Raw genomic sequence first — 57671 nt, 5'->3', positions numbered from 1 at the left:
TATTTCTTCTTAATAATCTAATATCATTTTTTAAAAATGTTCCTAAAGTTCCAAATTGATTTAACCAAGTATAATTTTCAGTTGTGGCAACATCAGTTTTAGACGCCAAACCTTCATCTAAATTTAAATTACTTTTAAAATAATTAAATGCAAAATAATAGGTTGCAATTACCAAAATTATTGGAATTAAAAACACATAAAAAGTAGAATACATTCCTTGAAAAAAGGATTGTGTATAATTTGTAATGTCAAATAAATTAAAATACTGAGCCAATCCTAATGCTAAAACTACAGCCAAAACCGAATAAAAAACATTGTCTTTATTATTGATTATAACATTTATAAAATTATTGAAATAAATTAGTGCAACAATTCCTAAATGCCATAAAATTACATTTAAAACACTGTAACCATTTATTAATAAGACTATTGAAAAAGGAACAAAGAAAAAAGCATGAACCCAATTAAAAAAAGATAAAGCAGTTTTTCCTAATGTAAAATGCACAATTGTATTTCTTTTTATAGGTAAAGTAAGTAAAGGTTTTATGTTTAAAACTGGCATTTTTTGAAGAAAGTACCTTATCAATAAATCTAAAACCAAGTAATAAATCATAAATTTATTAATTACAGAAAGTGGTTCAAGTTGTACTTTTTCCTTAATAATATAAAATGCACCAATTCCTGCTCCAACAAATAGTATCATAAAATAAACTGCAAAAAATCCCATTAAGATTTTCATTGCTAAACTCGTTCCAAAAGATGCTGAACGCAAAAACGATTTCCATTCGAGTTTTATAAAATGTTTAAACATATATTAAGGTATTTTAATTTTAAATAAGATGCTAAAAATAGAAATTTGTTACAAGCTTTCTGATAAAATTAAAAATAAATATATCCTAATTTCATACTTTTGTAAAAAATAGCTCCATGTCATCATTTTATAAATTACAAGTAAAAGAAGTAAAACGTGAAACTGAAAATGCAGTTTCTGTAGTTTTTAATATTCCATCAGAATTAAAATCGGCATATCAATTCATTGCTGGTCAGTACATTAATTTAAAATTAACACTTGACGGAAGTGAAATTCGTCGTGCCTATTCTATTTGTTCGTCGCCAAATAGTGATGAATTGCGAATTGCTATAAAATCGGTAAAAAACGGAACTTTCTCAAAGTTTGCCAATGATAATTTAAAAGTTGGCGATATTATAGAAGTTGGTCAACCAGAAGGAAATTTTACATTTGAACCCAATTCAGATAAGCAAAAAAATTACGCTGCTTTCGCTGCTGGAAGTGGAATTACACCAGTTTTATCAATACTTCAATCGGTTTTAGAAAACGAAGCCAACAGCAGTTTTGTATTGGTTTACGGAAATAAAACACCTGGCGATACTATTTTTCACAATCAATTGCACGAGTTACAACTTAAATATGTTGGACGCTTTTTTGTGCATTATGTTTACAGCCAAGCCAAATTAGACAACGAACTTTTTGGACGAATTGAAAAAGCGACCGTAAATTTTGTTTTAAACAACAAGCACAAAGAAAAAGAATTTGATAAATTTTATTTATGCGGTCCAGAGGAAATGATTAATCTGGTTTCCAATGTTTTAAAAGAACATAATGTAGCCGATAAAAATATAAAATTCGAATTATTCTCTACATCTAAAGTTGAAAATAAGGAAGCAAGTTCGCATGATGGTCATACAAAAATTACGGTTTTAGTTGATGATGATGAAACGACTTTCGAAATGAGCCAAAAGCAAACCATTCTTGAAGCAGCATTAAAACAAGGCATTGACGCACCATATTCTTGTCAAGGCGGAATTTGCAGCAGTTGTTTAGCCAGAATAACATCTGGAACTGCCGAAATGCGAAAAAATTCTATTTTAACAGATAGTGAAATTGCCGAAGGATTAATTTTAACTTGTCAAGCACATCCAACATCTGCAACGGTTTATGTTGATTATGATGATGTTTAATTGGTTTCGGGTTGGAAGTTTCGAGTTACAAGTTTTGTGTTAACTTTTATTTTTTGAAATTGATTTCAGATTTTTTTAAAATTGACATTGATTTTTGACATTGATTTTTGACATTGATTTTTGAAGTACATTTTATTCTGTCTTCCTGAGCGCAGTCGAAGGATTTTTTTTGATTGAAGATTGAAGATTAACGAATTTAGATTTCAGATTTTTGAAGTTGATTTTTGAAGTTGATTTTTGAAGTTGATTTTTGAAATTGATTTTTGAAGTTGATTTTTGAAGTTGATTTTTGAAGTTGATTTTTGAAGTTGATTTTTGACATTGACATTGCTATTGAACTATGAAAAACATCAGACAATTATTTAAAGACAAGCAAGATCTTCTAGATGAACCAGAAGTGGAACAACTTATTGAGTATTGCGAAAAACTGCAAGATGAAATTGTAGATTTTAAGTTTGATAAAAATAAAAACAAAGAATTGATTATGCTAGATATGATTAAAGAAGTCATAAAAGGTTGTAATGCAATTGAAAAAGAACAAAAAGAACACGAACGATTTGGGTATGAAGCACCAAATTATCAGGAAACTATTTCTAATTTAAGACGATATATTCTTGGTCAATGCAAGGATAATCAGATATATTTGTGAGTTTTACGTTTCACACGAATTACACAAATTTCCACAAATAAAAAATTTCACGAACTATTTAATTAGTGAAATAATTCAAAGCAAAGCATTAGTGAAAATTCGTGAAACTCGTGTGAAAATTTAGTTTGCTAATTTATTTCACAAATTTCCACGAATTAAAATTTCACAAACTATTTAATTAGTGAAATAATTCAAAGCAAAGAATTAGTGAAAATTCGTGAAATTCGTGTGGAGATTTAGTTTACATAACAGAAATAACTTTCTCTACTACACTTTCAACTGAAATACTACGCATAACATCTTCATAACCAGCAACTTTTTTATTTCCATAAACAGAAGTTGGTAGTAAAGGATATTTTTCTCTGTTAGAAACCAAGCAATTTTCTAACGGCTGATTAAAAGGAGAAAAACCAGCAAAAGGATGTGTTGAACCCCAAATTGTAATAGTTTTTATTCCCAACATTGCAGCAATATGCGCGTTTCCAGAATCCATTGTAAGCATTACATCTAAGTTTGAAATAAGCTGTAACTCTTGTTCTAAATTTAGTTTTCCGGCAACAACAATTACGTTGTTTTTATTATTAGAAAACGAATTTAAGATTTCAATTTCATTAGTTCCACCACCAAAAAGAAAAATTTTATTACTGTTATTCAAAGCCAATTCATCAATCACTTTTTGCATTAAATCTTGTGGATACACTTTGCTTTCATATTGAGCAAAAGGTGCAATTCCTATCCAACTTTGATTTTCTTTTTTACCAGAAATAATTAAAATTTCTTCTGATAAAATAGCTTTTTTAGGAAATTTCGGGTTGTTTAAATCAATAGAAAATCCAAGTTTATTAAACGTTTCAATATGTCTATCAACCATTGATTTTAGTGGTTTAAAAACTTTATTTTTGGCTCGAGTTAACGCTTTTTTTTCAGCTCTTCCTTTATCAGTATGCGCCACTTTTTTTCCGCTCAAGGCAAATAATGATCTGATTACTTTAGAACGTAAAACATTATGTAAATCGGCAATAGCATCAATATTTAATTGCTTTAAATCTGAATATAGTCTTAGTAATCCTAAAAAACCTTTATGACGATTTTCTAAATCAACACCAAAAAAAGTCACATTATCAATTCCATCAAAGAAGGATTTAAAAAATGGTCTTGAAACCATTGTAATTTTCACTTTAGGATTTTGACTTACAAATGCTCTTATAACTGGAACTGTCATAGCAACATCGCCCATTGCAGAAAGTCTAATTATGGCGATATGTTTGGGTTTTTTTGACAAATATTTTATTTTTTAAAACCATTAAGGTATTAAGAAAAATTAAGAATAATCTTAATGAAACTTAATACCTTAATGGTAAAACATATTTTTTATGATTACTTCTTATTCTGATACAAAACAGGATTCAACTCATCATCATTATACATCTTCATTTGCTTGTACACTTTCATGAATTTATCACCATTTTCAATATCAGTCAATAAATCGTCAATTGCAGTAGATAAATCTGTTCTTTGTTCTAAAAGTACATTTAATTTTTCTTGACATTTATCTCTATGTTCTTGCGAAGCTTCTGTTCTAGTTGCTTCTTCGTTCATATGATAAATTTTTAAAGCCAAAATAGATAATCTATCTAAGGTCCAAGCTGGAGATTCTGAATTAATTTTAGCACTCGACTTAACTTCAACAGCCGAATATTTTTGCAAGAAATAACTATCAATATATTCTACCATATCAGTACGTTCTTGATTAGAAGCATCAATTTTTCTTTTCAAGGTCAATGCCGCTACAGGATCAATATTTGGATCACGAATAATATCTTCATAATGCCATTGAACTGTGTCAATCCAATTTTTAAAATACAATAAATGTTCTATTTTTTCTTTCGGATACGGATTGTTAATTGACTGGTTTACATTGTCGTAAAGGTGATAATCCTTAATACTTTGTTCAAATATAGAATAGGCAAATTTTGAAAACATAATTATAAATTTTATTTGCAAAGATAGTTTTTATACTTTTGAAAATTGTTTAAAGGTTTAAAAAAGTTTAACTGTTTAAACCAAAAATCCTAAATCTGAAAATCCTAAATCCTAGTTCTTAAATGCAAATTCATTACATATCAGAAAATAACAGTATTCTAAACCATTTTTTGGCACAAATTCGCGATGTTTCCATACAAAAAGACAGTATGCGTTTTCGCAAAAACATTGAAAGAATTGGCGAAATTATGGCATATGAATTAAGTAAAACTTTAGAATACAAAGCTATTGAAGTGCAAACACCACTTGCATTAAAAAAAACCACAACCATTGCAGATAATGTAGTTCTTTGTTCTATTCTTCGAGCAGGATTGGCATTGCATACAGGTTTTTTAAATATTTTTGACAATGCCGAAAACGGATTTGTTTCTGCTTACAGACATCATAAAAATAACGATGACGAATTTGAAATACTTGTAGAATATCAAGCTGCGCCATCATTTGAAAATAAAAATTTAATTCTTATTGATCCAATGTTGGCAACAGGTCAATCAATTGTGGCTGTTTTTAATAAACTTATGACCGAAGAAACACCTAAAGAAATTCATATTGCAGTAGTTATTGCTGCGCCAGAAGGAATTGCGTTTCTGGAAAAAAATCTTCCTAGCAATTGTCATCTTTGGGTTGCTGCGCTTGATGAAAAATTAAACGAGAAAAATTACATTGTTCCTGGTCTTGGCGATGCTGGCGATTTAGCTTACGGTAATAAATTATAGTTGTAAAAACAAAGCTATAAATCCTAGTAAAATTGAAAATGTAAGTATAATTTCTTGTTGCATTTTGTTTTGAGAAAATTCTACAGTATTAGTTGCAAAAACTGCCATAGGAAAGAAAGTAAACAGCAACAAATCATTACTTTTATTATCAGAAATAAAGAAAATTACTAATCCTATAAAAAAAGTAAACAGTAATTTTTTATACGAAGCTTGTAAGTTTAGTGGTCTATTTGTTAATGAGATTAGCATTGGAACAACAAAAAATACTGCAAAAACCGCAAACATAGACAAAGCTAAATTTTGATACGTATTGGTAAAATAATCCAACTGAAAATTCGTAGTGATGTTGTTTAAATAAAATGCAATTGCCGATTTATCAATCAATAATCCATAAAAAACAAATATAACTGCAGTTGTAAAAAATGAAACAAAAGGAATTAACCAATTTCTATAATCGCGTGAAACGTGAAAAATTATAGATGCATAAACTACAATTAGGAACAAAATACACCAAAATTGAAATAAACTGGCAACAAAAATCCATAAAGAAGCATCAAATATTTTTTCTTTTGGAGCTTTTAATGTTTGTAAAGAAACCAATCTTCTCAAGGCCAAAAGCACAAAAAAATTAGCGGCAATTAAAGTAAAATTATTCCAAATAGTTGGAGAAAAAAGCAGAAACAAAAAGAAAAAAAGCATTGGATAACCGCTGTCTTTAGTCAATCCGTTTTTTTTACAAATAAAATTTACTAAAAAAAAAGATCCTAATATTAAACCAAAAACTACAGCTTTTTTAGCAATTTCTATTACCGAATTGAACCAATTTGTATCTTGAAATTGAACTATAGAAAAACATACTAATATCAAAATTAGTAGTAAAAAATAATTAATTGGTGTAGATTTTTTAAAAACACTTGTTATCATAAAGATATTTTATACTTTTGTGGTGTAAATATAACACTTGTTTAAAAATGAAAGCATTTTTCGAAGGAATACAATCACTATTTGTAGATTTTTTATTTTTACCTCACGATGCATTGAGAAAATTAGAACTATCAACTTGGTTTGGTGCTAATATTATCAACTGGATTTTAATGGGAATATGTGCCTATTATATGGTATATTGGGTAAAACAATTGCAATTACACAAAAACAATAACGAAGAAACTCAAGATACAACGGCACATTCTTTCTTAAAATAAGTCGAAACCGATATCTTTTCTAAAATACATCTTATCAAAGTGTAGCTTGTCTATATTTTGATAAGATTTTTTTATGGCTTCTTGAAAGCTTTCGCCAAATGATGTAACGGCAATAACACGACCACCATTTGTGTGCACTTTTCCGTTTTCTAATTTTGTACCTGCGTGAAAAGCAATTGAATCTTCGATATTTTCTAATCCTGAAATTTCAAAACCTTTTTCATACTCTTCAGGATAACCGCCAGAAACTACCATAATTGTTGTAGCACTTCTTTCGTCTATTTCTAGCGAAATTTTGTCTAATGTTTGATTTCCAACGGCTTGAAAAAGTGCTACCAAATCACTTTTTAATCTCGGAATTACAACTTCTGTTTCCGGATCGCCCATTCTTACATTGTATTCAATAACAATTGGTTCGCCTTTTACAACTATTAATCCGATGAAAACAAATCCTTTATATTCAATTCCGTCACTTTGCAAACCAGCAATTGTTGGTTTTACAATTCTGGTTTCAATTTTTTCCAATAAAATAGCATCAGCAAATGGAACTGGAGAAACTGCGCCCATTCCACCAGTATTTAAACCAGAATCGCCTTCGCCAATTCGCTTATAATCTTTTGCTGTTGGCAAAATTTTATAATTTATTCCATCCGTTAATACAAAACAACTTAATTCAATTCCGTCAAGAAATTCTTCAATAACCACTTTTGCACTTGCGGTTCCAAATTTTTCGTGAACCAACATGTTTCTTAATTCAGCTTTTGCTTCGGCCAAATCTTGAATAATTAAAACGCCTTTTCCAGCAGCCAAACCATCGGCTTTTAAAACATATGGCGGTTGTAAAGTTTCTAAAAATCGACATCCTTTTTCTACTGTATCTTTTGTGAAACTATCATAAGCTGCAGTTGGAATTTTATGTTTTATCAAAAATTCTTTGGCAAATTCTTTACTTCCTTCCAATTGCGCACCTGCTTTTGATGGACCAATTACTGGAATATGATTTAAATCAGAATCACTTACAAAAAAATCATAAATTCCTGCAACCAATGGATCTTCTGGACCAACAACAATCATTTCTACTCTTTCTGCTAAAGCAAAAGTTTTTAAAGCATCAAAATCTAAAATGTTTAGGTTAACATTCGTAGCGATTTGAGAAGTTCCAGCATTTCCTGGAGCAACAAAAAGTTTAGAACATTTATTAGATTGTAGCATTTTCCATGCTAAAGTGTGTTCTCTTCCACCAGAACCAAGTAGTAAAATTGTCATTGTGTTGTTTATTCTGAACTTGTTTCAGATTCTCTTCTTAATTTAAACCGATTGTTTTAATTAAAAGAAATCTTTTCTAAAATTTGTTCTGTTTAGTTGTGGTACAAAAATAGTTAGTTTTGAACTCAAAAAATAATGTTTTAAAAAAGTTATTGATAATTCATTATATTTAATAGGTCTTTTATAAATTTGATGAAAATAAATTTAAATGGTTGCGAAACTAAAAAACATACATCCAGGAGAAATTCTATTAGAAGAATTTTTAATTCCTTTAGAAATTAGTGCTTATCGTTTGTCTAAAGATTTAAAAATTCCGCAAACCAGAATTTCTGAAATCACAAAAGGAAACAGAAGAATTACTGCTGATACCGCTTTACGATTAAGTCAATATTTTGGAAATTCTGCAAAGTTTTGGCTTGGGCTTCAAGACGATTATGATATTGAAGAGGAAAATGAAAATAAAGCAACTGAATTAAAGTCGATAAAAAGATTTTTAGATAAAAATGTGACATAAAAATTAAATTATTTATATTTACTATATATTTCAATACTACAGAAATGCAAACTATTATAAAACAACCTTTTACAAATGTTCAATTAGAGCTTTTAAAAACATTTTCGCATAATTTACCCGAAAATGATTTATTAGATTTAAAAAAAACACTTGCAACTTTTTTTGCAGATAAGCTTATTAATCATGCAGATAAGATTTGGAATGACGAAAAATGGAATGATGAAAAAGTAGATTCACTACTTCAAACCAAAATAAAAAAATCTAAATAGAAATCTTGAAAAAAATAGTTTTAGACACCAATGTACTTTTAGTATCTATTTCAAGTAAATCTAAATTACATTGGATTTTTAAAAACTTACTCGAAGGCAAATTTACTCTTTGTGTAACTACTGATATCTTGGCAGAATATGCCGAAATTATAGAACTTCACATGGGAATTTTAGCTGGTGAAAACGCTCTCGGTGTTTTAGAAAACTTGCCAAATGTTGAATTCATTACCAATTATTATAAATTTAATTTATTGAAAGATGAAGACGATAATAAATTTGTAGATTGTTGCATATCGGCAAATGCAGATTTTATAGTAACTCACGATTCTGATTTTAATTTGTTGAAAAATATTGATTTTCCAAAAGTTGTAGTTATTGACACAATGACATTTAAAAAAATCAAAATATTGCAATATTAAAATGTTCAACCTTTTCAATTTATCGCTTCAAGCAAATGGTTTTCCAATGAAGAAAGCAATTCCTGAATTTGAAAGAATTCAATCCATTTCTGATGCTGAATTTGAAAATTACGTAATAGAAAAAAAGAAAGAAATTGTTGAATATCATTTAAATAACAATAAATCATATAAAGAATTTGTTGGAAAATCGACTTTTCATGACTGGAATGAACTTCCGATAATGACTAAAAAAGAATTTCAGAAACCTTTATCTGAAAGACTTTCAAATGGATTTACCTTAAAAAATGTTTACGTAAATAAAACTTCGGGTTCTAGCGGCGATCCATTTATTTTTGCTAAAGATAAGTTTTGTCACGCCTTAACTTGGTCAAATATTATCAACAGATTTGGGTGGTTTGGAATTAATTTTAATTCGTCATTACAAGCACGTTTTTATGGAATTCCACTGGATTTTATTGGAAATAAAAAAGAACGAATTAAAGATTTATTGAGCAATCGTTATCGATTTACAATCTTTGATTTATCAGATGTTGTCTTAGAAAAGACACTGAAAAAATTTCAGTGTAAAAAGTTTGATTACATCAATGGTTATACATCTTCCATAGTTTTATTTGCCAAATTTCTTCAAAAGAAAAACATTGTTTTAACATCTATTTGTCCAACGTTGAAATGTTGTGTTGTTACTTCCGAAATGTTATTTGAAGAAGATAAAATTTTAATGAGCAACCAATTTGGAGTTCCAATTATCAATGAATATGGTGCTTCCGAACTGGATTTAATAGCTTTTCAAAATCCGAAAGATGAATGGCAGGTAAATTCGGAATCATTATTGGTAGAGATTTTAGATGAAAACAATAACGTTTTACCTAACGGAAAAGAAGGTCGAATTGTGATTACATCGTTATACAACAAAGCACATCCATTTATTAGATATGACATTGGCGATGTTGGAATTCTTGACGAAAAAAGCACCTTCAAAAAACCAATTCTAAAAAAATTAATTGGACGAACTAACGATATTGCTATTCTTCCAAGCGGAAAAATAGCACCAGGATTAACCTTTTATTACGTAACTAAAAGCATTATTGAAGACGATGGAAATGTAAAAGAATTTGTGATAAAACAAACAAAAATCGATACTTTTGAAGTCGAATATGTAAGTGAAAATGCGTTAACCAAAAGTCAAATTCTAACTATTGAAAAAGCAATTACCACTTATTTAGAAAATGGTTTGACGTTTACATTCACTAGAAAAGAAAAATTACAACGAAGTAAAAGCGGAAAATTGAAGCAGTTTGTTTCGATGATACAATAAATTGGAGGTCACAAATTGCGTCCTCCAATTTCAAACTTAATATCACAAATTGTGACTTCAAGACGTTCAAGGTCGCAAATTGCGACCTTGAAGAAAAATATAGAATAATTTATGAGTAATGAAATTCAACTTTCAGAAGAATTAATTTCTAATAAAATTTACTTTATTAGAAATCAAAAAGTGATGTTTGACAGAGACTTAGCTTCGCTTTATGATATTGAAACAAAAGTTTTAAAACAAGCGGTTAAAAGAAATATTTCAAGATTTCCTGACGATTTTATGTTTGAATTAACTGAAATTGAACTTAATTCTTTAAGGTCACAAATTGTGACCTTAAAGAAAGGAAGAGGACAGCATCAAAAATATTTACCATCCGTTTTTACAGAACACGGCGTTTTAATGTTATCAAGTGTTTTAAATAGTGACAAAGCTATTCAAACTAACATTCAAATTATGCGAATATTCTCGAAAGTACGTCAGATGCTTATGGATACAACCGATTTGAAAATTGATATATTACAAATTCAGAAAAAACTTGAAAATCATGATAAAAATATTGAGTTGGTTTTTAGTTATTTAGACGAGTTAACAGAGAAAAAAGAAGACACAAAACCAAGAGTAAAAATTGGTTATAAAAAATAATTAACATAACAATGGTATCTTTAAATTCAAAAGATACTGAAACGAGTTCAGAATAAATGAAAATAACAATAATTGCAGGCGCAAGACCTAATTTCATAAAAATCGCACCAATTATAAAAGCGATTGAAAAACGACAATCAAAAGGTAAAACTATTTCTTTTAGATTAGTTCATACAGGTCAACATTATGATAAAAACCTGAGTGATACTTTTTTTGAAGAGTTGAATATTCCGCAACCCAATGCTAATTTGGAAGTTAAAAGTGGTTCGCAAGCAGAGCAAACTGGAGCAATTATGATTGCTTTTGAAAAAGAATTAACTCAAAATCCTTGTGATTTGGTTTTAGTTGTTGGCGATGTAAATTCGACTATGGCTTGTGCAATTGTAGCCAAGAAAATGAATATAAAAGTAGTACATGTTGAAGCCGGAATTCGTTCTGGAGACATGACAATGCCAGAAGAAATTAATAGAATTGTTACTGATAGTATTACCGATTATTTTTTTACTACTTCAACCTCAGCATCAGAAAATTTATTTAAAAATGGTGTTGATTCAAGTAATGTTCATTTTGTTGGCAATGTAATGATTGATACTTTATATCAGAATTTAGATAGAATTTCTGCCCCAAATTTTTGGAATGAGTTTGGTTTAGAAACTGGAAATTACATCATTTTGACTTTGCATCGACCATCGAATGTTGATGAAGAGCAATCATTGATAGATTTATTGGAAGGAATTGATAAAATGGTTGGTGATAAAAAAATCATTTTTCCAATTCATCCAAGAACGAATGCAATTTTAGGAGAAACGGATTTGAAATTGAAAAATATTTTGTTCGTAGAACCGCAAAGTTACTTGAATTTTATGTATTTGATAAAAAATAGTTTCGCTGTAATTACAGATTCTGGTGGAATTTCTGAGGAAACAACAGTTTTAGGAATTCCTTGTTTTACGATGCGGACTACAACCGAAAGACCAGAAACTATTGAAATTGGAACCAATACTTTGGTTGGAATTTCTGTTGAAAATCTAACTTTAGAATTTACAAAATTTCTAGAAAATGGTTTGTCAAAAAGAGGCATTCCTGAACTTTGGGACGGAAAAGCATCGGAACGAATTATTGATATGTTGCTTAAAAAATTAAACCATTAAGGTATTAAGAAAAGTTAAGATACGTCTTAATGAAACTTAATAGCTTAATGGTTTAAAAAGAATAAAGAATTGTTGAAATCTATGCAAGAAATATTAATCATATCTAATTATTATCCGCCAGAAAAAGGTGCTGCTGCCAATAGAATTGAGCAGTTGGCATTGAAATTGAATCAAAATAATTATAAGGTTTCGGTAATTTGTCCGTTAGGAAATTATCCAAAAGGTAAACTGTTTCCTGAGTATAAAGGCAAATTTTCGGTTACTGAAAATCGTGATAATATAACTGTAAAACGGCTTTGGATTTACCCAAGTGTTAGCAAAAATATTTTTATTAGAATTGTTTCAGTTTTGTCTTTTTCGTTAAGCTTGTTTTTTTACTTATTATTTAAAAAAACGCCTCAAAAAGTAGTAGTGCAGTCGCCACCATTATTACTTTCATTTATATCGATTTTTGTGCTTTCATTGAAAAATAAAAAGATTATACTTAATGTTTCAGATCTTTGGCCATTGGCAGCTATTGAATTAAATGCTTTGAAGAAAGATAGTTTCTCGCATAAATTTTCACTGTTTATGGAACGATTTGTCTACAAAAAAGCGACTTTAATTCTTGGTCAGTCAAAGGAAATTATAAATCATATAAAATCATTATTTCCTGATAAAAAATGTTACTTATATCGCAATTTTCCAGATCACAAAGTTGAAAATTTAGACTTAATTACAGAAGAAAATGTTCCAATAAAAATATTCTACGCTGGACTTTTAGGAATTGCTCAAGGTGTTTTAGAATTATGCCAAAAAATTGATTTTAGATCCTTACAGGATGACAAAATAGAATTACACATCTTTGGCGATGGTGCAGAAAAAACTCAAATAGAAGCATTAATTTCATCTCAAAAAAATAAAAAAATCTTCTTCTACGGAATGATGGAACGCAATGCGTTACACGAAAAATTAAAATCGTTTGATATTGCAATTGTGCCATTAAAAGTTAGAATTTATGGTTCTGTTCCTTCAAAGATATTCGAATATGGTTCACTTGGGTTTCCATTATTGTATTTTGGTGGTGGTGAAGGTGAAGAAATTGTAAAAGAAAATAAATTGGGTTGGGTTGCTAAAGTTGAAGATTATAATGACTTAAATGAAAAAGTACATTTAATTTCAAAACTGAGTAAATCGGAATTAGATTTAATAAAAAAAGCTGTATTTGATCAATCTCAAAAAGTTTTTAATTTAGACAATCAAATGAATGAATTAATTGAAAAAGAGGTGTTTTAATATGCTTTGTCTTCGCCTTTAAACGCATTAAAAACTGTAAAAAATATAATTTTTAAATCTAATAAAATGGACCAGTTTTCTATGTAAAAAATGTCAAATTTTACTCTGTTTACAATATCTCTTTCGTTTTCAACTTCTCCTCGGTAACCATTGGTTTGCGCCAAACCTGTAATTCCAGGTTTTATAAAATGTCTTACCATAAACTTGTCTACTTTTGCGGCAAAACGTTCAGTTTCACTAATCATGTGTGGTCTTGGTCCAACAACCGACATATCGCCAAGTAAAACATTAAAAAATTGAGGCAATTCATCAATACTTGTTTTTCTTATAAAAGCGCCAGTTTTTGTAATTCTTGGATCGTTTTTAGATACCTGTTTTAAATCGGCAACAGCATTAACATTCATTGATCTAAACTTGTAACAAAAAAATTCATTATAATTTAATCCGTTGCGTTTTTGTTTAAAAAAAACTGATCCTTTAGACTCTAATTTTATAAAAAATGCCATAATTGGAATTAACCAAGAAAGCACTCCAACTATAACAATTAAAGAAAAAATAATATCAAATGTTCTTTTTAAAAATTGATTTAAAACATCATCTAGCGGAATTTCTCTTAAAGACACAATAGGAATATATCCATAATAATCTAATTTCATGTTCTTTAAAAGAAAGTCTTTATCGTCTGGAATGAACTTTAAACTTTTTAAATTGTTGTCTGCAAAATCTATAAATTCATTTAGTTGCTTCTCTGTTAAATCTGAAATTGCACAATAAATTTCGTCTACATGATTCTCTTTAACAGCATTTTTTATAAATTGAAGCGCTGTTGCAATTTTTTCTTTTTTGTCTTCATCCAATTTAAAATCGGCAATTAAACGATAGCCATAATCTGGATTGTCTTCAAAGAAATTTATTAATTGAGCTGTTTTTTTATCGCTTCCAATAACAACCACTTTTCTAAAATTACCTCCAAAAACTAATCGGTATTTTTTTAATAAATAGAAAACAGAAATCTTAAACGCTGAAATTATTAAAAAGCAAAAAAGCACATAATTAGCAATTCTAAAAGAATCTACATTTTTAAAATAAAACCCTGAAAATGAATAACATAAAATTCCAAAAAGCGCAAATTGTTTGATGGTTTTTTCAATAACAGAAAGTCCTTTAGTAAAACGATATACTTCATAAAAACCAATATTTAATGCGCCAATTATCCATATTGCAACTATAAATAAATGAAAGTATATAAAATGGTAATCTATTGGTAAAATAATTCGTATGAGGATATTTATTACCAATAAGTCAAATAGGTAAGTAAATGGCCTTAAGTAACTTGAATATCTTCCAGTACTGTTTTTCATCTAAAAAATATATTTAGAAAAATCTTTGTGCTCTTCTTTTAATAATTCTTCTGATGATAATGATTTAAAATAATCATAAGTAATTTTCATTCCTTCTTCACGATTCACTTTAGCTTCCCAACCAAGAATTTCTCTTGCTTTCGTTGTGTCTGGCTGACGTTGTAATGGATCATTTATTGGAAGTGGATGATAAACCACTTTTTGATTTGTACCTGTAAGTTTTATAATTTCATCTGCAAAATCTTTAATGGTAATTTCATCAGGATTTCCAATATTCACTGGCAAATGATAATCGGAATGTAACAATCTAAATATTCCTTCCACTTGATCGGTTACAAAACAAAAAGAACGAGTTTGCATTCCGTCTCCAAAAATTGTTAAATCTTCGCCACGTAATGCTTGGCCAATAAATGCTGGAATTACACGACCATCATTAAGTCGCATTCTTGGACCATACGTATTAAAAATTCTAACAATTCTGGTTTCAACACCATGAAAAGTATGGTATGCCATGGTTATTGATTCTTGAAAACGTTTGGCTTCATCATAAACTCCTCTTGGTCCAATAGTGTTTACGTTTCCATAATATTCTTCTGTTTGAGGATGAACTAATGGATCACCATAAATTTCTGAAGTTGAAGCAATTAAAATTCTGGCATTTTTAACACGCGCCAAACCCAGTAAATTATGAGTTCCAAGAGAACCAACTTTTAAGGTTTGAATAGGAATTTTTAAATAGTCTATTGGACTTGCTGGTGATGCAAAGTGTAAAATATAATCTAATTTTCCTGGAACGTGAACAAATTTTGTAATATCGTGATGGTAAAATTCAAAATTTTCTAATTTAAAAAGATGTTCAATATTTTTTAAATCACCAGTTATTAAATTATCCATTCCAATTACATAATAACCTTCTGCAATAAATCTATCGCACAGATGCGAACCTAAAAAACCTGCTGCGCCTGTTATAAGAATTCTTTTCATTTATTTTTGTTGAGTTAAATTTAATTTATAATTTGTAGAGTTAAACAAACAATATAAAATTATAAAAAATACAATTCCTCTTTGTCTACATAACAAAGATTCTGTCAAAAATAGTATTATCATTGTTACTGCAAAAGCAATATGAAGGAAATCTTTCTTTTTAATTGCATTATTAAGATTTAAAAATAACATTGTTAAAAAAATTAACAGTCCAAAAATACCTAATTCTGCAAAAAACTGAATATATTGATTATGAAAATTATGATAATTATATTCTTTAAAAAGGTTATATTGCTTATGCTTTTCTTTAATTGCTTCGTCAGAGGCATTAATTCCATATCCAATTAGCCAAATATTTTTTTGTTCTACTAGTAATTCTTTAAAGATTCTAGCTTGAAAAACTCTGTAGGCAGTTCCTGGAAAAAAACTATTTTTTTGAAACTCTTTATTTGTCCATGCTTGATGCAAACTAACATTATAAGCTTTATTATTTGAATCACTGTATTTATAAATTGTATTGTCTACAAATGATGTTTCATATTCTTCTTTTATCCTTTCTTGCAATTGATTACTAAAAAAAATAGATAATAGTAAAAATGTTGTAACGAAAATTATAGTTATTGACTTTACTCCAAGATTAGTTTTAGAAAAGAAAATGTAATACCAAATTAGCAAAAGAAAATCTATAAAGAAAACTGTTTTAGAATTTAAAAGAATAATAAAAATTGCTAGAATATAAATACCAAAATAATCTATAAGTTTTTTATTTTTTAAAATAATAAAATAAAATAAACTTAAGGAACTAAAAGCTGCAATATATATAGCATTTAAATCTAATGTAACTAAATTATGAAATAAAAAAACATCTTTTGTTTTAAGAATACTAAAATTAATTATTGCTCTAACAAAACAATAAATAGCAAATATTATTACACTAAAACTATAAAGTCTAATTATTTTGTAAACTTTAATAGATTCTAGTCTTGGTAAAAACATAAAGGTTAAAGGAAGTAAAATGAATACTGATTCTTTTTTTAGGGCTACAACTGATAATTGAAAATTAGTTGTCCAAAAAAGAGACAATGCCATAACTAAATACAAAACAATAGGTAATATCAAAGTTTTATTGAAACAGAACTTTAACTTAAAGCAAAAACTAATAATTAGAAAAACTAAAATTGTTAAACTATTGTAAAAAGATTTTAAGGGTATTGTAATTAAAATTGTAGAAATAATAAATAAAATGATAAAATCTAATTTTTTAATATCTTTCAATTTAGATTTAAATTTACTATACTCTTTCAAAGTTATTTTTATTTAGCTTTATCAATATAAATGGTGTCGCAAGTTATAAAAAATCTTTATTATTAAATTTTAAAATCATTAACTAATAATAAAATTAACTTTTAAGAAGTATTTGTTATAATAATTTTATATTTGCATCTCAAAAAATAATAATTGAAAACAGCTTTTGTTTCTGGAATAACGGGTCAAGATTGTACATGTTTAGCATAACTTTAATTAAGTAAAAAGTATAAAGTTTTATAAGGCCTTAAAATATAAATTTATCGTACCTACAAAAATCCATTTTAAATAAATAATAAATGAAAATAGCATTAATTACTGGTATTAATGGTCAAGACGGGTCATATTTAGCCGAGTTATTATTAGAAAAAGAATATGAAGTACATGGTATAATTAGAAGAAGTTCTTCTTTTAACACTCATCGGATTGAGCATTTATATATCGATTCACTAATAAAAGATTTGCATCTAAAACGCAAAATTCAATTACATTATGGCGATATGACTGATTCTACAAATTTAATTAGAATAGTTCAACAAATTAAACCAGATGAAATTTATAATTTAGCTGCTCAGTCTCATGTTAAAGTATCTTTTGAAATGCCAGAATATACCGCTGAAACTGATGGAATTGGCACTTTACGATTATTGGAGGCAGTTAGAATTTGTGGATTATCAGAAAAAACTAAAATTTATCAAGCTTCAACTTCTGAATTGTATGGAAAAGTTCAAGAGATTCCCCAAACAGAAACAACACCTTTTTATCCAAGATCTCCTTATGGTGTTGCAAAAATTTATGCCTTTTGGATAACAAAAAATTATAGAGAAGCTTATGGAATGTTTGCTGTAAATGGAATATTATTCAACCACGAATCTGAAAGAAGAGGAGAAACATTTGTTACAAGAAAAATCACGTTAGGTGCATCTAGAATTGCTGCCGGACTTCAAGAAAAATTATACTTAGGGAATTTAAATTCGTTAAGAGATTGGGGTTATGCTAAAGATTATGTAGAATGTATGTGGTTAATGTTGCAGCAAGAAGATCCAGAAGATTTTGTTATTGCTTCTGGAGAACAATATTCTGTTAGAACTTTTTGTGAACTTGCATTTAAAGAAGCTCAAATTAATATTGAATGGCAAGGTGAAAATGAAAATGAAAAAGGTATATGTAAAGAAACTGGAAAAGTTATTATTGAAATAGACCCAACATATTATAGACTATCAGAAGTTGAAACATTACTTGGTGATCCAACTAAAGCAAAAACAAAATTAGGTTGGAACCCTAGAAAAACTTCATTTGAAGATTTAGTAAAAATTATGATGCATCACGATATTGAATATGTTAAAAGAATTCATCATGTTAAATAATTCTAAAATTTTTGTTGCTGGTTCAAATGGAATGGTTGGTTCTGCAATTATTAGAGAGTTAGAAAAAAATGGATATTATAATATAGTAGTAAGATCATCTAAAGATCTTGACTTAAGAAATCAACAAGCAGTTATTTCTTTTTTTGAGAAAGAAAAACCAGAATATGTATTCTTAGGAGCAGCTAAAGTTGGTGGAATTCATGCTAATAACGAATATCCTGCTGAATTCTTGTATGAAAATATGATGATTCAAAATAATGTAATCCATACTTCACACCTTTATAAAGTTAAAAAACTTTTATTTTTGGGCAGTTCTTGTATTTATCCTAAATTTTCTTCACAACCAATAAAAGAAGAATACTTATTAACTGGCGAATTAGAACCTACAAATGAAGCTTATGCTATTGCTAAAATTGCTGGAGTAAAGATGTGTAAATTCTATAATAAACAATATGGTAGTAATTTCATATCCGCAATGCCTACAAATCTTTACGGCATAAATGATAATTTTGATTTATCAAATTCTCATGTTTTACCTGCTCTTTTAAGAAAATTTATCGAAGCAAAAAATAACAACCATACCTCTGTTACAATTTGGGGAACAGGAAGTCCAAAAAGAGAATTTTTATTTGTCAATGATTTGGCAGAAGCTTGTTTGTTTTTAATGTTAAACTACAATAGTAACGAAACAATAAATGTGGGAACAGGAGTTGATATTTCAATAAAACAACTTGCAGAAACGATAAAAGAAATAACAAACTATAATGGCGAATTAATTTTTGATGATTCAAAACCTAATGGAACTCCGAGAAAATTGTTAGATGTTAGTAAAATTAACAATTTAGGGTGGAAACACTCAACAAAAATTAATGATGGTATTAAAGAAACTTTAAGTTGGATAAAAGAAAATAATTATAAAGTCTTTAAATAATGTTTTTTCAAAAACTGAAACATAATCATATATTAATGAGTGGATTTTATAAAGGTATTTCTGGACTATCTTTATTTATTTCAATACCATTTTTAATTAAATACTTAGGCCAAGAAGATTATGGAATTTGGATTTTAGTGTTTACACTTTTTCAATGGATTTTAGTTATGGACTTTGGCATACAAAGTTCGCTAAAAACAAAAATACCTGTACTTTTTCATCAAAATAAGTTTGATTTAATAAAAAGTTACATCAAGATAACTTATAAATACGCCATTTATTTAGCTCTATTTATTTTTGCTCTTTTTGTAACTTTCATTTGTATTTATGATATAAAAACTGTTTTAAATATTACTACACATTCTAAAAATTTTATTTATTTACTTTTTTTATTGAATGTTTTTTTCTTTTGTATCAACTCAATTGCAGGAATTCACAAATCATTATTTGTAGCTTATTTAAAAGGTAAATACGCCGAAGAGTCATTAGCTGTAAACCAAATTGGATCACTAATTTTAATAATTAGTGCAGTATATTTTTTGCCCAATATAAATTCTGAAAAAAAATTGTTGTTAATAACCATTATAAATGGTGGTTTTTGTCTATTAGTTAATACTTTTTATTCTATTCGCTTTTTTAAATTAGAAAAAATTAACCTAAAAACTAAGATAAAACCACCCAAAGAATTTGTTCAAGAAATAATTAACATTGGAATTAGATTTATGGCAATTCAACTAGGAATGATGCTTTTCTTTACTATTGATAATTATATTATTTCTAATAATTTTAGCCCAAAGGATGTAGTTCCATATGATACTGTCACTAAGATATTTCAACTTCCTTTAATGATTCTTTATGCTGCGCTATCACCTTTATGGTCTATGTTCGCAAAAGATTATATTGAAAAAAATAAAAAGAATTTATACAATAATTTTAAAAAATTTAATACTTACTTTATAGTAATACTTTGTTTAATTTTTATACTTTATTTAATTTGCCCATTCATAGTATCTATTTGGATAAAAGATGAACTTGAAATCCCAAAAAATCTAGTTCTTTATATTGCAATAGTTACATCATTTAGAATATTTACAACTTTTTACAGTTATTTTTTAAATGGTATTGGTAAATTAAATCTATTTATAATAATAATTTTATTTAGTCTTATTTTAAAAATACCCCTAACAAACTTTTTAATACATTTAGATTTTGGTATTAATAGTGTAATTATTTCCACGCTTATATTAATGGTTATATGGGTTATTGTTATACCTTTAGAATGTTATAAAATTGTAAAAAAACTAAAATTAGAAAATTAAACCAAATAACTTTTTTACAAAATCTACTTAAACTTATTATAGATTTTTAAGATTATACTTTTTAATTTTTTAATCACACTTTTAGAGTTTTTATAAAAATTGTTTTTGTAATCTAACATCAATTAAATATTTATCAATACTTTTGACGACATTCTTTAAAAAAAGAACTAATTTATATTGAAAATAAGGAAAATGAATAGTTTTATATTAAAAAACAAAAGTACTTTATTAAAACTAAAAAGAGGTTTTAATTCAATTTTCGGAATTGAAATTGTTAAATACCCTACTCATGAATTAGATAGAAGGATAAAACTTATAAAATCTTATAACATAGATGTTATTCTTGATATTGGTGCTAACATTGGTCAATATGGTAGTGAAATGCGAAACTTGGGATTTAAAGGTGAAATTCTTTCGTTTGAGCCAATGAAAAATGCCTTTAAAAAATTACAAAAAAATGCATCTTCAGATTCTAAATGGAGGGTTTTTAACTTTTCGTTAGGAGAACGTAATGGCGAAACAACAATAAATATCGCTAAAAACTCCGTTAGTAGTTCGTTACTAGATAATTTACCACAATTAATAGAAAGTGCACCAGATGCAGAATTTGTTGAAAAAGAAACAATCGAAATAAAAAAACTTGATAGTATTTTTGATTCTTTAAATTTATCAGGTAAAAATATTTATCTTAAAATTGACACTCAAGGTTATGAAGAAATGGTTTTACTTGGTGCTGAAAAAACATTAGATAAAGTAACTGGATTACAAATTGAAATGTCATTTATAGCGTCATATAAAGGTTCTATTACTTTTGATGAAATGAAAAATAAGCTTAACTTAATGGGTTTCAAATTATTGGCATTGGAAAACGGTTTTTATGATAAAAAAACTGGAAAGCAACTAGAAGTAGATGGAGTGTTCTTTAATGAAAAAAAAGAAGTAAGATTATAAAAACACATTTTTATTTAGTAACCATGTTTTTTAGTTTCAAATAAACAATCTTGAAAGTAAAACTTAATAATAGTTAAAATGTCAATTAAAAATAACCAACTAATAAAAACCGTTTGGAATTTAATACCTGAAGTACCCAAAAGAATTTTAAAAAGTTTTTTTTACAATAAAGAAACTTTTATTTTAAAAAACTCTTCTGAGGTGTTTAAGGATGTATATGAAAAAAATATATGGGAATCTAACGAATCAAATTCTGGTGGTGGTTCTATGCTAAAAGGAACAATTACAATCAGAGAGCAATTACCAATAATAATCTCTAAATATTCAATAAATAATATGTTAGATGTTCCTTGTGGTGATTACAATTGGATGAAAGAAGTGGATAAAAATTGCAATTATACTGGTGGTGATATAGTTGCCGAAATAGTAGCTAAAAACCAAAAATTATATACAACTGAAAAAGTAAACTTTATAAAAATAGATATAACAAAGGATGATTTAAAAAAGGTAGATTTAATCTTTTGTAAAGATTGTTTACAACATTTAAGTGACGAAAGTGTAAAAAAAGCAATTACTAATTTTAAAAAAAGTGGTTCTAAATATTTATTAGTAACCTCTTATCCGAAAACTTGGCGTAATCATAATATTTTAGATGGAGATTATAGACCTTTAAATTTATTTAAAAAACCATATTCTTTTCCTGTACCAATTATGAAAATTGTTGAAAAGTCTAAATTAAAAAATGTTGAACCCGACAAAACGATGTATTTATTTTTTTTAGAATCATTAAAAGAATTCTAATTTAGAATAATTTTTGTTTTAATTTGTTTGCATCTTTTTTTGAGTAAATTTAAAGAAAATTTAGTCTTAAAATTGATTTATATTATAAAAAGTAGTGATACTAATCTGTACTAAAAAAGTCTAGAAAAAGTTATTAGTCTTTAATATTTAATCTCATTTATTGCTTCTAATAAAATATTTAAGCTTTTTTCAAAATTAAATTTAAATATAATAATGTTAAATTTCTAATGGTTGGTATTGAAAATGTTTATTAAAATAAATACTATTATAAATTGAACTTCGCATCTTTAAAAAAAAAGTTTAAAATTTGTTATAAAGTTTAATAATTTATTATTTTTGCTAAAATTTTTAAATTTATGAAAAAAGTAATTGTTCCGGTTTTATTAGTATTGTGTTTTTTAACTTTTTCTTGTGGTTCTAAAGAAAAGAAAGATGATGAAGTCAAAGTTGCAGAAAATGAAACTGTTGATATGACTATAAAATTTAAATATGATAAAGAAGATATCTTTAAGGTTTATTATACAAAAGCTGAAAATGCAACAATAGATGGTTCATTAATGATGACTTTACCTGTTCATCCAAGTAATGATTATCAAGAAATAACTTTTGTTTTTCCTATTGGAGATTATCCAAAATTAATAAGACTTGATGTGGGCAGTAATCAAGAAGCGAAAACTATTGAAATTAAAAATATAAAAATTCAACAAGGAGAAAATGTTATTGATAACAGCGATTGGATAAAAACTCAAAATTGGTCTCCTAATGAGAGTTTAGTTTTAAATGAAAAGACTAAAAATTATAATATTACTGCTGTAAATGGGACTAAAGTGCCAGTATTTATGTCAAATATTATTATAAAAGATAAAATGGACAAATACTTTAAAAGTAGATAAAAAATAAAATTTGTAAAAAAAGGGCACAATATTAGTGCCTTTTTTTGTTGTAATTAAATAATAAAAACATGGGGAAAATCACTTTTATTGGCATTTTTAGTGTTATCTTCTTACTGTTATTTGTTTTTTTAAATGTTCCAATTTTATTAAAATTAACATTTGTATTAAACTTCATTTTTCTATGGATTATTACCTATTATAATATCTTTAAAGAAAAAAAATTTTCGCCTTTTTTAGGTGTTTTTATTGTTTTTAATTTGCTTTTTTTTGTAGTTGCTCCATTAATTCAAGTAGATAGTATTGTTTCCAAAGGATTTGATGAAGATGGAAAATATATTCAAGATTTTCCTTTTTCTGAAAATTTTGCTATCAGAGCTAATATATATATATTGTTTTTTAACGTGGTGTTTTTTATATCCTATATATATTTTAAAAATACTGTTATTAAAATTAAATCAAATTATAAAATTTCATATAATAATATTCCATTGATTTTAGTCATATTGGGGATTATTACTTTTTTAATAGTGATAATAAATATTCCTACAATAATTTTTCAATACCAAAATGAATTTTATAAAGAAGCCGAACAAACTTCTGTGGCAAAATATCTAATGGTACAAAAGTTTTTATTTTTCATTCCATTAACAGGACTAATATTATCATTTTACTATTTAAAAAATAACTCAAAAATCTCAAAAAATTACATATTTGTTATATTTTTTTTATTGTTTTTTTTAACTGTTTTATTTTTGCTTAAAAATCCACTAACTGAAAAGAGGAACACTTTAGGTCCTATTTATATTACTTTGATTTTTATTTTTTTTAAAAAATACTTAGATACAAATTATAAAATTGTAAGATTTATGTTTTTTTCTATGGTATTGTTATTTCCAATATTAACCATTTTTACCCATTCAAGAAATACATTAACTCAAATGATTTCTAGGCCAAATATATTGGTGGAAAACATTAAGTTACTTCATGTTACTGATGCATTTAACTCATTACATTATGATGCTTATCCTAATTTTTTAGCAACTATAGATTATTGTGATCAAAAACCTGTAACATACGGAGCACAACTTGGTCCAACATTTTTCTTTTTTGTACCAAGAGGTGTTTGGCAAAGTAAACCCGAAGTAACTGGTTTTAAAATAGGAAATTATCTAATCGATCGTTATGGTTTTAATTTTAATAATTTATCAAATCCATATATTTCAGAAGGATATATAAATTTTGGTTTAATAGGAATTGCTTTATTTGCTAGTGTACTTGCGCTAATTTTTGTTTCCTTAATAAGGTGGTTAAATGAAACCGATATTTTAAAATCAACATTTGCATTTTATTTTGCTATATATTTAATGTATTTTTTAAGAGGTGATTTGGCAAATGGTTTTGCTTTTATTGTAGCAACATTTTTAGCAATTATTGTAGTTCCAAAATTTTTATTTTTAATAATAAATTTTTATGCAAGAAAATAAAACATATATAGAATTGGTGAAATTTTCCTTGTTCTTGAATAGCTTCATATTACTATTTCCAAATAAATTTAAAATTTATCCAATTATATTACTTTTTTTGTTTTCATTAATTTTATACAATAAAACACAAGAGAAATCTACATTTTGTTTTAAAAAATTTATAATCCTAAGCGGTTTAATATTTCTTTATTTAATAAGTTATTTCTATTCTTTTAAAACAGAATATGCTTTTCAAAAACTATCAACAATGTCTTCATTGATAGCATATCCATTAATTTTTGGGATTTTAGAATGTTCAAATTTTATTTTTTCAAGAAAAGATTTTAGAACTATTTTTTTATGCTTTATAACCTCAACTTGTATATTTTGTGTTTTTAGTTTTTTATATTTTTGGAATCAAATATTTACTTTTAGCCAAACTATTATTCATTATTCTAACCTGATAAACATAGGATTAGAAAATTTATCAATTCATCCTATTTATTTATCTGTATATGTTGGAATTTCACTTCTGATGTTATTATACTTATTTAATAATACAGATAGGTTTTACATCAAAATGTTAAATCTTTTTGTTAGTTTATTTCTTATAATCATTTTAATGATTTTAATGAGAAAAGGACCTATTATTTATTTATTAATATGTCTCTTTTTCTTAGTTAAAAAATATTTGAAAATTAAAAAATCAATTGTTGTTGTTTTTACTGTTTTCTTATTAATGTATTTCAGTTTAAAAATAATACCAAAATATCAGGATGAAAATAGGTTTAATGATTTAACAAATAATTCATTGAATGAAAAACCAAAATCGTCAACAGCTATTCGTTATAGAATATATAATTGTTCATTTGAAAAAATATCTGAAAATCCATTTTTAGGTTATGGTGTTGGAAATGTACAAAATGCTTTAGAGAGTTGTTACAAGAGTAAAAATCTTGAATTAACTAATAAAAATTATAATTCTCACAATCAGTTTTTAAGTATTACTCTTACTATTGGCATAATAGGTTTGATAATTTATTTATTTTCAGTTTATAAAATTTATACTATTCTTAAAACAAATAGAACTGAAATAGGAATTTCAATTTTAATTTTTTTTCTTTTAAATTTCCTTACAGAAAATTTAATTGAAAGAGAAAATGGTATGTTAATATATTCTTTTTTAATAAGTCTGTTTGTTTATCAAAAAGACGAATCATATACATTTTTATAAAACTCATGAGTTTCTCTACTGCATTTATCCCAACTATATTTTTTTGATTCTTCAAAACCATTTGAAATAGTTTGTAGTCTAAAATCTATATTGTTTAATTTTACTATATGCCTGTCAAATTCTGATATACTTAAGTTATCCAACAAAAGTGCAGAATTTTGTGCAACTTCTCTAATAGTAGCATTATTTAGACCTATTACAGGACAACCTGCACGCATCGCTTCTACAACTGGAATTCCAAAACCCTCATAACTAGATGGATAAATTAGTGCAAGTGCATTATTATATAATATATTTAAATCTTCGTTTTTTATATCCTCTAAAAAATTAATTCTTTGAATAGATTCTTTTGTAAATAATTTAATCTCATTTGCATTCAATTTTCCTCCACCAACAATTACTAGTTTTAAATCTGTATTTGAATTAATTATATCAATAACAAAATTAAAGTTTTTATAATTTGTTCTACTTCCAATAAATAATAAATAATTATCCTGCAAATTATTATCATTTAAAAATTGTTTTTGATTTAAATTGTAAAATTTAATAGGGAAATAATCGTCACTCACTCCATTATAAATAATTTCGATACTTTGGTTATTGATTGTTGGGCAGAACTTTTGAAGATCATCATAAGTGTTTTTAGAAACACAAATAATACCTTTTGATCTTTTAATAGTATCATATTTTATTTTGTTATGTACTGTTTTTTTTAAAAAACTTGAATAATAATTATGTGTAAAATCATGAATCGTTGTAATTTCTATTTTGTTTTTACAATTTGTTAAATCTCTATAATAGCTTGAATGATATATAAATTTTTCATTACTTTTATAATTTATTGGCAAAATTCTTGATAAAGATTTAAAAAATTTATTATTATAAATTATATTTTCGGCTGGTAGATTAAGAAGACTTCTATGAAAATTTAAATTATTGCCTTTCATCTCTTCAAAAAAATTGATTTCATCATCATGATGTTTTATTAAAAATTTTGTCAATTCATACCAATAATTTGAAACTCCTCCATTTTGAACATTTGTGAAAATAATATTATCTAAGAAGATTTTCATTTTTTAATAAATTAGTTTTTGAAATTTAAATTTAAGTGTTACAAATTTATATTACTTTGATATAATAATAGTATTATTAAATGAATTATATTTCTAGTAAAAGAATATCTTTGCTTGTAACAAAATTTTGGGGTTAAATATGTCAAATAATTTATCAATTACAATAATTACTGCAAATTATTATCCCGAGGATTCTGCAATTGGTCTTTACACAACTCAACTTGCTAAATTTCTTTTCTCTAAGGGATTTACAATTAAAATAATAACAGGTTTTCCAAGTTATCCTCAATGGAAAATTTACGAGGCTTATCAAAAACATAATAAATTTATTGTAGAAAATATTGATGGTATAGAAATTATTAGATACAAACAATTTGTTCCCAAAAAGGTAAACTTTAAAGGAAGGGTTTTAATGATGATTGATCTTTTTTATGGGACTTTTAGAAATTTAAAAAAAATAAAGCAAACTAACCTAGTTATATGTATTGTTCCATTCACGGTTTCAATACTTCCTGCCCTTCGTTTATCAAAAAAAAAAAAATCAAAGCTTTGGATTCACATCCAAGACTTTGAGTTTGATTTAGCTTTAGATTCAGGTATTTTAAAAAACAATAATTTATTTTTAAACTTTTTTGAAAAGTGTATTACATCGTTTGAAAAGAAAATGCTTAATTCTGCTGATATAACAAGTAGCATAAGTTTTAGTATGTTAAAAAAAATTAAAGAAAAGTCTAATCAACAAAATCCTTATTATTTTCCAAATTGGGTTTCTTCTGAAAAAATTAATCCTAAATTAAGTTCTAATCATTCTATTATTGATAATTCGAAATTTACATTACTATATTCTGGAAACATTGGTGAAAAACAAGATTGGGAATTCTTAGAAAAATTATGTTTTTTAATTAATAATGAAAATAATATTGAAATTGTAATTGTTGGAAATGGTGGTTATGCAAGTAATTTAAAACAAAAACTAAATTCTTTTAAATTTGTAAAGTTTTATGAACCTGTTCCTTATGAGGAACTAAATAATTTACTTTGTTCTGCTGATATTCATTTTTTATTTCAAAAAATAAATGTTATTGATACAATTATGCCATCTAAAATTCTAGGAATGATGGCAAGTGCTAAGCCCTCAATTATCACAGGAAATATAAATTCAGAAGTGGCTACAATTATAAATCAATCTAATGGTGGTTTTTACTATTCTAATAATGATGTTCTTGAAGTCTTTAATGTAATTTTAAACTTAAAAAACAATATAGAAATTTGTATGGAAACAGGAAAAAAAGCAAGAGAATTTATATTAAATAAATTTTCTGAAGAGAAAATTTTAAATTCTGTTTATGATAAGATAAATGAAATAATTTTAAAATGATTTAAATTTATAACTTTTTAAACTCATTTATAGTTATTAATATTAAATCTAAAAACCTCCTCAACATTGATTTTATCCAAAACGATATAAGTTGTTCACTTGGCCGGAGTTTCATAATAATAGGATGGAATATATCGTAAATTTATTTATTTTACAAACTTAAAATAAAATTAAAAATTGTAATTTTTAATTTTACTTTTTACTCTCCTCAACAATTTTCTTATCCAAATCAATCTCTTCTTGTGGATAAATTTCTTCTTTGTTTTTTATTCGTTCATCGCCTCGCCACACAAAACCTCTTAGCTTTCTGGCGTTTTCTGGTAAATCTTTTTCTGGATAAATATCGCCATCTACATTATCGAAAAACGTAATGGTATCTATTTTACTTTTATCATCCATTAGCATATTAATTCTACTACTAACATTTTTATTTATACCAATCAACTCGTTTTTGTCGTTGCGCATGTAATAAATTACTTCAGTGTTTTTTACAACATCGGTTTCGTAAAGTCGATTGTCTTTAAATTTTCCGTATAAATTTAGTCCTTTTATTTGATTAAATCCTGGTCCAATAGTGTCTTTAGAAATAATAAAAGTATTGTTGAGTACTTTGAGTGAGTCTAATTTTTCTGTTTTGTTATTACCTATTAAGTGCATTACATCGCCAGTTAATTGCTTTTCAAAATTCCATAAAATTGGTTTTCCTATTAACTTTGTGAGCGCTATTTTTTGATTGGAATGAATAGAATCGCACTTTCCACTCATATCTGTTTTATAAAAACGTACATTTTTTTGACCTACTACTACTCTTTCTCCAACTTTACCAGTAACAATAATTTTTTTGGCATGAATAAACATCGAATCTTTTTCTATTAAATATCGAATTGATGCATGTTTGGTTATAAAAAGTGAATCTTTATTTTTATATACTTCGCCATAATGTCCTTTAATGATTGCTTTATTAATAGAATCGGTAATTTTTACATTATTGGTGCCAGATGCAAATTCTTTTCTTCTATCATAATACAAACTGTCGCCTTCAATGAGTTGGTCTTTATATTTTATGTATGATTTTTTAAGAAAATATCCTCTATTGGTTTTGCTATTATAATTACCATTTTCAGTATAAATAAAATTGTCTTTACCCGTAATTGTTGATGGTCCTTTTAAATAAGAATTTCCTTGTTGAGTAAGATAATCTAAATGATTAGACTTTATAACATACTCTGGATTAGTAAGCACAACCGATTCTAGAAACTGGTATTTTTTTTGTTTTACATAATACCTTCCAGATTTACTTACTAATGTGTTTTCTTTATTAACAATTGTTCCGTTAGAATTAAAGTACGCTTCTTGAATATTTCTATCAAAATATACCGTATCTGTAGTCATTGTTGACTCTGGAGATTGAATAACCACATTTCCAGTTGCATAAGCTATTTTAACATTACCATTATATTCTGCATACTTACTATTTAAAGTCAAGGTGTCACCTTGAACCATTTGTACTGCTCCAAATGCCTTTATATAATTTTCATCTTTATAATAATAAGCTTTATTGCAAGTCATTACTATGCCTTCATGATTCATTCTTACATTGCCTGTAAGTAATGTGGCGTTGGGAAGTTCAATTTCGTTTATATCAATAAAGTCTGAAGATTCGATATTGATTTTACTAGTTTTTTGAGCATAAAAAACTGCAAAATTTAATAAGGTGAAAATTAGAATTATTATTTTTTTCAATTTGAATTTGTGTTTAAATACTGTAATACAAGGTGTAAATCTATAAAAATTGAATTATAAAGTTTACTTTTTTAACATAATAAAATGATTGTGTTCTAATTTGATGTAATGTTATTATTTGACATTTTTTATAAAAATCATTGGGAAAAATTTTCTGAATTACATTTTTTTGATCACTCTTTTTTATTAAACAATGGTATTTTTCCGTTATAACGGAAAATTAACGTGTTTTTTTTCTGTTATAACGGAAAAATTACGGTTTTTAAACTTTCTTCCCAACTTTTTATATTAATTTTAAAAGTTGATTTAATTTTACTTTTATCTAAAACGCTATATTTAGGTCTTTGCGCTGGAGTTGGATAACTTGATGATTTTATTGGCATAACTGTAATTTTTATAGTATTGATTTCAAATATTTTTAAAGCAAATTCATACCAAGAACATTTTCCATCGTTAGAGAAATTATAAATTCCAAATAAGTTAGAAGTTGGAAGTTCTATGTTTTGGTCACTTCGACTGCGCTCAGTGTGACAAATTATTTTTATTAAAACTTCAGCTAAATCTACAGCATTTGTAGGTGTGCCAATTTGATCATTTACCACAGAAATTGTATCTCTTTCTGATGCTAATCTAAGCATGGTTTTCATAAAATTATTTCCAAATTGAGAATATACCCAAGAAGTTCTTATAATGAAATAATTATCTAAAATTGCTTGAATTGCTTTTTCTCCATCTAATTTTGTTTGTCCGTAAACTCCAGTTGAATTTGTAATGTCTTCTTCTGAATAAGGCACTTCGACTGCGCTCAGTGTGACAAAACGATCGCCGTCAAAAACAAAATCGGTAGAAATATGAAGTAATATAGTTTGGAATTCTTTACAAGCTATGGCTAAATTTTTTGCTCCAACAACATTTATTAAATGTGCTTTTTCTGGTTCACTTACTGCTTTGTCTACTGCGGTATATGCTGCGGTATTTATACAAAAATTAGGTTTAAATTGTTTAAAAACTTTAGTAACATTATCTAAATTTGTGATGTCTAAAAGTGTAGAATCACAAAAAACAAAATCAATATCAAGATAATTTTTAGATATAAATTGTATGCTTTGACCAAGTTGTCCGTTGGCGCCAGTTACTAAAACTACCATACTTTTTTAGCATTTTCTAAAGTTGGTAAAAATTTATCTTTCTCAGAAATTAATAATTCAGAAATTGGAAACTTCCAATCTATATTTACTGATTGATCATTATAACTTAATCCACCTTCGCTTTCTTTATTGTAAAAATTATCGCATTTATAAAAGAAAATTGCGGTTTCACTTAACACTAAAAATCCGTGTGCAAAACCTCTTGGAATAAAAAATTGTAATTGATTATCTGAAGAAAGTAAAACTGCTTCATACTGACCATAAGTTTCAGATTCTGGACGAATATCTACAGCAACATCTAGAACTTCTCCTTGAAGAACTCTAACTAATTTTGCTTGAGCATGTTCGCCTGTTTGATAATGCAAACCACGCAAAACGCCTTTCATTGATAAAGATTGGTTGTCTTGAACAAAATTTACTTTCTGTTCTACGCCTTTTTGAAATGCCTTTTCATTAAAACTTTCCATAAAATAACCTCTTTCGTCTCGAATTATTTTTGGTTCAATTATATAACAACCTTTTAGTTTAGTTTCTGTAAATATCATTTTAATGAAATGAATTGTTTTATAAAATCTCTCGACTGCGCTCCAGAAGACAAAAATTATTTTAATTATTCTTGCAACAAACTCATTAAATGAACACCATAACCACTTTTTAGTAATGGTTGCGCTAATGTTTTTAGTTGTTCAGCATCTATAAATCCCATTTTAAAAGCTGCTTCTTCAATAGCACCAATTTTTAATCCTTGGCGTTCTTCTATTACTTGTACAAATTGTCCTGCTTGCATTAACGATTGAAAAGTTCCTGTATCAAGCCAAGCTGTTCCTCTGTCAAGAATACTAACTTTAAGATTTCCTTTGTTTAAATATTCTCTATTTACATCGGTAATTTCTAGTTCTCCACGATGACTTGGTTTTATATTGGCAGCAATTTCTATAACTGAATTATCATAAAAATAAATTCCTGGAACTGCATAATTAGATTTTGGATGTTCTGGTTTCTCTTCTATAGAAAGTACTTTTCCGTTTGCATCAAAAGCTACAACTCCATAACGTTCTGGATCGTGAACATGGTAAGCATAAATAATTCCACCATCAGGATTGCTATTGGCTTGAAGTAATTCTGCCAAACCTGTTCCATAAAAAATATTATCCCCAAGAATTAAGGCAACTTTGTCGTTTCCAACAAACTCTTTACCAATGATAAATGCTTCTGCTAATCCGTTTGGATTTTCTTGAACTGCATATTCAAATTTACAACCTAGTTTTTTTCCATCACCCAAAAGTTGTTGAAATAATGGTAAATCATGTGGTGTAGAAATGATTAAAATTTCACTGATTCCTGCCCACATCAATGTTGAAAGTGGATAATAAATCATCGGTTTGTCGTAAATTGGCATTAATTGTTTGCTTACTGCCAATGTTAAAGGATGCAAACGAGTGCCTGAACCTCCAGCTAAAATAATTCCTTTCATGAGATTTAAATTTTAGATTTTGCAGTTTGTTTTCTATAAAATGATTTGAAAAAACTAATGAATAAAAACCCAAAAACTAATAAAATTGGAAGTACTAATTTCATTTTGTTATTAGTTCCTTTTGTGTTTTTAATATTTAAAACTCTACTTTTATCTTTAATAATTTTATCAATACTAATAAGTTGTGCTTTTTGATAACCAATTCCTGAAATTAATCCATTTTTGGTTCCTAGTATATCATTTAATTGTGAATTCTCATTGTAATAAACTAATTTATCGCTTTTCTGATTAGCCGCTGTAGTCGCTGTAAATTGGTTTAATAAAACATCTATTTGATTAATGATTATTTGATCTTCTTTCATTTTAATATTTATATTTTCAACAAACATTTTTTGTATTTTTTGATAATAATCATTTTTGTTTAAATACAATAAAATTGGGTCTATAAGATTTTTATTAGTTGTAAAACTTGAAGTAGATATACAAATAGTGTGTTCAGAATAATTTTTACTAGTAAGTTTATCTTTAATAACTTTATTAATGTCTCCATCTTCGGCTAAAAGCTTAACCAATTCAAAGTTTTGAGTGTTTTGGGCATTGCTAGCAACGGCGGTATTATTGTTTACAAAACTGTAAATATCAATAATTGGTTCCACTTTTATTTTTTTTAAATTTTTAAAATCTTTTATTCCAATAGCTTTTAAAAACACTGTATCATTTTGAGTGATTTTTGAGTTAATTAAATCAATTTTAGAATATAAATATTCTGTTGTCCCAAAATTAGGCGTGACAATAACTTGATTGTCAAAGGTTTTAATAGTTGAATCTAGCAAAAATCCTAGAAAGATACCAATAACAAATAAGGAAATAAATAAAATAAAATTCTTTTTTATAAATAACATTCCTTTAAAAATTTTAGTTGAAATTCCTTCAAAAAATTCTCCTACTTTTTTTGAAATTTGTCCTAAATCAATTTCTTGATCTTGATTATCATTTGTACTCATTTTTATTATTTGTTTACGTTGAAAATTTGTTCTAATATTTTAATTGTAATTAAATACGTTGGCTTCACTCCTGTTGTTCCTAATCCACCAGAAGCCAAAGTGCTTCCTGTTTCTAAAGGATTATCTGAAGCATAATAAGCATAACGCACTTTTACATTTGGATTGATGCTTTTTCTAATTTTTGAAGCGCTTTGAATGGCTTTTTGATAGTATGAACCTTCCATTTCTAGTCCGATTGCTGCCCAAGTAGATTCGTGAAAAAACTTTAATAAATCTCTGTTTTGCAATGATGTTCCTAAAACGGTAACCATTGGACCTTCAAAAACTGGAATGTCATTTCCTCTAAACATTGCTGCTGTGAGTTCGTTTGTAAACGAATAATTATCGGCTGTTCCTTCATTTATATGAGCATTCGGAATCATAATATCACCTTTTCCTCCTTCAAGTATTCCAGCTTTTCCCATTATAGAAACCGATTCTACATTGAGTAAAGTGACTTTTTTTCCTTCTTTGTAAGGTTTTAATAATTCGTCAATAGTTTCATAAGCTTGTTCTCCAAAAGCGTAGTCCATTACAATTAAAACTGGTGCTTCTTTACCAATTTTAGCTTTTGGAAATGCCGATTTTGCCCAGTCAATTTTGGCTGTATCAAATATTTGAACATCTATATTGGTTCCAGAATTGTCTGGTAATGAAATCATTCCTTGTTTTAGTGCAACTTCGGTAACTTTATCTCTAACATCGTGTGCACCTTGCTTGCTTAATTCTTCAAAAATAAAGAAATCTGATTTGTCTTTAAACTTAGTTTTGTGAACATTTGGAGCAAAAATAGAATTCATAACACTATGCATATTCGCACTAATTATATGAATTGGTCTTTCTAATAATTCGTTTTGTATCAACACTTCTTTAATATTGGTTGCCCAAATTTCTCCATGAATGTGATGACCAAGACGTTCTCTTAAAATTGGACTAAAAGTAATAGTACGTTTGTTATTTTCAACAACTTCTTCCATTGCTAGTTTTCCTAACCAATAAATAACATGAAGAAATCTGTCTGGTTTTTCAGATGTTCCAAAGGCATCATAAATTGATAAAACCTCAGCAAAAGTTCTTCCCAACACATTGGCTGTGTGCGAAATGGCTTTTTCTTTTTCTATTAAAGTAAGTTTCTTAGTTTGTAAAGCTGCTTGTTCTAATTTTTGCCAATCGCGAGTTACTTCGTTATTGTTTTCGTCAATTAAAACGCGGTCTTTTATTTTGTGAGATTCGATAAATATAAAAGTCAAATGCGTAAGAATATCATAAATATCTGATCTTCCACGAGTAATTTCTACATTCATTTGCTCTTCATCAATTCGGTAGCAATTTCTTCTACGTTTTGGTGGAACAATGGCTTGAAAATGCGAATTAGAATAACCTTCGTCTGACGTTAAATTGATGTAACGACATTCTTCAATTCCAACAGGAAGTCTTTCTATAACGTATAAAAGTCCTGATAATTCTACTTTTTCTTCGGCAATACTTCCATAAATTTCTGGTCTAAGTGCAAGTAAAGCTTCTCTTAACGTTTCTCCAGAAACTCCCATTGGTTTATAAAAACCACGGTTAAATAAATGTCTCATTGTAATGTACAATCGTTCGATAGCTGCAGACGATTCTTGCGCTCTTGAACGCGAAATGTTTTTAATTTCCTTCATTAAATTTTGTTTTCTAACCAGCAAATGTACGGTTTTTATGTTTTAATTGGTTAGAATTAGTGTTATTGCTGGCTCGTTTACTGTTATTTTATCGTTAGGATTTTCATTAGTATTAGATTTTTTATTCCATTTTCCACCAGAGAATGTATAAAATGAGCTTAGTTCTACTCTATTGTAAAGAAGTAAAGGAAAATAGTTAACTATTTTTTTTGTAGTGTTTGTATTGGCGTCTACTATTGTTTTTTCAACTTTATTTTTTTCTATTAATAATTTTTCAAAACCAACAAAAATTCCATTTTTAGGCATTTGTAATTTGAATTTTGTAACGTCAAAAATGTTTTTGGTAACTCCTTTTTTTACAGAAACTATAAAATCTTTGTCTAAAAATTCTGTGCTTGGAAAACCGTTATTATCAACACTATAAAAATGAATTTTAAACGACGCATTTTCAATTGAATTATCAGTAAAAACAGAAACTTTTTTAAGGTATTTGGTTTTCTTATACTTTTCTAAATATGGGAAAAATTTAGTGTCAATTTTTGGTCCATTATCAAATGCTTGGTAAGTTGCGTTTTTAGTTTTTCCAATTTCTATACTATTAGTTCCTAGTGTTTTAAAAATTACAACTTCTTCTAGTTGATACTCTGTTGGTTTTAATTTAATCTCTAGATTATTTTTTACAGAAACTTTTTTCTTTTCATATCCTAAAGCTGAAAAAATAAGTTTTTTATTAATTTCAGATGCGTTTATTGAAAATTCTCCGTTTTCTTCTGATGTAAATCCTGTGTTTTCATCTTGAACCCAAATGTTTACAAAAGATATTGGTTTGCCAGTGATGCTGTCTTTTACTGTGCCTTTTATTTGGGCTGAGAGTGAAAGTGAAAAGAAAAATATTATAATTGTAATTTGTTTCATTAATTTAATTTGTAAATGTAATTAGCATTGATGGCATCAAATACTTATCGTGATATTTTCTCATCAATAAATTTTCATAACTTTTTGGATTTTTCAAAATTTGCTTTTGAGTTTTAGTCCAGATTCCATTTATTGAAGATTGCCAAATAATATCTTTTTCTTCTGGCACATAACACAATTCTGGTTCAATTGTTATTGATTTTTGTATTATATTTTTTCCATTTTTATCCTTATATTTAAATTCAAAAGAATATTTATTAGTATCTATTAGTAATTTTTCAAATGAAATAAAAAAACCTTCCTTTGGAATTTTTAATTTGTATTCACTAAAATCAACTATGTTTTTATTTTTCCCTTTTTTTACTGAGACAATAATTTCTTTATCAAGTATACTTTCTCCTGGTGAACTATCTTTATTTAAACCTAAAATTTTAATTCTGATTTTTGCGCTATCTAAATGAGATTTGGTTAGAAATTTTATTTGTTTTAAAAAAGGATGTTGTAACATTTCATTATCTGGCTTGAAAAATATAGCAGAATTAATATTGCCAACTCCAACTCTAAAACCACTATAATCAAAATTTCCAACATGAATTTCATTGGTTTCCAATTTTTTAATAATTACAACTTCTTCTAACATATAGTCTTCATGTTGAAGTTTAATTTCGATATTTTTTGTTGATTTAAATTTTTTCTTTTTGAAACCTAATGCTGAAAAAATCAAATTTTTATTCTCTTGTGTATTTACACTAAATTTTCCTTTTTCATCTGAAGTAGTTCCAATATTTTCGTCTTGAACCCAGATATTAACATACGGAATTGGTGCGCCAGAAATACTATCCTTTACAACTCCTTTTATTTGGGCTGAGAGTGAGAGTGTGAACAGAAGAAAACCAAAGAGATATTTTTTCATACTATTTATTTAATACCTAACAGGTTTAAAAAACCTGTTAGGATAATTTATCAACAATTATTCTATCATTAGAAAGTCGCGGAATTTTATTTTGTCCACCCAATTTTCCTATAGATTTCATATAATCTTGAAATCCGTTTTTGGCAACTTTAGTTATTTTTAAAGTTTGTAATACGCTTCCAACAATTAAATCATCGTAATAGGAATTTTGTTTTCGCATAAAATTGTCAATTTGTAACGCAAATTCTTCAAGATTATTGGGTTCGTTTTCAAATTCTATAAACCATTCGTGATAGGGCAAACCTGCTTTTGGATTAATTTGTGGCGCAACTGTAAATTCGTTTACAGTTATAGTTGTGTTTTTCATCGCTTCTTGCAAAGCGGTTTCTACTTCTTTACCTATTACGTGTTCGCCAAAGGCAGAAATAAAATGTTTTATGCGTCCAGAAACTATAATTCTATACGGTTTTAGAGAAGTAAATTGAACTGTGTCGCCAATGTTGTATGCCCAAAGTCCAGCATTTGTTGAAATTATTAACACATAGTTTACATTTAATTCTATTTCACCAATTGTATATCGTTTTGGATTTTCTGTAAAAAACTCATCAGATTTTACAAATTCATAAAAAATTCCAGCGTTTAAAAGCAGTAACATTCCTTTTTCAGATTGTTTGTCTTGATAAGCAAAAAAACCTTCGGAAGCTGGAAATAACTCTATCGAATCTACTTTTCGTCCTATTAAATTTTCGAATTTTGCTCTGTAGGGTTCATAATTTACGCCGCCATAAATAAATAAATTGAAGTTTTTAAAGAGTTCTCCAACTGGCTTTCCTCCTTTTATATTTAGTTTTTCAAAATACATTTGTACCCAAGATGGAATTCCAGAAATAACAGACATATTTTCATTGATTGTTTCTTCTACAACTGCATCAACTTTGGTTTCCCAATCGTCAATGCAATTGGTTTCCCATGAAGGAAGTCTGTTTTTTTGCAAATATTTAGGAACAAAATGTGCTACAATTCCAGATAATCGTCCTAGTTTAATTCCGTTTTTTTCTTCTAATGTTGGACTTCCTTGAAGAAATATCATTTTGCCATCAACAAATTTTGCGTTTCCAGTTTCGTGAATGTAACTTAAAATGGCATTTCGTGCGGCTTCAATATGAAAAGGCATACTTTCTTTGGTAAGCGGAATGTATTTTGCGCCAGATGTTGTGCCAGAAGTTTTGGCAAAATAAAGTGGTTTTCCTTTCCAGAGTATGTTTTCTTCGCCATTTACAACTTTATCAACATAAGGTTTTAAATCTTCATAATCTCTTATTGGAACTTGCTTTGCAAATGCTTGAAAAGTTTTTATTTCTGCAAAATTATGATCTTTTCCAAACTGAGTATTTTGTGCTTGACGAATTAAATCTTGAAAAACTTTTTGCTGCGTTTCAACAGGATTGCTTGCCCATTTCAAGGTTTTTTTATGAATTTTCTTGGCAAATATTTTGGCTGCTATTGATTTTATTGACATATATTTAAAGACGCTAATTTTGTCACTAAGACGCAAAGTCGCAAAGTTTTTTTTAACTATTAAATTACAAAGTTTATTTTTTAGGTTTGGTTTTATTTAATTTTTCTGCTTTTATTCTTGCTTCTTCATCGGCAACTTCTTTTCTTAATTCAAGTTCTTCTTCTGTTGCTGTTAATTGTAAATCTGGTAAAGTATCTACAGAAATGGCAAGAATTGAATCTTTATTGACTTTAGCATATTCTAAATCGCCATTCAATACTTTTTTTATAGATTCTAAGTAAACTTCATTTTTTTTAATTGCAAAGGCAAGAGAATCTGATTTTAATGCCATTTCTGTTGCTTCTTTTCTTAGTTTAGAAGAGGAATATCCTGGAATATATTCTCTTAAAGGAGTAAAAGCAATTATAAATGTGGTAACTGTTATTATTAAAATTGCGCCAATTGTTGCTACTACAAAAACATTAATTAAATTTAATTTAAACGAAAATAATTCCTCGAAAGTATCTTCATTTAATATAATTAATCTGTTTTTGGTAAATAGTTTTTTCTTTAATAATTTTTTTTTGAGGCGTTTTTCAGACATAGCTTTTGATAATATACAAATATAGAAAAATTAGTTGTTTACATCAATTTCAATTAAATTTTAAGCTTATAAAGTCTGTTTTTTATATCTATTTTTGTGTTTTAACGAAAATTAACTATAAATAATTTGGTTAAAAATAAAAGAATGTCAATTTCTTTTTACCTTTGTAGCTTGTAACAGATTACAAATTTGCGAAAGCATTTAATTTATATGTCATGGGAAGAATAGGAGCTACAGAAATAATAGTTGTCTTAGTGATTGTTTTACTACTTTTTGGTGGGAAAAAAATTCCTGAATTAATGAAAGGTTTAGGTAACGGAATTAAAGAATTTAAAAATGCTTCTAAAGAAGAAGCTGCTTCAACCAATACTTCAAAGAAAGAAGATATTAAAGAATAGTTTTTACTTTCTTAAATTTAAAATTCCAGATTTCAATATTAAAATTGAGATTTGGAATTTTTTTTGCATTGATTATTATGGTAATTGAGGTTATTTTTTAAAGATTTTAAATAGAATTTTTTAAGGTAAATTAATTTTAATGTTGATTTATAATTTACAAAAACCATCTTAAAAATTGACTTTGTTTATAAACTTAAAACATATTTATTATGTAATTTCTAAACTTTTAATAGTTTAGAATATTTATATTTCATCAAGTTCATTAATAATTTTTTCTTTTATCTCTTCCCAACTATTTTTTACAAGCATTATTGGCGCTTCCTCTTTATTGGCATCTTCAAAATAGGATAAACTTTTTAAAACCATAAAGCTAGATCCATCCTTAAATTTTTCATCATAAAAAGTTAGCATTTCCTTAAGTTCAAAATCTTTTAAGAGAAAAAATAAATCAATAAAATCTTTTTTGCTTCCTCTACCAGAAACTGCATTTAACTTCATTGCGGCTATATCTTTTTTTGATACTAATCTAATATTTTTTTCAACAATTATTGGTTCTAAAAGTGGGTATTTATAATTAACAAAATCCACTTTAATCCCATCAATTGATGTAATTAATATATTTTTGCTTTTTTTTATAATAATAACTTTTCCAAACTTGGATAACTCATTTATAAATTCAATTTCGTCAATTTCTGCATTACCAAACATATCAATATCTATTGATAACCTATGTCCTATTTGTAAAGATAATGATGTTCCTCCAACTAAATTAAAATCTGAAAAAACTTCAGATTTCATAATTTTATTTAGGAGTTCCAAGAGTTTTGGATTAACTGATTGTGTTTGTAGCATCTAAATTGTGTTTTATCTATCTTGAAAAAGTGAGCCAAATAACTTAAAGTAACCACATCAAGTGAACGAAATTGTAATGTTTCCTTTTTAATTTCATCTAAAGTGTACACTTTTTGTAAAAGTTTCCAGTCTTCAAGTTGACCAAACTCTACAATTTTATAGATAATTTGAGATTTAGACTTAGAAAAGTCTAATAGAGAAATATCTACATCCCAAAAGAGATATGATGAAAAATTAGTTATTTTAATTTCGTTATTCATTTAGTTCAAAAGTAATAATTAAATCTTGTTTCAATGTATTTGTTTTAATTATTACAAAACCATTGACAATTGAATTTGATTCTTGTACAATTATATTTTTAAAATGTATAAATTTCTAAAATATCGTTTTCTATTGGATTAATAAATGATGTGATACTATTTTTATTTTGTAGTATTAAATTAGAAATTTTATTGGTATTTAGATTGAAAGTTTTAAGGTAAATTAACTTAGGTGGCGCTTTTTTAAGAAGTACAATTTTTTCAAAATCATCATCTTTAGTTACAATTGTGTATCCATTTGCTTTTGCATAATTCCAAATAGAACTATCATTTTCAGGTTGATTTATTTTCAATGAATAAACATTAATTACTTCTGAAAAAGCAAAAGTTTTTTTATTAAACGCCAAGAAAGATTTTCATCTAAAAGTAGTTTCACGAAGCTAAAGCTATTTTAGTTACACTTTCTCTATGAGCGGCAAATGATAAAGCAGACAATATCTTTTCACTGTCTAATTGAGGAAAATCTTCAATAATTTCTTCCTTTGACATTCCAGAAGCCAAATAGGATAAAATATCTGCAACTGTAATTCTAGTATTTACAATACAAGGTTTACCGCTTCTTATTTCAGGATTTACCGTAATGTGTTTTAGTAAATTTTCCATGTTTTATTATTTACATCAAATATAATCAATTTTTTATAAAACCATCGTCAATTGAATTCGTTTTCTATCTTCGATAACAGTTTGAATTTAATCGATTAACTTTGAAAGGAAAACTTAGTACAACTCAATTGCTTTTTGTAATTTTTCAAAAATAACATCTTGCAATGTTTTTGGACTTAGTACTTTTACTGAATTAGCAAATGAAAGGATCAGTTTTTCGAGTTCATAATTTGGGATAACTTTTATTTTTATTTCCAAACCATCAATGTTATTTTTGACGATAGTTTGCGTTGGGTGTATTGGTTTAGTAATTATATAAGGTGCTTGACTTGGCGCAAACCATAACGAAATTAACTCTAATTTTCTATCTGCTGCTTTGGTGACACCCACAATATCATAAAAATAATCTTCCCAATCAGTTTCTGATTCTATGTAAATAAACTTTGATTCTGCGACAGATTTGATTCGATCCAAAGCCATATTCCAAAATTGGTTTTGCATAAATTCATTATACCCAAATACAAACCAGCGGCTGTTATATTGCTTGAGATAAAATGGATGAAAAATGATTTCATATGGGTCAGGATTTTTAAAATCTTGGTATAAAATCGTTAAAACTCTTTTGTTGACAATGGCATTGAACAAAGGTGTGATGTGTTTTGAACCTTCATAATCGAGATTGTTATCAAACGACATGATTTCTTTTTCGAGATTAATAATGCCAAGTTTTTTTTGGATAGTAGGAATTACTTCATCAATAAAACCAAAATCTGGAAGGCCTTGAAATCTTGATAACAACTGCAATGATGCTTTTATTTGGCTGATTTCAGTTTCGTTTAATGGCGCATTTTGAATCGAATAACTAGGGTCATCATAGCTGTAATATTTAGCTTTCCCAACAGCTTTTTTGGAAATTGGTGCATTATAAACCCGATATTCTAAGTCTTTCAAATCTTCAAAAAGTTGGGTTTTGCCAATGCGCATTGGCTGTTGCGTTTTCGGATGAATCTCATCGGCTAAAACTGAATTAACTTCGTCTAACAAATTTTGCCAAGTGTACAATCGACCAAAGTTTCGCAGACATTTGTCCAAAGTTAAATACCTTATTTGTGCTTTTTTATTTACAGACATTATTAGTTCAGTTTGACTGAACAAATATATGACATATTTGCATTGAAGTAATAAAATAACCGAATAAAATTAAATTTTTATCGGTTCAGTTTGACTGAACTAATGTGTTACATCTTTGCAACATCAAACAAATACAACTGTAATTTATGTGTAATAAAAACCAAAACAACAATTTGAAACAGAATGTAGAAATGGTATACATTACTAAAGCAAATGCAAAACGTATTTTGTACAAAGCAAACATTAGCGATGTCAGCAAGATTGACGATGTGGTTTTTGATAAAGAAATTTACTTTCTGAGCAGTTTTGAAAAAAATTATTTGTTGCACATGAAAACGCTTTTGAAAAATCCTGAACAATATTTTATCGAAATTTATAAACCTGTTGTAAACAAAGATACCTATTCTTTGGTTTATGAAAGCCCACTGCCGCCAGCGTATCATGCTGATGTAAATTGTAGTCGGTTGCAGTCAACATTCAAAAATTTTGAAGTTCCACACGAAATAAAAGACCGTGTGCGGGCAAAAGCCGAAAAGGAAGGTAAAAACACCACTGAAATATTAGAATTGGAAAAGCAACAAGTGGAAATTTTTAGAACTTGGTTTAAGAAAAATTTGCATTCATACAACTGTGATATGAACGAATTTTTGAAGCAATTGGACATTAGATGGAATGTGCAAAGAAAAATTACAGAAATTGAACTAGGCAATTCAGGCATTGAGGCGATTGAAAATATGGATTTAGAGGAACTGCACAGAGAAATTAACAAAATTATTACGGCTGCAGGAAAGTTTTTTAATAACAATCTCGACAAGCAACAAGTGATCAGACGTTTTCAAAAACTTACTTTTTTAACCTACAAACCAGATGAAATTTATAATAACGATACCGAATTGTCGGACGCTGAATTGAAACAATTTTTGAAAGAGTATGACCAAAGTTTCAAAAAACCAGTGCAACAACTTTTGATACAATACTACCGTGTGAAATACAATACAAACTTGACTTTTAGTGGTAAACTGCTTAAACAATTGCAATTTGTGCCTTGCGCAAGTTGCCATGGCGAATCTTTGTTTGAATTATAATGAGTTAAAATAAAACAAAAAAATCGAACGGAAAAAGCAAACAAATAATTATATTTGGATTTTATAAAACATCAAAATAAAAGCAAAAAAAACATGAAAATAGGAGTTAAAAATTTTAGGGTTTTTGAAGAAATGGCCGAGTTTGAAATACGCCCTTTAACTATTTTGGTGGGACCAAACAACAGTGGCAAAAGCTCGTTTACAAAATTGTTGCTGTTGTTGAAAAATGGTTTTGGGTACCTAAATTTTAAAGCACCTGGCGACCACAAAATTGACAATTATAAAAACGCTATAAACAGAGATTCAAAAAGTGATGAAATTACTTTAGGGTTTAATTTTAGGCATCATTTTTTTGATATTGAGCCATTGTGTGAGATTACTTATGTTGATGCCCATACAATAAGTAAATTTAACGTTTTAAATGATATATTTCAACTTGAATATGATGTTAAAAGTCAGGATAGTTTTGATAAAGAAAATTTATTGGGAAATCAAAATATGGGATATGATGTTAAGATAAAAGCTCAAGAATTAATTGAGTTTTGTAAAAACATACTGCATAACAAATTAGTACAAGAAGCTGACAGTTTTCCTTTTGATATTTTTAATCTAAATGAAGTCGTAGAACACAAGCAATTTTTTATTAAAAATATGAAGGAAAAGGACGACGGTTTTAAATATGATTTGAATATCGAAGATTACTTCCATGCAATCAATTTAGGGGATATTCAGCACCTTTTTTTAATACTGAGACTAGCAGAAACCTACAATAAATTGATGGTGCACAAAGCACCATATTTGTTTTATGATTTATACATTGATGGTGAAAATGCAACTGAATTTTACAAAGAAAAATTATTTGCATTTCAAGAGAATTTCTTCTCCAAAATCTCAAACGGTTTTTGTGAAGATCAAATTAGTTTTAATTTTCGTTGGGACTCGTTTCTACAATTTTTTGGAGAACACTATTTAAAACGAAAATTAAATATCTTAATAGAAAAAGAATTTGAAGGATTATTTCAAAACAGTATCGAATTGAAATATTCAACTTTAGGTGAAATTCTTTTTAAAGAACATTTATTTACCATAAATAAATTTCAACCACCAAATTATGGTATAATTACAGTAAAACTTTCATTTATAGAGTATTTATTTTATGAAATGTTTGATGATTTAAAGGCTTTGGAAAGTACAAAATTTTTGAGCTCAAAACGAGGCAGCCAGCAACGGGTTTTTCTCGAAAACGATTATTCTTTTGAGTTGTTTAAAAAAACTCAGTCATCCGTTAAAAAATATTCTAGCAGCCTTTTTGATGTTTTCTCTAAAGATAATATGACAGAAGAACAATTTCATAATGATATACTAAATATTTTTGGCATTAAGGGCGAAATAGTTATCAAAACCTTCGAAGATGTATTGTCGGTTTATATTAAAAATGGCGATTTAGAAGAAAATCTTGCCGACTTAGGGCTTGGTTTCTCGCAATTGGTGCCACTAATTTTATATTTTAAAAAGGATGTTGGATTTACTAACACCATAATCATCGAAGAACCTGAAGCCAACTTGCACCCAGCGTTGCAATCAAAACTTGCCGATTTGTTTGTAAAAATAAACGAATATTTTCCAGAAATTAATTTAGTTATCGAAACGCATAGCGAATACTTAATTCGCAAACTGCAATATTTGGTGGCAAGCAGACAAGCCAAATCAGAAAATTGTATCATTCATTATTTTAACGCCAACGAAAATGTAACGCAAAACGAACCCAAAGTAAAAGCAATCGAAATTGTGGAGGACGGCACTTTGAGCGACCATTTTGGCTCTGGTTTTTTTGACGAAGTATATTTGCTGCAAGTACAAATGCGGAATTTTTTGAAACAAAATGCTAATTAAAAAGCTATGAAAGTCTACTTAGATACCGCTTTTTTAGAAGCTTTTGAAAACGATATTGACACGAACAATCAATCTTATAAAATCGTATTTGACATACTCACAAAGTATCCGCAAGTTAAAATTTATAGCGCAATTTCAGATGAAACTCATGAAAACCCTTATTCTATAAAAAATAAATTTCAAACTTTAGCCGGTTATTATGCAGCTGGCGATCATATAATAGAAATTGAAAATATAGAACAAACATTACTCAGCAATCAGTTTGATGCAGATTTGATTTTTATGCGCAACGAAAAACCTTGGTTTACTGATGCACAAAAAAATGGTGTTTTGTGTTTTTCATTTGACAATTATAAAGATAAAATTAGCAAAATTCTAGATGATTATCATTACAAAATTGATTTGACTGATCAAGAGTATTCTTTTAATTGGGGAAAACTCAAGTTTTTAAATCCGTTAAATCATTTGATTATAGGCGACAATTATATTTTAATAGATGCAATAAACCGAAAAAAGGAAGAAAATTTGTTTAAACTATTACAAGAAATAAAACATTGTAATAACGATGATTTTAGTATTGATATTTACACAATAGTTCAAGAAGATAAACACGATAAGAATTATTCATTAAACCAATTAGAAAACAAGGTAATACCGTTACGAAATATTTGCAGCACAAACATAATCAATATTATTTCGGTTAAACCCATTGACTTTCATGACCGAGTTATAATATCTAATTTTCAATTGATAGAATGCGGAAAAGGATTTAATTTGATACCCCACAAACCATCAAATTCTCAAATCATTTCATCGACAATTTTTGAATTATACACTTATAAAAGAATGCTTAATTTAAAAAAAGCATACAGCAATCATTACGAAAAAATGAAAACAAATAATCCATATTTTACAACAATTTATAAAGTTTAAAAAATCTATGACCAAAACCAATATTTCGCTAAGTAAAAAAAACTTCATCATTGATGGTTTTCAAAAAATGAACCTCTCAATGCTTGAAGTAACATTAGATGATGACAAAACTTATCAAAACGAAAGCAAAATTGATTTTTTAAAAAAAATAGAAAAAGCTTTTGATAAATTTAAACAAAACGGAAATACAGAACTCAAGGCACACAAATTTGTTTGTGAAGTATCGTATGAATTCAGCACAACTTTTCAAGGATATTCGTTTGTTGGAAATAACTCAAAAAAAACTCTTATTTTGATTTTTGAAGAAACAGAAACCAATGTAGAGAATATTTATGATTGTAATGGAATGGAAATTAGCGATCTTTTGTCAACAATTTATCAAACAGCAGATTGTAGTATAACAAACGCTGAGAAAATAAATGAAATATCAGCTATTGATTATTTAGTTTTAAGCCAAAAATGCATGGCTGCTGTTACTGAAATTCAACATTTTGAAAACAAAATAATCAATAAAACCATTTATTTATCATGGTTAGATAAATACCACGTTTTGAATAAATCATTACAAAATACAACCTTTGATTGTGGTGGATTTAGAAGATTCACCTCGCTTTACGAAAACTTAAATCATTTTAGAAAGATTTTAGAAGAAAACATTAACGCTAAAAATGCAATTGAAGAATACGAAAAAATTTTGCCCGACGATGAAAACAAACTTTTAAAATGGTTGGTTGCAAATGAAGAAATGTATAACAAGTGTTATTCGATGTATTATCTTGATGACGACTTTACAAATTGCTTTGATGAAGACATTGATGAAGACATTGATGAAGATTTAGAATTTTACAGGTTATACGATTCAAAAATAAAAATTGATTTAATTGATTTTAAATTTGTGTTGCAGTTTCTAGAATATTTTGAGTTTCCTCACCAAGAGTATCTTGCAAAATATACAACTTTTACAATTGAGCAACAAAACGAATATCACAATGATTCAAGCCATCCGCTGTGGGATGCTGTATATTCTTTAAAATATCATTTGCAACAACGAGGTTTGCTGTAAATTGGTTAGATGTTTTCTGTTATCTACAAAACCATCGTCAATTGTATCCTTTTCCTGTCTTCATCAACCTCAACCACTTTTACGGTAACATGTTGGTGCAACTTTACAACTTCATTTACATCGCTTACAAATCCGGCTTTGAGTTGCGAAATATGAACTAAGCCACTTTCTTTAATTCCTATATCAACAAAGCAACCAAAAGCTGTAATATTATTCACAATTCCTGGTAAAATCATTCCTGTTCTAACGTTTTTTATGGATGTTACACTTGAATCAAACTCAAAAACTTTGGCAGATTTTCTTGGATCTAATCCTGGTTTTTCTAATTCTTTTACAATGTCTTTTAAAGTTAAAATTCCAATTTCTTTGGTAATATAATCTTCGAGTTTTATTTTAGAAATTTTTTCTTTATTAGCAATTAAATCATTGGTTTTTAATCCTAAATCTTTTGCCATTTTTTCAACAATTCCGTAAGCTTCTGGATGAACTGCCGAATTATCTAACGGATTCTTACCTTCTTTAATTCTGATAAAAGCCACGGCTTGTTGGTATGCTTTTTCGCCCAATCGTGGTACTTTTTTAAGTTGTTTTCTATCTTCAAATGCTCCGTTTTCTTGTCTATAAATGACAATGTTTTCGGCCATTTTTTCTCCAATTCCAGAAACGTAACTCAATAATGATTTGCTTGCTGTATTGATATTAATTCCAACAGAATTCACGCATCGAACTACAACAGAATCTAATTCTTCTTTCAATTTTGTTTGATCTACATCGTGTTGGTATTGTCCAACTCCAATAGATTTTGCATCTATTTTTACTAATTCTGCTAATGGATCTGAAAGTCGCCTTCCAATAGAAACTGATCCACGAACAGTAACATCATAATTTGGAAATTCATCGCGAGCAATTTTACTTGCCGAATAAATTGATGCGCCAGCTTCTGAAACTACAAATACTTGAATTGGTTTGTCAAAAGCAATTTTTTTAATAAAAAATTCAGTTTCTCTTGAAGCTGTTCCGTTTCCGATAGAAATGGCTTCAATATTATAGGCGTTTACCATGGATCGGATTTTTTTCATCGCCATTGCATCTTCTTTTTGTGGTGCGTGCGGATAAATGGTTTCGTTGTATAATAAATCTCCTTTTTCGTCGAGACAAACTATTTTACAACCGCTACGAAAACCTGGATCGATGGCTAAAATTCTTTTCTCGCCCAATGGTGGCGCCAATAATAATTGACCTAAATTATTAGCAAAAACATCAATTGCGGTTTTATCAGCTTTTGCTTTGGCTTCTTGCAAAGTTTCGTTGGAAATTGCTGGTTCTAACAAACGTTTGTAACTGTCTTTTATGGCTATTTCTAAGTGTGGTTTTGCTTCGGAACGCTTGTTAGTTATAACATTTTCTTCTATAAAATCTAGCGCTTCTTCTTTTTCAATTTCAACATTTAATTTTACAAAACCTTCGCTTTCGGCTCGCAACATTGCTAATAATCTATGAGATGGCGCTTTTGAAATTGGTTCAGCCCAATCAAAATATTGAGAGAATTTTTGAGCAGCTTCATCATCTTTTTTTACTTTAGAAACTTTGGTAGAAACTATTGCATTTCGCTGAAATAATCTTCTAAGATTTTTTCTAATGTAACTATTTTCATTAATCCATTCGGCAATAATATCTCTTGCGCCTTGCAAAGCATCGTCTTCATTGGCAACGTTTTTATTCAAATATTTCGACGAAATAAAATCGATATCATCGTTTCCTTGCGCCATTATTATTTTTGCCAAAGGTTCTAATCCGTTTTCGCGAGCAATATCGGCTTTTGTTTTTTTCTTCTTTTTATAAGGTAAATACAAATCTTCAATTTCTTGTAAATCGAAAGATTTTTCAATTTTAGCTTTTAACTCTGGCGAAAGTTGACCTTGTTCGTCTATAGTTTTTAAAATACTTTCTTTACGTTTTACAATTTCGTCGTATTGTTTAGCACTTTTAGCAATATTTTCTACTTGAACCTCATCTAGATTTCCTGTTTGGTCTTTTCTGTAACGAGAAATAAACGGAATTGTGCAGTCTTCATTTAGCAATTTTAAAGTTGCTTCAATGTTTTTATCTGCTGTATTTACTGTTGATTTTATGAATTGTATTTGGTTCATTTTGTTGTTGTTTTACCGCAAAGATGCAAAGGTTTTCGCAAAGTTCGCAAAGATTTTTAAGTTATAAAATCTAAATAATTATGTTTGTTATTTACTTCAAACGTACCTTCTGGATAAGCTTTTGCGAAAGCGGTAGGAATTTTTGCCATTCGATTTCAATTTCTTTAGAATCAAAATACAAAATATAATAAAAAAATGTAAATTCGGTCAGTATGTTGACTAAATTAACGTTAATTCGGTCAGTGCGTTGACTAAATTAACGTTAAATTGGTCAGTTAAATTAAATAAACTTAAATATCAGAGCGCTTTTAATACCAAACTAGCTTTAGTAAAATCTGAAGATGCATTGATTACTTTTCTATACTCTTCATAGTTAGCTTTAGGATAATTAATGGCATTATAAGCTTCTAAAACCTCAATTATAACTTGATTTCCGTTAATGGTAACTGTTGATTTAAAGGAACAATTTTTATCTTCATCACCAGCCATTTTTTTATCTATAACTAAATCTGAATAACTTTCAATTTTAAATCCTGCAGGAATTGTTACAAGAATTTTGTGTTTATAAATTTTGGCATATTTTAAATCTACATCAAATTTTCTAGTTGTTTCTTGGTATAAATCGCTTTGATCGCCAATAACTTTTCCAATATTTAATAAAATTAAATTTCCTGCATTTTCTTGCAACGTTTCGTTTATAGTAGTTTTTAAATTGGCTACAAAAGGTGTATTTGTATAATTATTTTTAAACTCTAAATTTAAAAAATCATATTGGTCTAATTTTAAATCTATTCCGCTTAACATTCTACTTTTTAAATAATCTGTAAGTTCTTTTTCTTCTTCGTTTTCTTTTAAATATTTAATATAATTTCTATTCATTTGACCTTCATAACCGGTGTTAGAATAGGTTTTTTCTAAAGAAATTTTAGATAAATCGTCAGATAAAGTAACGTTATTCATCGTTTCAATTACTGTAAATGATGCTGGAGCAATAGGAAAAACCATATCTGAAACGGAATTCGATCTTACTTTTTCATACGTTTTAGCATTACTTCCTTGAACTTCATACATTGGATAACCATAAGATAAATACTTTTCATATGGCGAAACAAATTTTTGAGTTTCTGTAATGTAATACATAAATTCGTGAGAAAGCGGTACAACAAAAGTACTTGCATCTACATCGCCCATAAAACGAGACATTCCTATAACAACTTTAAAAGGTATGTCTAGTTCTTTAAAGCAATATCCGTATAGATCATAAATATCTGAAGCATTTAATTTTAGTTTTCCGTTATTAAGGTTTTTTAATTTTTGCGCTTTTTCTCCTTGCCATACAAAATCAAAGTTTTCTTTAATATACTCGTCTATCTTTAAAACTTTTTCATCAGTTGGTAATGATTTTAAATTTAATTTTGTTAAAAACTCCTTAGCTTGGCTCTTCTTAAAATAGATAAAACTTGGTTTTGAAAAATATTGCGGTAGAAATGAATACCAACTATACGTATTGTAACCAGAATATAAACTATATATTACTTTGATTAAATTTTTAACATTTTTAGAATTATTTTCTTCAACATATGGTGGTAAATTGGTTGCTTTAGACGTGGTTTTTCTTTTAATTATAGTTTCAGAAAATTCTGGAGAACAAAATCTTTGAAAACTAACTCCATCATTTGTGGTTGAAAATTCTGCTTCAAGAACAGGAACATCTTTTTGAAAAACCTCAACACCATAAGCATTTGGGTTTTCTTTTAAAATAAAATAATATTCTAAAATATCTCCTGCTTCTACTCCTTCAAATACGATTGATTTTACTTTATCAATTTCTGTTTCTACTATTTTGTCTTCGGGTAATACTTTAATTTCGCCATTAGGTTTTATAATTCTTGCATGAAAATCTCTAAGCGTTCTAATGTAACCGTTGTCTTCTGCTTTAATTTTATTGTACTTGTTTATTTCTTCTGCTTTATTGATTTTAATTGCAAAATGGTTCATTACAAATGTTGCAAATGCATATCTTCCTACTCTTGTATGAATCCATCTTTTGTCAAATAAAACAACTGCTGGTTGGTTTTTATGTTCTTCGGGAATTTGTTGAAAAACTGGTTTTTCATCCCAAGAATAACTTTTAATTTCTTGAGATATTGATGATAAACTAAATAGTAATGCTACTATAAAAAATAATTTTTTCATAAAGTTAAAAGTATTGATTGGTTGTATTGCTTGTTAATTGTTTTTATAAAATCGTTCCACTTTTCAAACTCAGTTGTATTTAAAAGTAGTTTTTTAGAAATGATTTTTTGAGTGACATTTATGTTTTTATCTTTAACTAAATAATTAATTTCTACTGTTCCAAATTCATTATCTAGTTTAAAATTTTGCGGTAAAAACTCAATTTTTAAATCGGCAGGAATTTCATAATTATAATTTACATCTATTTGATAAGCATAATTTTTTTCGATAGCATATTTTCTTTTTTCAAAATCTACAGACGATTCTTTTAAAGGAAAAACTAATATTGGTTTTAAAATAATTTTACCATTTACTTTTTTTATTGCGTCGTCAAGCTTTAATTTATAAGTTGCTTTTGTTGGTAATTCTTTATAATCATTTTTAATAGTTTCAACCGTTTCCAACATAATTTTAGGATTAGAATAATTTACTGTGCTCTTCCAAATTTCTTCTTCTTTGTTACTGTATGTAGATAAAGTATTTAAAAAGTCGCTTTTATTAAATCCTGAAATTAGTATTGTAACATCGCCTTGCAAAGCATTTTCAACAATTTTTAAATTAAAATTTAGGTCTCTTTTATTTTTTTCTGGTGATAAAACTGGTATTTGTTCTATTGCAAATTCGCTTTCAGATTTTCCAATTAATGCTTCTTTTCCTTGAATCATTGATGTTGGATAGGTAAAGGGACAAAATTTATCTGTTGCATCTAAAAAATAACTTTTACCATCAATTGAAACATTGGTAATCATATGATTGTCTACTTGAGGAGTTGGAACTTCGTCATATTTATACGGTTTATCTCTTGTTCCTATCCAAGTTAAACTAGATTTTATATTGGCAATATGCATCATTTCGTTCAATAAATTCGCCATGTCTTTACAGTCGCCATATAATTTAGAATGAATATCGGCAGCTTCTCTTGGTATAAATCCGCCCATTCCGTTTTCAAAAGCTACATAATGAAGATTTTGTTGTACCCATTCGAATATTGCTTTAGCTTTTTCAAATTCTGTTTTTTTATCTTTAATAATTTCTAACGTTTTGGTTTTTAAACCATTTTGATCTGTTTTATTGATGTCTTTTACCAATTTAGAATACCATTTATAAAGACTTTCTTTAGAATTTAAAAGCTCTTCTTTTTTTCCGTTGCTGTCGTATTTTTTTATGTAATAAATAATATGCGGAACAACATACAATGCATTTGGCATATCTTCTTCTTGTTCAAACTCTGGAATTTCTTTGGCTTCCCAAGTATAAACATCATTTTCGCCATCATTGGTTTTTGTAAATATGATTTTATCTTGAAAATTTCCAAATAATTTATATCCAATTTCTATGGATGGATTGCACTTTATTTGAAATTTAGTAATGTCTGTTTTTAAAACATTTTGAAATTTAAAAGGAGATAAAAATCTAGGTTCCAAAATTTTATTTTTAAAAGAATATTCAATGGTAGAATTGTCTTCTACAGATGGCATTACAAAGTATTTAAACTTTACATCATCTTTAAAAATATTTTCGTTTTGAGCTTGATGAACAGATATTGAACTAGAATATAAAATGAAATTTTTATTGTTTTTTAAAGTAGTTGTAGTTCCTTTAATGTTAGAAATTTCATTAAAAGTGTCGTACGGAATTTGAAAAGAATATTCATTTACATTCTTACTTTTGGCAATAGATCGTTTCTCAGAAAAAAGTGTTTCTATTTCTAATTTATTATTTTTATCAGAAATAAAAACGGTTTCATTTTTATATATGACTTTAGATTTATCTTGAGAAAATAATTGTGCAGAAATTAAAATTAATACTAAATATTTTTTCATATTCTTTTTTTGTAAAAATATAAAAATTATAATATGATTTGTAAGTAATTTTTTAATCTTGAACTATAAAATCTTTGGAGTCTTCTTTCTTAAATTCTGGCTGAATATTTATGTGATTTATATGGAATTTTTGAAATAAAACTTGTTCTACTTTATCAAGCAAGACGTTAAACTCACTCATTTTTATATCTTGTGAGCAATCTAAATGAGCTTCGAGATGTAATTCGTCATCGTTTAAATTCCAAATATGAATGTGATGCAACTTATTTACACCTTCAATTTTATGAACTTCGCGAACTATTTCTTTAATGTCAATATTGTCTGGTGTAAAAAGCATTAAAATTTTTGTAGACGTTTTTATCAAATCAATTCCAACAACAATTAAATAAATTGCAATTAAAATAGTCATTACGCTATCAACCCAAAACCATCCGAAATATTTCATCAATAGTCCGCCAATTAAAACCGCTACAGAAGCCATCATATCTGTAAATAAATGCAAATACGCCGATTTCATATTCAGGTTATGTTCGGCATCTTTTTTTAACAATAAAGCCGAAAATCCATTAACAGCAATTCCTAAAATTGATAAATAAATTACCAAATTAGATTCAATTATTTTTGGTTCAAAAAATCTTCCTATTGCGCCATAAATCAAAAATAATGCAACAATTACTAAAGTTGATGCATTTACAAAAGCTGCAATAAGTTCGGCTCGTTTAAATCCAAAAGTGTGATTAAGAGATGCTTTTCTTTTAGATAATTTATTGGCGTACAAACTAAAAACCAAAGTTAAAACATCAGAAAAATTATGTAATGCATCAGATATTAATGCCAAACTTCCAGAGAAAATTCCACCAACAACTTGAGCAGCTGTTATTAAAATATTCAGTAAGATAGAGTAAATTAAGTTTTTCCCTTTTACTTCGTGTTTGTGTATGTGTACGTGATTGTTTGACAAAATTATTTCTTTCTGTTTTTAATTTCTTCTTCAACTTTCTTTAATTTACTTCCATTTATAAGCATTAAACATAAAGAACCCAAAATCCAAAATGGATGCATTTTAGTTTTCATATAAACAGCATAAAGCACACTTGCAACTGAAAAAACGGTAAGACCAATAAATATTTTTTGCCAATTGGATAATGATTTTTGTTTCACTATTAATTCTTCCAACGATAATTTTGAGTATTCTTTATTATCAGACATAATTTATTTATTTTTTATTTAACAACTAATTTTTCAACTCTAGTTGCGTGTCTTCCACCTTCGAAATTGGTCTTTAAAAAAGCATCAACCATTTCTACAGCTTGAGCAATCGATGTAAATCGTGCCGGAATACTTATAATATTGGCATCATTATGTTGTCTTGCAAGTGTAGCAATTTCTTTTGTCCAACATAAAGCTGCACGAATTCCTTGATGTTTGTTGGCTGTCATTGCAATTCCGTTGCCGCTTCCGCAGATTACAATTCCGAAATCGACGACTTTATTTTCTACATCAATCGCCACTGGATGACCAAAATCTGGATAATCTACACTATCAAAACTATTGGTTCCGTGATTGATAATTTCATAACCTTTGGTTTCTAAAAAAGCTACAATTGCTTGTTTATACTCTGGTCCGGCGTGATCGTTTCCTATTGAGATTTTCATTGTTGTTGTAGTTTATTATATTTACAAAAATAATCAATTAAATATGAAATCGCTATTAAAACATTTGTTGTAAACAAAACCAATAAATAAAAAGCGATACCATAAATGACTTATAAAAAACAATTTTAACATTTATGAAATTTACAGCAACTGTTTCAAGATTTGAGGGAAGCGAAATTTTTTGGACTTCTATTATTATTATTCCGGATGAAATTTATCAAAAAATGGTGCTTCTTTCGCCTAGTAAACGAATTATATGCACATTAAATAATTCTTATACATTTCATTGTGCAATGATTTCGAAAAATCCTTTTCATTATGTTGAGTAAAGAAAAAATAAAAGAATTGAAATTAAATATAAATGATGAGATTTCTGTTGAAATAATTGCAGATAAAAGCGAATACGGAATTGATATATCTGAAGAGTTTCAAGAAGTTTTAGATAGTGATGAAAACGGAAAAATTTTGTTTGAAAAACTAACACCAGGAAAACAAAGAAGTTTAATTTATTTGATGAATAAAACCAAAAATACTACACTAAAAATTGAAAAATGTTTTGTCATTTTAGAACACTTAAAGAGAAACAAAGGATCGCTTGACCTTGAACTACTTAACCAAGATTTTAAAAATTATAGAAATCAACAAAAACTATAACTTGCTCAAAATCATTACTAATTATGTAATCTAAATGTTAATTTTTTGTATTGTTAATAGCGTTTTGTAAAGTGTTGAAAATCAGTTAACGTTAAATTAACATACAATGTTAACAACTTTAGATAGTTTTTTAGAACTTTTTCTTGATTGTATGTAAATTAATTGTAATCAAAAATTGACATTAGAAATCCTAATTTAGTTTAGTCTATTTTTAGAAAAGTTATCAATAGATTTTTATAGTTTTTCAACAGAAAATACAATACAAAGTTATTTACAAAACAGTTAGTTTTTTAGTTGTGAACAACTGTTTATAAAAAATAAAAATAGCTTAAAAATAAATACTTTATACTCTTAAAACTATGTTAATAAAAACATATAAATAAGTATAACTTGAAAATCTAGTTTTAAAAATAAAACTTATTGTACCAATTAACAAGCTATAATAACCACGAAAAATTAATTTAAATTTAAATCTTTTTGTTTTTGTTTTTAATAGATGTTGAAAACTATTTAGATTTTTGATTTAAGATTAACAATATTAGATTCAAGATTTTTAAAATACCTATTCAATAATTGTTAATTTATTATTTAAGTTATCTAAAATTTCTTTTACTTCTTCTGTATCGTTTGGATGGATTTGCAAATCAATTCCGCCATAAGCATAACTTGCCAATGGATCAATTGAAACTAGATTTTCGTTTTTAAAAAAATAACGAATTCCTTTATCATCAAGAATTGATTTTAAAATTGTAATTTCATAAGCAAAGTTAAATGTGGCAACAGTAATAAATTCGTTCATTTTAAATTTTTTATAAAGGTACAAAAGTTATTTTTTCAATAAATATCAATACATAATTCTAAAATATTAATACTTCTTCGTAATTTTATACTTTATTAGAAAAGATTATGAGTAAATTACCAAAAAAGTTTGGAAAAAAAGAGAAAACGTTCTCTGAAAAGATTTTAAAAATACTATCACAAAACGCAAATAAACCATTCAATTACAAGCAAATATGTGCTATTTTAGAATTGGATGATACTAAAAGTAGAAACGAAATTATTAAAGATTTAAAAATTCTTGCTGCACAAAAAGTTATTATAGAAAACGAACCTGGAAGTTATTTAGTAAAAGCAATTTCGCAAGATTATTATGAAGGAACAATTGATATGACATCAAGAAAAACAGCTTATTTTGTTTGCGAAGAATTTGAAGATGACGTTTTTATTCCCACAAATAATTTAAACCACGCATTAGATAAAGACAAAGTTAAGGTTTATGTTTACAATCGTCGCCGTGGTAAAAAACCTGAAGGTGAAGTAATTGAAGTTCTTGAAAGAAAGAAAATAGAGTTTGTTGGAGTTATTGATATTCAAAA

Annotated in this window: 57 protein-coding genes and 1 pseudogene (1 of these 58 running past the window's edge); 27 read left to right on the top strand and 31 right to left on the bottom strand. The window is 27.3% G+C overall.

The features are described from left to right. Positions 1-811: the 5' portion of a DUF5687 family protein gene (locus ACH2BC_RS04140; protein WP_395052722.1), read on the bottom strand. The gene continues 659 nt to the left of window position 1, outside the view; the window shows 811 of its 1470 coding nt (coding positions 1-811); it begins with the start codon at positions 809-811; its stop codon lies beyond the left edge, outside the window. Between the two features lie 116 nt (positions 812-927). Between ACH2BC_RS04140 and ACH2BC_RS04135 the strand changes: the two genes are divergently transcribed. Then, positions 928-1980: a 2Fe-2S iron-sulfur cluster-binding protein gene (locus ACH2BC_RS04135; protein WP_395052721.1), complete on the top strand. Its 1053-nt coding sequence runs from the start codon at positions 928-930 to the stop codon at positions 1978-1980. A 340-nt stretch (positions 1981-2320) separates the two neighbouring features. Beyond that, entirely contained in the window at positions 2321-2629 is a 309-nt protein-coding gene (locus tag ACH2BC_RS04130) for a hypothetical protein (protein WP_395052720.1), read from the top strand. A 241-nt stretch (positions 2630-2870) separates the two neighbouring features. Here ACH2BC_RS04130 and ACH2BC_RS04125 read toward each other — a convergent pair whose 3' ends face one another. Both ACH2BC_RS04125 and ACH2BC_RS04120 read right to left on the bottom strand, forming a co-directional pair. Continuing rightward, complete coding sequence (locus tag ACH2BC_RS04125) at positions 2871-3866, bottom strand: glycosyltransferase family 9 protein (protein ID WP_395052725.1); 996 nt, start codon at positions 3864-3866, stop codon at positions 2871-2873. A gap of 140 nt (positions 3867-4006) precedes the next feature. After that, positions 4007-4612, bottom strand: a complete 606-nt coding sequence (locus ACH2BC_RS04120; RefSeq protein WP_395052719.1) for a DUF4254 domain-containing protein — start codon at positions 4610-4612, stop codon at positions 4007-4009. Positions 4613-4734: 122 nt separating this feature from the next. On the opposite strand from ACH2BC_RS04120, the gene upp reads away from it, so the two are divergent. Continuing rightward, complete coding sequence (gene upp, locus ACH2BC_RS04115; RefSeq protein WP_395052718.1) at positions 4735-5388, top strand: uracil phosphoribosyltransferase; 654 nt, start codon at positions 4735-4737, stop codon at positions 5386-5388. Here the strand turns inward: upp and ACH2BC_RS04110 are convergent. Continuing rightward, the gene (locus ACH2BC_RS04110) at positions 5383-6312 is read right to left on the bottom strand and encodes a DUF6427 family protein (RefSeq protein WP_395052717.1); all 930 of its coding nucleotides are present in this window, start codon (positions 6310-6312) and stop codon (positions 5383-5385) included. The two genes, upp and ACH2BC_RS04110, sit on opposite strands and share 6 nt — an antisense overlap. 47 nt (positions 6313-6359) lie before the next feature. On the opposite strand from ACH2BC_RS04110, the gene ACH2BC_RS04105 reads away from it, so the two are divergent. Next, complete coding sequence (locus ACH2BC_RS04105) at positions 6360-6590, top strand: uracil phosphoribosyltransferase (protein ID WP_395052716.1); 231 nt, start codon at positions 6360-6362, stop codon at positions 6588-6590. On the opposite strand, the gene purD is transcribed toward ACH2BC_RS04105, so the two are convergent. Continuing rightward, positions 6582-7856 carry a phosphoribosylamine--glycine ligase gene (purD, locus tag ACH2BC_RS04100; protein WP_395052715.1) on the bottom strand — a complete coding sequence of 425 codons (1275 nt, stop codon included), beginning with the start codon at positions 7854-7856 and terminating at the stop codon, positions 6582-6584. The two genes, ACH2BC_RS04105 and purD, sit on opposite strands and share 9 nt — an antisense overlap. 208 nt (positions 7857-8064) lie before the next feature. On the opposite strand from purD, the gene ACH2BC_RS04095 reads away from it, so the two are divergent. The 7 genes from ACH2BC_RS04095 to ACH2BC_RS04065 all read left to right on the top strand — a co-directional run bounded on the left by ACH2BC_RS04095 (position 8065) and on the right by ACH2BC_RS04065 (position 13441). Then, entirely contained in the window at positions 8065-8370 is a 306-nt protein-coding gene (locus ACH2BC_RS04095; protein WP_395052714.1) for a HigA family addiction module antitoxin, read from the top strand. A gap of 44 nt (positions 8371-8414) precedes the next feature. Next, positions 8415-8639 carry a hypothetical protein gene (locus ACH2BC_RS04090; RefSeq protein WP_395052713.1) on the top strand — a complete coding sequence of 75 codons (225 nt, stop codon included), beginning with the start codon at positions 8415-8417 and terminating at the stop codon, positions 8637-8639. 5 nt (positions 8640-8644) lie between these two features. Beyond that, positions 8645-9058 (top strand): putative toxin-antitoxin system toxin component, PIN family, encoded by a 414-nt coding sequence (locus tag ACH2BC_RS04085; RefSeq protein ID WP_395052712.1) that lies wholly within the window; start codon positions 8645-8647, stop codon positions 9056-9058. Between the two features lies 1 nt (position 9059). After that, a complete protein-coding gene (locus ACH2BC_RS04080) occupies positions 9060-10373 on the top strand; it encodes a phenylacetate--CoA ligase family protein (RefSeq protein WP_395052711.1) in 1314 nt (437 codons plus the stop codon). Positions 10374-10484: 111 nt separating this feature from the next. Next, complete coding sequence (locus ACH2BC_RS04075) at positions 10485-11015, top strand: ORF6N domain-containing protein (RefSeq protein WP_395052710.1); 531 nt, start codon at positions 10485-10487, stop codon at positions 11013-11015. A 56-nt stretch (positions 11016-11071) separates the two neighbouring features. Beyond that, positions 11072-12166, top strand: a complete 1095-nt coding sequence (wecB, locus tag ACH2BC_RS04070) for a non-hydrolyzing UDP-N-acetylglucosamine 2-epimerase (RefSeq protein WP_395052709.1) — start codon at positions 11072-11074, stop codon at positions 12164-12166. A gap of 81 nt (positions 12167-12247) precedes the next feature. Next, complete coding sequence (locus ACH2BC_RS04065; RefSeq protein WP_395052708.1) at positions 12248-13441, top strand: glycosyltransferase family 4 protein; 1194 nt, start codon at positions 12248-12250, stop codon at positions 13439-13441. Here the strand turns inward: ACH2BC_RS04065 and ACH2BC_RS04060 are convergent. Genes ACH2BC_RS04060 through ACH2BC_RS04050 form a run of 3 tightly spaced genes read right to left on the bottom strand, consistent with a single transcriptional unit; the run spans position 13438 to position 16905 of the window. Beyond that, complete coding sequence (locus ACH2BC_RS04060; protein ID WP_395052707.1) at positions 13438-14802, bottom strand: undecaprenyl-phosphate glucose phosphotransferase; 1365 nt, start codon at positions 14800-14802, stop codon at positions 13438-13440. The genes ACH2BC_RS04065 and ACH2BC_RS04060 overlap by 4 nt on opposite strands. Next, positions 14803-15786: a UDP-glucuronic acid decarboxylase family protein gene (locus tag ACH2BC_RS04055; RefSeq protein WP_395052706.1), complete on the bottom strand. Its 984-nt coding sequence runs from the start codon at positions 15784-15786 to the stop codon at positions 14803-14805. Then, the gene (locus ACH2BC_RS04050) at positions 15787-16905 is read right to left on the bottom strand and encodes an O-antigen ligase family protein (RefSeq protein ID WP_395052705.1); all 1119 of its coding nucleotides are present in this window, start codon (positions 16903-16905) and stop codon (positions 15787-15789) included. A gap of 485 nt (positions 16906-17390) precedes the next feature. Between ACH2BC_RS04050 and gmd the strand changes: the two genes are divergently transcribed. The 8 genes from gmd (at position 17391) to ACH2BC_RS04010 (ending at position 26050) form a co-directional block, all read left to right on the top strand. Further along, entirely contained in the window at positions 17391-18458 is a 1068-nt protein-coding gene (gene gmd, locus ACH2BC_RS04045; RefSeq protein ID WP_395052704.1) for a GDP-mannose 4,6-dehydratase, read from the top strand. Beyond that, entirely contained in the window at positions 18448-19389 is a 942-nt protein-coding gene (locus ACH2BC_RS04040) for a GDP-L-fucose synthase family protein (RefSeq protein ID WP_395052703.1), read from the top strand. The genes gmd and ACH2BC_RS04040 overlap by 11 nt, the downstream gene beginning before the upstream one ends. A 35-nt stretch (positions 19390-19424) precedes the next feature. Next, the gene (locus ACH2BC_RS04035; RefSeq protein ID WP_395052702.1) at positions 19425-20708 is read left to right on the top strand and encodes a lipopolysaccharide biosynthesis protein; all 1284 of its coding nucleotides are present in this window, start codon (positions 19425-19427) and stop codon (positions 20706-20708) included. 192 nt (positions 20709-20900) lie between these two features. Next, positions 20901-21659: an FkbM family methyltransferase gene (locus tag ACH2BC_RS04030; protein ID WP_395052701.1), complete on the top strand. Its 759-nt coding sequence runs from the start codon at positions 20901-20903 to the stop codon at positions 21657-21659. A 78-nt stretch (positions 21660-21737) separates the two neighbouring features. Further along, positions 21738-22460, top strand: coding sequence for a class I SAM-dependent methyltransferase (locus tag ACH2BC_RS04025; RefSeq protein ID WP_395052700.1), 723 nt, complete (start codon positions 21738-21740; stop codon positions 22458-22460). Positions 22461-22816: 356 nt separating this feature from the next. Next, complete coding sequence (locus tag ACH2BC_RS04020; protein ID WP_395052699.1) at positions 22817-23353, top strand: hypothetical protein; 537 nt, start codon at positions 22817-22819, stop codon at positions 23351-23353. Positions 23354-24219: 866 nt separating this feature from the next. After that, positions 24220-24837, top strand: a complete 618-nt coding sequence (locus ACH2BC_RS04015) for a hypothetical protein (RefSeq protein ID WP_395052698.1) — start codon at positions 24220-24222, stop codon at positions 24835-24837. Then, positions 24824-26050: an O-antigen ligase family protein gene (locus ACH2BC_RS04010; protein WP_395052697.1), complete on the top strand. Its 1227-nt coding sequence runs from the start codon at positions 24824-24826 to the stop codon at positions 26048-26050. Before ACH2BC_RS04015 ends, ACH2BC_RS04010 begins: the two co-directional genes overlap by 14 nt. On the opposite strand, the gene ACH2BC_RS04005 is transcribed toward ACH2BC_RS04010, so the two are convergent. Further along, positions 26020-27123, bottom strand: coding sequence for a glycosyltransferase family 4 protein (locus tag ACH2BC_RS04005; RefSeq protein WP_395052696.1), 1104 nt, complete (start codon positions 27121-27123; stop codon positions 26020-26022). The two genes, ACH2BC_RS04010 and ACH2BC_RS04005, sit on opposite strands and share 31 nt — an antisense overlap. 139 nt (positions 27124-27262) lie before the next feature. Between ACH2BC_RS04005 and ACH2BC_RS04000 the strand changes: the two genes are divergently transcribed. Further along, positions 27263-28501: a glycosyltransferase family 4 protein gene (locus ACH2BC_RS04000; protein WP_395052695.1), complete on the top strand. Its 1239-nt coding sequence runs from the start codon at positions 27263-27265 to the stop codon at positions 28499-28501. A gap of 192 nt (positions 28502-28693) precedes the next feature. Here ACH2BC_RS04000 and ACH2BC_RS03995 read toward each other — a convergent pair whose 3' ends face one another. From ACH2BC_RS03995 to ACH2BC_RS03950, 10 genes are all read right to left on the bottom strand, one after another. Further along, positions 28694-30244 carry an OstA-like protein gene (locus ACH2BC_RS03995; RefSeq protein WP_395052694.1) on the bottom strand — a complete coding sequence of 517 codons (1551 nt, stop codon included), beginning with the start codon at positions 30242-30244 and terminating at the stop codon, positions 28694-28696. 239 nt (positions 30245-30483) lie between these two features. After that, positions 30484-31392 (bottom strand): dTDP-4-dehydrorhamnose reductase, encoded by a 909-nt coding sequence (rfbD, locus tag ACH2BC_RS03990; protein ID WP_395052693.1) that lies wholly within the window; start codon positions 31390-31392, stop codon positions 30484-30486. Beyond that, positions 31386-31937 carry a dTDP-4-dehydrorhamnose 3,5-epimerase gene (gene rfbC / locus ACH2BC_RS03985; RefSeq protein ID WP_395052692.1) on the bottom strand — a complete coding sequence of 184 codons (552 nt, stop codon included), beginning with the start codon at positions 31935-31937 and terminating at the stop codon, positions 31386-31388. Before rfbC ends, rfbD begins: the two co-directional genes overlap by 7 nt. A gap of 65 nt (positions 31938-32002) precedes the next feature. Continuing rightward, entirely contained in the window at positions 32003-32866 is an 864-nt protein-coding gene (rfbA, locus tag ACH2BC_RS03980) for a glucose-1-phosphate thymidylyltransferase RfbA (protein ID WP_395052691.1), read from the bottom strand. A gap of 5 nt (positions 32867-32871) precedes the next feature. Further along, positions 32872-33870 carry a hypothetical protein gene (locus ACH2BC_RS03975; protein WP_395052690.1) on the bottom strand — a complete coding sequence of 333 codons (999 nt, stop codon included), beginning with the start codon at positions 33868-33870 and terminating at the stop codon, positions 32872-32874. 5 nt (positions 33871-33875) lie between these two features. Further along, positions 33876-35570 (bottom strand): DUF6909 family protein, encoded by a 1695-nt coding sequence (locus ACH2BC_RS03970; RefSeq protein ID WP_395052689.1) that lies wholly within the window; start codon positions 35568-35570, stop codon positions 33876-33878. 42 nt (positions 35571-35612) lie between these two features. Then, on the bottom strand, positions 35613-36485 hold the full coding sequence (locus tag ACH2BC_RS03965; RefSeq protein ID WP_395052688.1) for a carboxypeptidase-like regulatory domain-containing protein: 873 nt from the start codon (positions 36483-36485) through the stop codon (positions 35613-35615). A gap of 4 nt (positions 36486-36489) precedes the next feature. After that, complete coding sequence (locus ACH2BC_RS03960) at positions 36490-37398, bottom strand: carboxypeptidase-like regulatory domain-containing protein (RefSeq protein WP_395052687.1); 909 nt, start codon at positions 37396-37398, stop codon at positions 36490-36492. Positions 37399-37435: 37 nt separating this feature from the next. Next, positions 37436-38917: a GH3 auxin-responsive promoter family protein gene (locus ACH2BC_RS03955; protein WP_395052686.1), complete on the bottom strand. Its 1482-nt coding sequence runs from the start codon at positions 38915-38917 to the stop codon at positions 37436-37438. A 73-nt stretch (positions 38918-38990) separates the two neighbouring features. Beyond that, positions 38991-39500, bottom strand: a complete 510-nt coding sequence (locus ACH2BC_RS03950; protein WP_395052685.1) for a peptidase — start codon at positions 39498-39500, stop codon at positions 38991-38993. Between the two features lie 215 nt (positions 39501-39715). On the opposite strand from ACH2BC_RS03950, the gene tatA reads away from it, so the two are divergent. Then, positions 39716-39898 (top strand): twin-arginine translocase TatA/TatE family subunit, encoded by a 183-nt coding sequence (gene tatA, locus ACH2BC_RS03945; protein ID WP_395052684.1) that lies wholly within the window; start codon positions 39716-39718, stop codon positions 39896-39898. Positions 39899-40141: 243 nt separating this feature from the next. Here tatA and ACH2BC_RS03940 read toward each other — a convergent pair whose 3' ends face one another. From ACH2BC_RS03940 to ACH2BC_RS03920, 5 genes are all read right to left on the bottom strand, one after another. After that, positions 40142-40696, bottom strand: a complete 555-nt coding sequence (locus tag ACH2BC_RS03940; protein WP_395052683.1) for a nucleotidyl transferase AbiEii/AbiGii toxin family protein — start codon at positions 40694-40696, stop codon at positions 40142-40144. Positions 40697-40704: 8 nt separating this feature from the next. After that, the gene (locus tag ACH2BC_RS03935) at positions 40705-41010 is read right to left on the bottom strand and encodes a DUF6922 domain-containing protein (RefSeq protein WP_395052682.1); all 306 of its coding nucleotides are present in this window, start codon (positions 41008-41010) and stop codon (positions 40705-40707) included. Between the two features lie 98 nt (positions 41011-41108). Beyond that, positions 41109-41417 carry a DUF5615 family PIN-like protein gene (locus ACH2BC_RS03930; protein WP_395052681.1) on the bottom strand — a complete coding sequence of 103 codons (309 nt, stop codon included), beginning with the start codon at positions 41415-41417 and terminating at the stop codon, positions 41109-41111. 25 nt (positions 41418-41442) lie between these two features. Continuing rightward, positions 41443-41673 (bottom strand): DUF433 domain-containing protein, encoded by a 231-nt coding sequence (locus ACH2BC_RS03925; RefSeq protein WP_395052680.1) that lies wholly within the window; start codon positions 41671-41673, stop codon positions 41443-41445. 114 nt (positions 41674-41787) lie between these two features. Further along, a complete protein-coding gene (locus ACH2BC_RS03920) occupies positions 41788-42804 on the bottom strand; it encodes a helix-turn-helix transcriptional regulator (protein ID WP_395052679.1) in 1017 nt (338 codons plus the stop codon). Between the two features lie 173 nt (positions 42805-42977). On the opposite strand from ACH2BC_RS03920, the gene ACH2BC_RS03915 reads away from it, so the two are divergent. The 4 genes from ACH2BC_RS03915 to ACH2BC_RS03900 are packed head-to-tail and all read left to right on the top strand — an operon-like array spanning position 42978 to position 47778. Beyond that, complete coding sequence (locus tag ACH2BC_RS03915; protein ID WP_395052678.1) at positions 42978-43889, top strand: hypothetical protein; 912 nt, start codon at positions 42978-42980, stop codon at positions 43887-43889. A gap of 54 nt (positions 43890-43943) precedes the next feature. After that, the gene (locus ACH2BC_RS03910) at positions 43944-45782 is read left to right on the top strand and encodes a DUF3696 domain-containing protein (RefSeq protein ID WP_395052677.1); all 1839 of its coding nucleotides are present in this window, start codon (positions 43944-43946) and stop codon (positions 45780-45782) included. 6 nt (positions 45783-45788) lie between these two features. After that, positions 45789-46715: a hypothetical protein gene (locus tag ACH2BC_RS03905; RefSeq protein WP_395052676.1), complete on the top strand. Its 927-nt coding sequence runs from the start codon at positions 45789-45791 to the stop codon at positions 46713-46715. 7 nt (positions 46716-46722) lie between these two features. Continuing rightward, positions 46723-47778: a hypothetical protein gene (locus ACH2BC_RS03900; protein WP_395052675.1), complete on the top strand. Its 1056-nt coding sequence runs from the start codon at positions 46723-46725 to the stop codon at positions 47776-47778. A gap of 23 nt (positions 47779-47801) precedes the next feature. Here ACH2BC_RS03900 and ACH2BC_RS03895 read toward each other — a convergent pair whose 3' ends face one another. The 6 genes from ACH2BC_RS03895 to rpiB form a co-directional block, all read right to left on the bottom strand. Then, the gene (locus tag ACH2BC_RS03895; protein WP_395052674.1) at positions 47802-49928 is read right to left on the bottom strand and encodes a Tex family protein; all 2127 of its coding nucleotides are present in this window, start codon (positions 49926-49928) and stop codon (positions 47802-47804) included. A 297-nt stretch (positions 49929-50225) separates the two neighbouring features. Next, complete coding sequence (locus tag ACH2BC_RS03890) at positions 50226-52124, bottom strand: DUF3857 domain-containing protein (protein ID WP_395052673.1); 1899 nt, start codon at positions 52122-52124, stop codon at positions 50226-50228. Continuing rightward, positions 52121-53986: a DUF3857 domain-containing protein gene (locus ACH2BC_RS03885; RefSeq protein WP_395052672.1), complete on the bottom strand. Its 1866-nt coding sequence runs from the start codon at positions 53984-53986 to the stop codon at positions 52121-52123. The genes ACH2BC_RS03890 and ACH2BC_RS03885 overlap by 4 nt, the downstream gene beginning before the upstream one ends. A gap of 52 nt (positions 53987-54038) precedes the next feature. After that, a complete protein-coding gene (locus ACH2BC_RS03880) occupies positions 54039-54947 on the bottom strand; it encodes a cation diffusion facilitator family transporter (protein WP_395052671.1) in 909 nt (302 codons plus the stop codon). A 2-nt stretch (positions 54948-54949) separates the two neighbouring features. Further along, the gene (locus ACH2BC_RS03875) at positions 54950-55195 is read right to left on the bottom strand and encodes a hypothetical protein (RefSeq protein ID WP_395052670.1); all 246 of its coding nucleotides are present in this window, start codon (positions 55193-55195) and stop codon (positions 54950-54952) included. A 14-nt stretch (positions 55196-55209) separates the two neighbouring features. Further along, on the bottom strand, positions 55210-55641 hold the full coding sequence (gene rpiB / locus ACH2BC_RS03870; RefSeq protein WP_395052669.1) for a ribose 5-phosphate isomerase B: 432 nt from the start codon (positions 55639-55641) through the stop codon (positions 55210-55212). 318 nt (positions 55642-55959) lie between these two features. On the opposite strand from rpiB, the gene ACH2BC_RS03865 reads away from it, so the two are divergent. After that, a complete protein-coding gene (locus ACH2BC_RS03865; protein WP_395052668.1) occupies positions 55960-56295 on the top strand; it encodes a hypothetical protein in 336 nt (111 codons plus the stop codon). A gap of 562 nt (positions 56296-56857) precedes the next feature. On the opposite strand, the gene ACH2BC_RS03860 is transcribed toward ACH2BC_RS03865, so the two are convergent. Continuing rightward, positions 56858-57094, bottom strand: coding sequence for a DUF2007 domain-containing protein (locus ACH2BC_RS03860; protein WP_395052667.1), 237 nt, complete (start codon positions 57092-57094; stop codon positions 56858-56860). Between the two features lie 107 nt (positions 57095-57201). On the opposite strand from ACH2BC_RS03860, the pseudogene ACH2BC_RS03855 reads away from it, so the two are divergent. Next, positions 57202-57671, top strand: a pseudogene (locus tag ACH2BC_RS03855) (ribonuclease R); the annotation flags it as partial.

The sequence above is a fragment of the Flavobacterium sp. genome (genome assembly GCF_043760115.1).
In the GTDB taxonomy this organism is placed as follows: Bacteria; Bacteroidota; Bacteroidia; order Flavobacteriales; family Flavobacteriaceae; genus Flavobacterium.
The sequence above is the reverse complement of the archived record's forward strand: the minus strand, read 5'-3'. Positions and strand labels throughout refer to the sequence as shown.

Bases quoted from the DNA above. Each gene is read 5' to 3' on its own strand.
- gmd (WP_395052704.1), top strand. From the start codon at position 17,391: ATGAAAATAGCATTAATTACTGGTATTAATGGTCAAGACGGGTCATAT.
- ACH2BC_RS04030 (WP_395052701.1), top strand. From the start codon at position 20,901: ATGAATAGTTTTATATTAAAAAACAAAAGTACTTTATTAAAACTAAAA.
- ACH2BC_RS03865 (WP_395052668.1), top strand. From the start codon at position 55,960: ATGTTGAGTAAAGAAAAAATAAAAGAATTGAAATTAAATATAAATGAT.
- ACH2BC_RS04120 (WP_395052719.1), bottom strand. From the start codon at position 4,612: ATGTTTTCAAAATTTGCCTATTCTATATTTGAACAAAGTATTAAGGAT.
- ACH2BC_RS04075 (WP_395052710.1), top strand. From the start codon at position 10,485: ATGAGTAATGAAATTCAACTTTCAGAAGAATTAATTTCTAATAAAATT.
- ACH2BC_RS03935 (WP_395052682.1), bottom strand. From the start codon at position 41,010: ATGAATAACGAAATTAAAATAACTAATTTTTCATCATATCTCTTTTGG.
- upp (WP_395052718.1), top strand. From the start codon at position 4,735: ATGCAAATTCATTACATATCAGAAAATAACAGTATTCTAAACCATTTT.
- ACH2BC_RS04080 (WP_395052711.1), top strand. From the start codon at position 9,060: ATGTTCAACCTTTTCAATTTATCGCTTCAAGCAAATGGTTTTCCAATG.
- ACH2BC_RS04090 (WP_395052713.1), top strand. From the start codon at position 8,415: ATGCAAACTATTATAAAACAACCTTTTACAAATGTTCAATTAGAGCTT.
- ACH2BC_RS03925 (WP_395052680.1), bottom strand. From the start codon at position 41,673: ATGGAAAATTTACTAAAACACATTACGGTAAATCCTGAAATAAGAAGC.
- ACH2BC_RS03950 (WP_395052685.1), bottom strand. From the start codon at position 39,500: ATGTCTGAAAAACGCCTCAAAAAAAAATTATTAAAGAAAAAACTATTT.
- rpiB (WP_395052669.1), bottom strand. From the start codon at position 55,641: ATGAAAATCTCAATAGGAAACGATCACGCCGGACCAGAGTATAAACAA.
- wecB (WP_395052709.1), top strand. From the start codon at position 11,072: ATGAAAATAACAATAATTGCAGGCGCAAGACCTAATTTCATAAAAATC.
- purD (WP_395052715.1), bottom strand. From the start codon at position 7,856: ATGACAATTTTACTACTTGGTTCTGGTGGAAGAGAACACACTTTAGCA.
- ACH2BC_RS03960 (WP_395052687.1), bottom strand. From the start codon at position 37,398: ATGAAAAAATATCTCTTTGGTTTTCTTCTGTTCACACTCTCACTCTCA.
- ACH2BC_RS04000 (WP_395052695.1), top strand. From the start codon at position 27,263: ATGTCAAATAATTTATCAATTACAATAATTACTGCAAATTATTATCCC.
- ACH2BC_RS03955 (WP_395052686.1), bottom strand. From the start codon at position 38,917: ATGTCAATAAAATCAATAGCAGCCAAAATATTTGCCAAGAAAATTCAT.
- ACH2BC_RS04135 (WP_395052721.1), top strand. From the start codon at position 928: ATGTCATCATTTTATAAATTACAAGTAAAAGAAGTAAAACGTGAAACT.
- ACH2BC_RS04025 (WP_395052700.1), top strand. From the start codon at position 21,738: ATGTCAATTAAAAATAACCAACTAATAAAAACCGTTTGGAATTTAATA.
- ACH2BC_RS04010 (WP_395052697.1), top strand. From the start codon at position 24,824: ATGCAAGAAAATAAAACATATATAGAATTGGTGAAATTTTCCTTGTTC.
- ACH2BC_RS04005 (WP_395052696.1), bottom strand. From the start codon at position 27,123: ATGAAAATCTTCTTAGATAATATTATTTTCACAAATGTTCAAAATGGA.
- ACH2BC_RS04125 (WP_395052725.1), bottom strand. From the start codon at position 3,866: ATGGGCGATGTTGCTATGACAGTTCCAGTTATAAGAGCATTTGTAAGT.
- ACH2BC_RS03905 (WP_395052676.1), top strand. From the start codon at position 45,789: ATGAAAGTCTACTTAGATACCGCTTTTTTAGAAGCTTTTGAAAACGAT.
- ACH2BC_RS03860 (WP_395052667.1), bottom strand. From the start codon at position 57,094: ATGAACGAATTTATTACTGTTGCCACATTTAACTTTGCTTATGAAATT.
- tatA (WP_395052684.1), top strand. From the start codon at position 39,716: ATGGGAAGAATAGGAGCTACAGAAATAATAGTTGTCTTAGTGATTGTT.
- rfbC (WP_395052692.1), bottom strand. From the start codon at position 31,937: ATGATATTTACAGAAACTAAACTAAAAGGTTGTTATATAATTGAACCA.
- ACH2BC_RS04130 (WP_395052720.1), top strand. From the start codon at position 2,321: ATGAAAAACATCAGACAATTATTTAAAGACAAGCAAGATCTTCTAGAT.
- ACH2BC_RS04055 (WP_395052706.1), bottom strand. From the start codon at position 15,786: ATGAAAAGAATTCTTATAACAGGCGCAGCAGGTTTTTTAGGTTCGCAT.
- rfbD (WP_395052693.1), bottom strand. From the start codon at position 31,392: ATGGTAGTTTTAGTAACTGGCGCCAACGGACAACTTGGTCAAAGCATA.
- ACH2BC_RS03890 (WP_395052673.1), bottom strand. From the start codon at position 52,124: ATGAAAAAATTATTTTTTATAGTAGCATTACTATTTAGTTTATCATCA.
- ACH2BC_RS03940 (WP_395052683.1), bottom strand. From the start codon at position 40,696: ATGAAATCTGAAGTTTTTTCAGATTTTAATTTAGTTGGAGGAACATCA.
- ACH2BC_RS04020 (WP_395052699.1), top strand. From the start codon at position 22,817: ATGAAAAAAGTAATTGTTCCGGTTTTATTAGTATTGTGTTTTTTAACT.
- ACH2BC_RS04060 (WP_395052707.1), bottom strand. From the start codon at position 14,802: ATGAAAAACAGTACTGGAAGATATTCAAGTTACTTAAGGCCATTTACT.
- ACH2BC_RS03965 (WP_395052688.1), bottom strand. From the start codon at position 36,485: ATGAAACAAATTACAATTATAATATTTTTCTTTTCACTTTCACTCTCA.
- ACH2BC_RS04065 (WP_395052708.1), top strand. From the start codon at position 12,248: ATGCAAGAAATATTAATCATATCTAATTATTATCCGCCAGAAAAAGGT.
- rfbA (WP_395052691.1), bottom strand. From the start codon at position 32,866: ATGAAAGGAATTATTTTAGCTGGAGGTTCAGGCACTCGTTTGCATCCT.
- ACH2BC_RS04040 (WP_395052703.1), top strand. From the start codon at position 18,448: ATGTTAAATAATTCTAAAATTTTTGTTGCTGGTTCAAATGGAATGGTT.
- ACH2BC_RS03920 (WP_395052679.1), bottom strand. From the start codon at position 42,804: ATGTCTGTAAATAAAAAAGCACAAATAAGGTATTTAACTTTGGACAAA.
- ACH2BC_RS03900 (WP_395052675.1), top strand. From the start codon at position 46,723: ATGACCAAAACCAATATTTCGCTAAGTAAAAAAAACTTCATCATTGAT.
- ACH2BC_RS03895 (WP_395052674.1), bottom strand. From the start codon at position 49,928: ATGAACCAAATACAATTCATAAAATCAACAGTAAATACAGCAGATAAA.
- ACH2BC_RS03885 (WP_395052672.1), bottom strand. From the start codon at position 53,986: ATGAAAAAATATTTAGTATTAATTTTAATTTCTGCACAATTATTTTCT.
- ACH2BC_RS03975 (WP_395052690.1), bottom strand. From the start codon at position 33,870: ATGAGTACAAATGATAATCAAGATCAAGAAATTGATTTAGGACAAATT.
- ACH2BC_RS04110 (WP_395052717.1), bottom strand. From the start codon at position 6,312: ATGATAACAAGTGTTTTTAAAAAATCTACACCAATTAATTATTTTTTA.
- ACH2BC_RS04035 (WP_395052702.1), top strand. From the start codon at position 19,425: ATGAGTGGATTTTATAAAGGTATTTCTGGACTATCTTTATTTATTTCA.
- ACH2BC_RS03875 (WP_395052670.1), bottom strand. From the start codon at position 55,195: ATGTCTGATAATAAAGAATACTCAAAATTATCGTTGGAAGAATTAATA.
- ACH2BC_RS04015 (WP_395052698.1), top strand. From the start codon at position 24,220: ATGTTTTTTTCTATGGTATTGTTATTTCCAATATTAACCATTTTTACC.
- ACH2BC_RS04095 (WP_395052714.1), top strand. From the start codon at position 8,065: ATGGTTGCGAAACTAAAAAACATACATCCAGGAGAAATTCTATTAGAA.
- ACH2BC_RS04105 (WP_395052716.1), top strand. From the start codon at position 6,360: ATGAAAGCATTTTTCGAAGGAATACAATCACTATTTGTAGATTTTTTA.
- ACH2BC_RS03970 (WP_395052689.1), bottom strand. From the start codon at position 35,570: ATGAAGGAAATTAAAAACATTTCGCGTTCAAGAGCGCAAGAATCGTCT.